Annotated in this window: 51 protein-coding genes and 2 pseudogenes (1 of these 53 cut by a window edge); 19 read left to right on the plus strand and 34 right to left on the minus strand. The window is 70.3% G+C overall.

Annotated elements, in window-relative coordinates:
- Together ACFHWU_RS06780 and ACFHWU_RS06785 are read right to left on the minus strand one after the other, a co-directional pair.
- A partial coding sequence (locus ACFHWU_RS06780; RefSeq protein ID WP_416590098.1) for a hypothetical protein occupies window positions 1-185 on the minus strand: 185 nt, incomplete at its 3' end.
- 123 nt (window positions 186-308) lie between these two features.
- Entirely contained in the window at window positions 309-569 is a 261-nt protein-coding gene (locus ACFHWU_RS06785; protein ID WP_416590099.1) for a hypothetical protein, read from the minus strand.
- A gap of 402 nt (window positions 570-971) precedes the next feature.
- On the opposite strand from ACFHWU_RS06785, the gene ACFHWU_RS06790 reads away from it, so the two are divergent.
- The 3 genes from ACFHWU_RS06790 (at window position 972) to ACFHWU_RS06800 (ending at window position 3,287) form a co-directional block, all read left to right on the plus strand.
- Window positions 972-1,859 carry a helix-turn-helix domain-containing protein gene (locus ACFHWU_RS06790; RefSeq protein WP_416590100.1) on the plus strand — a complete coding sequence of 296 codons (888 nt, stop codon included), beginning with the start codon at window positions 972-974 and terminating at the stop codon, window positions 1,857-1,859.
- On the plus strand, window positions 1,840-2,049 hold the full coding sequence (locus ACFHWU_RS06795; protein ID WP_416590101.1) for a DUF397 domain-containing protein: 210 nt from the start codon (window positions 1,840-1,842) through the stop codon (window positions 2,047-2,049). Before ACFHWU_RS06790 ends, ACFHWU_RS06795 begins: the two co-directional genes overlap by 20 nt.
- 233 nt (window positions 2,050-2,282) lie before the next feature.
- Entirely contained in the window at window positions 2,283-3,287 is a 1,005-nt protein-coding gene (locus ACFHWU_RS06800; RefSeq protein ID WP_416568739.1) for an EcsC family protein, read from the plus strand.
- A 95-nt stretch (window positions 3,288-3,382) separates the two neighbouring features.
- Here the strand turns inward: ACFHWU_RS06800 and ACFHWU_RS06805 are convergent, their stop codons facing one another.
- The 4 genes from ACFHWU_RS06805 to pglX form a co-directional block, all read right to left on the minus strand.
- Complete coding sequence (locus ACFHWU_RS06805) at window positions 3,383-3,811, minus strand: hypothetical protein (protein ID WP_416568740.1); 429 nt, start codon at window positions 3,809-3,811, stop codon at window positions 3,383-3,385.
- A gap of 3 nt (window positions 3,812-3,814) precedes the next feature.
- Window positions 3,815-4,441, minus strand: a complete 627-nt coding sequence (locus ACFHWU_RS06810; protein ID WP_416590102.1) for a hypothetical protein — start codon at window positions 4,439-4,441, stop codon at window positions 3,815-3,817.
- Entirely contained in the window at window positions 4,441-4,698 is a 258-nt protein-coding gene (locus ACFHWU_RS06815; RefSeq protein ID WP_416590103.1) for a hypothetical protein, read from the minus strand. The genes ACFHWU_RS06810 and ACFHWU_RS06815 overlap by 1 nt, the downstream gene beginning before the upstream one ends.
- Window positions 4,699-4,782: 84 nt before the next feature.
- On the minus strand, window positions 4,783-8,304 hold the full coding sequence (pglX, locus tag ACFHWU_RS06820; protein WP_416590104.1) for a BREX-2 system adenine-specific DNA-methyltransferase PglX: 3,522 nt from the start codon (window positions 8,302-8,304) through the stop codon (window positions 4,783-4,785).
- Between the two features lie 33 nt (window positions 8,305-8,337).
- Here pglX and ACFHWU_RS06825 point away from each other — a divergent pair, with 33 nt between their 5' ends.
- Window positions 8,338-9,093, plus strand: a complete 756-nt coding sequence (locus tag ACFHWU_RS06825; RefSeq protein WP_281567152.1) for an AAA family ATPase — start codon at window positions 8,338-8,340, stop codon at window positions 9,091-9,093.
- Here the strand turns inward: ACFHWU_RS06825 and ACFHWU_RS06830 are convergent.
- The 6 genes from ACFHWU_RS06830 to pglW all read right to left on the minus strand — a co-directional run bounded on the left by ACFHWU_RS06830 (window position 9,032) and on the right by pglW (window position 19,177).
- Window positions 9,032-9,991, minus strand: a complete 960-nt coding sequence (locus tag ACFHWU_RS06830) for a hypothetical protein (protein ID WP_281567153.1) — start codon at window positions 9,989-9,991, stop codon at window positions 9,032-9,034. The genes ACFHWU_RS06825 and ACFHWU_RS06830 overlap by 62 nt on opposite strands.
- 109 nt (window positions 9,992-10,100) lie before the next feature.
- A complete protein-coding gene (locus ACFHWU_RS06835; RefSeq protein WP_416568743.1) occupies window positions 10,101-10,994 on the minus strand; it encodes a radical SAM/SPASM domain-containing protein in 894 nt (297 codons plus the stop codon).
- Window positions 10,995-11,105: 111 nt separating this feature from the next.
- The gene (locus tag ACFHWU_RS06840) at window positions 11,106-12,797 is read right to left on the minus strand and encodes a DUF262 domain-containing protein (protein ID WP_416568744.1); all 1,692 of its coding nucleotides are present in this window, start codon (window positions 12,795-12,797) and stop codon (window positions 11,106-11,108) included.
- Between the two features lie 12 nt (window positions 12,798-12,809).
- Entirely contained in the window at window positions 12,810-13,670 is an 861-nt protein-coding gene (locus tag ACFHWU_RS06845; protein WP_281552888.1) for a hypothetical protein, read from the minus strand.
- Window positions 13,660-14,991 carry an AAA family ATPase gene (locus ACFHWU_RS06850; RefSeq protein WP_416590105.1) on the minus strand — a complete coding sequence of 444 codons (1,332 nt, stop codon included), beginning with the start codon at window positions 14,989-14,991 and terminating at the stop codon, window positions 13,660-13,662. Before ACFHWU_RS06850 ends, ACFHWU_RS06845 begins: the two co-directional genes overlap by 11 nt.
- Window positions 14,945-19,177: a BREX system serine/threonine kinase PglW gene (pglW, locus tag ACFHWU_RS06855; protein ID WP_416590106.1), complete on the minus strand. Its 4,233-nt coding sequence runs from the start codon at window positions 19,175-19,177 to the stop codon at window positions 14,945-14,947. The genes ACFHWU_RS06850 and pglW overlap by 47 nt, the downstream gene beginning before the upstream one ends.
- 306 nt (window positions 19,178-19,483) lie before the next feature.
- Between pglW and ACFHWU_RS06860 the strand changes: the two genes are divergently transcribed.
- The 5 genes and pseudogenes from ACFHWU_RS06860 to ACFHWU_RS06880 all read left to right on the plus strand — a co-directional run bounded on the left by ACFHWU_RS06860 (window position 19,484) and on the right by ACFHWU_RS06880 (window position 22,100).
- Window positions 19,484-20,275: a hypothetical protein gene (locus tag ACFHWU_RS06860; RefSeq protein ID WP_416590107.1), complete on the plus strand. Its 792-nt coding sequence runs from the start codon at window positions 19,484-19,486 to the stop codon at window positions 20,273-20,275.
- 157 nt (window positions 20,276-20,432) lie between these two features.
- A pseudogene (locus ACFHWU_RS06865) lies at window positions 20,433-20,654 on the plus strand (barstar family protein); the annotation flags it as partial.
- A 58-nt stretch (window positions 20,655-20,712) separates the two neighbouring features.
- Window positions 20,713-21,282: a barstar family protein gene (locus ACFHWU_RS06870; RefSeq protein WP_416590108.1), complete on the plus strand. Its 570-nt coding sequence runs from the start codon at window positions 20,713-20,715 to the stop codon at window positions 21,280-21,282.
- Between the two features lie 142 nt (window positions 21,283-21,424).
- Window positions 21,425-21,685 carry a type II toxin-antitoxin system Phd/YefM family antitoxin gene (locus ACFHWU_RS06875; RefSeq protein WP_416590109.1) on the plus strand — a complete coding sequence of 87 codons (261 nt, stop codon included), beginning with the start codon at window positions 21,425-21,427 and terminating at the stop codon, window positions 21,683-21,685.
- Entirely contained in the window at window positions 21,675-22,100 is a 426-nt protein-coding gene (locus ACFHWU_RS06880) for a type II toxin-antitoxin system VapC family toxin (RefSeq protein WP_416551962.1), read from the plus strand. The genes ACFHWU_RS06875 and ACFHWU_RS06880 overlap by 11 nt, the downstream gene beginning before the upstream one ends.
- A gap of 7 nt (window positions 22,101-22,107) precedes the next feature.
- Here ACFHWU_RS06880 and ACFHWU_RS06885 read toward each other — a convergent pair whose 3' ends face one another.
- The gene (locus tag ACFHWU_RS06885; protein WP_416551963.1) at window positions 22,108-22,533 is read right to left on the minus strand and encodes a hypothetical protein; all 426 of its coding nucleotides are present in this window, start codon (window positions 22,531-22,533) and stop codon (window positions 22,108-22,110) included.
- Window positions 22,534-22,947: 414 nt separating this feature from the next.
- On the opposite strand from ACFHWU_RS06885, the gene ACFHWU_RS06890 reads away from it, so the two are divergent.
- Window positions 22,948-23,163, plus strand: coding sequence for a hypothetical protein (locus tag ACFHWU_RS06890; protein ID WP_416551964.1), 216 nt, complete (start codon window positions 22,948-22,950; stop codon window positions 23,161-23,163).
- Window positions 23,164-23,267: 104 nt separating this feature from the next.
- On the opposite strand, the gene ACFHWU_RS06895 is transcribed toward ACFHWU_RS06890, so the two are convergent.
- The 5 genes from ACFHWU_RS06895 to ACFHWU_RS06915 form a co-directional block, all read right to left on the minus strand.
- Window positions 23,268-23,951, minus strand: coding sequence for a hypothetical protein (locus ACFHWU_RS06895; protein WP_416590110.1), 684 nt, complete (start codon window positions 23,949-23,951; stop codon window positions 23,268-23,270).
- 17 nt (window positions 23,952-23,968) lie between these two features.
- Window positions 23,969-24,514, minus strand: a complete 546-nt coding sequence (locus ACFHWU_RS06900; protein ID WP_416551966.1) for an RNA polymerase sigma factor — start codon at window positions 24,512-24,514, stop codon at window positions 23,969-23,971.
- Between the two features lie 60 nt (window positions 24,515-24,574).
- On the minus strand, window positions 24,575-25,519 hold the full coding sequence (locus ACFHWU_RS06905; protein WP_416590111.1) for an acyltransferase domain-containing protein: 945 nt from the start codon (window positions 25,517-25,519) through the stop codon (window positions 24,575-24,577).
- A gap of 84 nt (window positions 25,520-25,603) precedes the next feature.
- Window positions 25,604-26,425 (minus strand): SAM-dependent methyltransferase, encoded by an 822-nt coding sequence (locus tag ACFHWU_RS06910; RefSeq protein ID WP_416551968.1) that lies wholly within the window; start codon window positions 26,423-26,425, stop codon window positions 25,604-25,606.
- A 158-nt stretch (window positions 26,426-26,583) separates the two neighbouring features.
- Window positions 26,584-27,153, minus strand: a complete 570-nt coding sequence (locus ACFHWU_RS06915) for a TetR family transcriptional regulator (protein WP_281552872.1) — start codon at window positions 27,151-27,153, stop codon at window positions 26,584-26,586.
- Between the two features lie 121 nt (window positions 27,154-27,274).
- Here ACFHWU_RS06915 and ACFHWU_RS06920 point away from each other — a divergent pair, with 121 nt between their 5' ends.
- Window positions 27,275-28,183, plus strand: a complete 909-nt coding sequence (locus ACFHWU_RS06920) for an SDR family oxidoreductase (RefSeq protein WP_416590112.1) — start codon at window positions 27,275-27,277, stop codon at window positions 28,181-28,183.
- A 21-nt stretch (window positions 28,184-28,204) separates the two neighbouring features.
- Here ACFHWU_RS06920 and ACFHWU_RS06925 read toward each other — a convergent pair whose 3' ends face one another.
- The 5 genes from ACFHWU_RS06925 to ACFHWU_RS06945 all read right to left on the minus strand — a co-directional run bounded on the left by ACFHWU_RS06925 (window position 28,205) and on the right by ACFHWU_RS06945 (window position 39,080).
- Window positions 28,205-30,550, minus strand: coding sequence for a 2OG-Fe(II) oxygenase (locus ACFHWU_RS06925; protein WP_416590113.1), 2,346 nt, complete (start codon window positions 30,548-30,550; stop codon window positions 28,205-28,207).
- A gap of 97 nt (window positions 30,551-30,647) precedes the next feature.
- Entirely contained in the window at window positions 30,648-31,958 is a 1,311-nt protein-coding gene (locus ACFHWU_RS06930) for a TIGR02679 family protein (RefSeq protein WP_416590114.1), read from the minus strand.
- A complete protein-coding gene (locus tag ACFHWU_RS06935) occupies window positions 31,955-36,163 on the minus strand; it encodes a TIGR02680 family protein (RefSeq protein WP_416590115.1) in 4,209 nt (1,402 codons plus the stop codon). The genes ACFHWU_RS06930 and ACFHWU_RS06935 overlap by 4 nt, the downstream gene beginning before the upstream one ends.
- A 38-nt stretch (window positions 36,164-36,201) precedes the next feature.
- Window positions 36,202-37,473: a TIGR02678 family protein gene (locus tag ACFHWU_RS06940; protein WP_416590116.1), complete on the minus strand. Its 1,272-nt coding sequence runs from the start codon at window positions 37,471-37,473 to the stop codon at window positions 36,202-36,204.
- A complete protein-coding gene (locus ACFHWU_RS06945) occupies window positions 37,470-39,080 on the minus strand; it encodes a TIGR02677 family protein (RefSeq protein WP_416590117.1) in 1,611 nt (536 codons plus the stop codon). The genes ACFHWU_RS06940 and ACFHWU_RS06945 overlap by 4 nt, the downstream gene beginning before the upstream one ends.
- 333 nt (window positions 39,081-39,413) lie before the next feature.
- On the opposite strand from ACFHWU_RS06945, the gene ACFHWU_RS06950 reads away from it, so the two are divergent.
- Window positions 39,414-39,875, plus strand: coding sequence for a hypothetical protein (locus ACFHWU_RS06950; protein WP_416590118.1), 462 nt, complete (start codon window positions 39,414-39,416; stop codon window positions 39,873-39,875).
- Window positions 39,876-39,984: 109 nt separating this feature from the next.
- Here ACFHWU_RS06950 and ACFHWU_RS06955 read toward each other — a convergent pair whose 3' ends face one another.
- Window positions 39,985-40,755: an SDR family oxidoreductase gene (locus tag ACFHWU_RS06955; RefSeq protein WP_416590119.1), complete on the minus strand. Its 771-nt coding sequence runs from the start codon at window positions 40,753-40,755 to the stop codon at window positions 39,985-39,987.
- A 103-nt stretch (window positions 40,756-40,858) separates the two neighbouring features.
- On the opposite strand from ACFHWU_RS06955, the gene ACFHWU_RS06960 reads away from it, so the two are divergent.
- Complete coding sequence (locus tag ACFHWU_RS06960) at window positions 40,859-41,698, plus strand: LysR family transcriptional regulator (protein WP_416567963.1); 840 nt, start codon at window positions 40,859-40,861, stop codon at window positions 41,696-41,698.
- Here the strand turns inward: ACFHWU_RS06960 and ACFHWU_RS06965 are convergent, their stop codons facing one another.
- Window positions 41,699-42,136 carry a CPBP family intramembrane glutamic endopeptidase gene (locus ACFHWU_RS06965; protein ID WP_416590120.1) on the minus strand — a complete coding sequence of 146 codons (438 nt, stop codon included), beginning with the start codon at window positions 42,134-42,136 and terminating at the stop codon, window positions 41,699-41,701.
- A 477-nt stretch (window positions 42,137-42,613) separates the two neighbouring features.
- On the opposite strand from ACFHWU_RS06965, the gene ACFHWU_RS06970 reads away from it, so the two are divergent.
- Complete coding sequence (locus ACFHWU_RS06970) at window positions 42,614-44,074, plus strand: alkaline phosphatase PhoX (protein ID WP_416590121.1); 1,461 nt, start codon at window positions 42,614-42,616, stop codon at window positions 44,072-44,074.
- A gap of 123 nt (window positions 44,075-44,197) precedes the next feature.
- On the opposite strand, the gene ACFHWU_RS06975 is transcribed toward ACFHWU_RS06970, so the two are convergent.
- Entirely contained in the window at window positions 44,198-44,389 is a 192-nt protein-coding gene (locus tag ACFHWU_RS06975; protein WP_289208252.1) for a hypothetical protein, read from the minus strand.
- A gap of 217 nt (window positions 44,390-44,606) precedes the next feature.
- On the opposite strand from ACFHWU_RS06975, the gene ACFHWU_RS06980 reads away from it, so the two are divergent.
- Entirely contained in the window at window positions 44,607-44,813 is a 207-nt protein-coding gene (locus ACFHWU_RS06980) for a hypothetical protein (RefSeq protein WP_416551982.1), read from the plus strand.
- A gap of 246 nt (window positions 44,814-45,059) precedes the next feature.
- Here ACFHWU_RS06980 and ACFHWU_RS06985 read toward each other — a convergent pair whose 3' ends face one another.
- Genes ACFHWU_RS06985 through ACFHWU_RS06995 form a run of 3 tightly spaced genes read right to left on the minus strand, consistent with a single transcriptional unit; the run spans window position 45,060 to window position 49,508 of the window.
- Window positions 45,060-46,742: a fumarate hydratase gene (locus tag ACFHWU_RS06985; RefSeq protein ID WP_416551983.1), complete on the minus strand. Its 1,683-nt coding sequence runs from the start codon at window positions 46,740-46,742 to the stop codon at window positions 45,060-45,062.
- 51 nt (window positions 46,743-46,793) lie between these two features.
- Window positions 46,794-48,209, minus strand: a complete 1,416-nt coding sequence (locus tag ACFHWU_RS06990; protein WP_416590122.1) for a hypothetical protein — start codon at window positions 48,207-48,209, stop codon at window positions 46,794-46,796.
- A 57-nt stretch (window positions 48,210-48,266) separates the two neighbouring features.
- On the minus strand, window positions 48,267-49,508 hold the full coding sequence (locus ACFHWU_RS06995; RefSeq protein WP_416590123.1) for an MFS transporter: 1,242 nt from the start codon (window positions 49,506-49,508) through the stop codon (window positions 48,267-48,269).
- Window positions 49,509-49,591: 83 nt separating this feature from the next.
- Between ACFHWU_RS06995 and ACFHWU_RS07000 the strand changes: the two are divergent.
- Window positions 49,592-50,294: pseudogene (locus ACFHWU_RS07000) on the plus strand (ArsR/SmtB family transcription factor).
- On the opposite strand, the gene ACFHWU_RS07005 reads toward ACFHWU_RS07000, so the two are convergent.
- Window positions 50,278-50,778, minus strand: a complete 501-nt coding sequence (locus ACFHWU_RS07005) for an Lrp/AsnC family transcriptional regulator (protein WP_416551987.1) — start codon at window positions 50,776-50,778, stop codon at window positions 50,278-50,280. The pseudogene ACFHWU_RS07000 and the gene ACFHWU_RS07005 overlap by 17 nt on opposite strands.
- Before the next feature lie 130 nt (window positions 50,779-50,908).
- Here ACFHWU_RS07005 and hppD point away from each other — a divergent pair, with 130 nt between their 5' ends.
- The 3 genes from hppD to hisC all read left to right on the plus strand — a co-directional run bounded on the left by hppD (window position 50,909) and on the right by hisC (window position 54,279).
- Window positions 50,909-52,126 (plus strand): 4-hydroxyphenylpyruvate dioxygenase, encoded by a 1,218-nt coding sequence (gene hppD, locus ACFHWU_RS07010; RefSeq protein ID WP_416551988.1) that lies wholly within the window; start codon window positions 50,909-50,911, stop codon window positions 52,124-52,126.
- A 144-nt stretch (window positions 52,127-52,270) separates the two neighbouring features.
- On the plus strand, window positions 52,271-53,179 hold the full coding sequence (locus ACFHWU_RS07015) for an RDD family protein (protein ID WP_416590124.1): 909 nt from the start codon (window positions 52,271-52,273) through the stop codon (window positions 53,177-53,179).
- A 14-nt stretch (window positions 53,180-53,193) separates the two neighbouring features.
- A complete protein-coding gene (gene hisC, locus ACFHWU_RS07020) occupies window positions 53,194-54,279 on the plus strand; it encodes a histidinol-phosphate transaminase (RefSeq protein ID WP_416567948.1) in 1,086 nt (361 codons plus the stop codon).
- 34 nt (window positions 54,280-54,313) lie between these two features.
- On the opposite strand, the gene ACFHWU_RS07025 is transcribed toward hisC, so the two are convergent.
- The 4 genes from ACFHWU_RS07025 to ACFHWU_RS07040 form a co-directional block, all read right to left on the minus strand.
- Window positions 54,314-55,735, minus strand: coding sequence for a PQQ-binding-like beta-propeller repeat protein (locus ACFHWU_RS07025; RefSeq protein WP_416590125.1), 1,422 nt, complete (start codon window positions 55,733-55,735; stop codon window positions 54,314-54,316).
- Window positions 55,736-55,824: 89 nt separating this feature from the next.
- Window positions 55,825-56,550, minus strand: a complete 726-nt coding sequence (locus tag ACFHWU_RS07030; RefSeq protein ID WP_416551992.1) for a DUF3618 domain-containing protein — start codon at window positions 56,548-56,550, stop codon at window positions 55,825-55,827.
- Between the two features lie 52 nt (window positions 56,551-56,602).
- A complete protein-coding gene (locus tag ACFHWU_RS07035) occupies window positions 56,603-57,016 on the minus strand; it encodes a phage holin family protein (RefSeq protein ID WP_416551993.1) in 414 nt (137 codons plus the stop codon).
- Window positions 57,013-57,271, minus strand: the 3' portion of a protein-coding gene (locus ACFHWU_RS07040; protein WP_416551994.1) for a hypothetical protein. 452 nt of this gene lie beyond the right edge of the window; the window shows 259 of its 711 coding nt (coding positions 453-711); its start codon lies beyond the right edge, outside the window; it ends in the stop codon at window positions 57,013-57,015. Before ACFHWU_RS07040 ends, ACFHWU_RS07035 begins: the two co-directional genes overlap by 4 nt.

A 57,271-nucleotide genomic window follows, 5' to 3' on the forward strand; every position in this document is an offset into this window, starting at 1 on the left:
CCGAACGAACGGTCGCGAACCAGGCCAGGGCTGATCGACGGCCGCACCGCCCGCCCGTACAAGTGACCGGCAGCGTTCGAGGCGGGCCGCACCGACGGACGCGGCCCGGCAGCGGCGTCGGCCGGCCGCCGGTCGTGGTAGCGGGCGATCTCGGCGAGCAACCGCCGGTTACGCCGACTCCGCACCGGAGCCCGCCGGAACAAATCAAGGCATCCACGCACAGCAGGAACCACCTTTCACACAGTCGAAAAACCTTCAGAGGTACGGATAGAGCGCGCGGTTACGTCGCAGTTGCGCCGCCGCCCGGGTCAGCGGTGGGGCCGGCGCGGGCGCGGTGCCCAGCGGAGACCGTCACGCTCGACGAAGATCTCCCGACGTTCACGCGCTTCACCGTCCGGTGCCAACACGTAGCCGGCCAACCAGACCCAGCCCTCGTACGTCCAGCGCTTGTCCACTGTCGTCACCCGGAACCGGAAACCCCGCCCGGCCGCGAACTGCACACTCGCCCGACCGTCGATGATCAACTCGTCACCGGGCCGGGGATCGGCCGGGGACCGGTCGGCCGGCACGCTACCGATCAGCCGCCGGCACCGTCAGCCGACCGCAGTCGGGACACCACCGCGACTTGATCTTGAAACTGAACAACCCGACGAAGAACCCGAGCAGGATTCCGGAAACCAGGGCACCAAGCGCCACCATGATCAACCCTTCCGATTGGGCTGGGGACGACCGGGCGAGCCGTTACCGCGACCCGCCCAGCCACCTGGGATTTCAGCGAAACGCAGCGGGAAAACGATCAAGACACTCGCCACTCCCCGCTACCCAGCAGCCGGCCAGTTGATCAACCGTCCACCTTCGATGCTTGGCTTACACTGACAGGGAAAGCGTGATCTTGCAACACCGCATCCGATAGAAAATTAGTTGGCTCAGAGACTCGTCAAACGACATACTCATGGCGCAGACTGTCTGTTGTGGCAGGAACCCCAACCGTCCAGCGGCGACGGCTCGCGACCGAACTTCGCGCACTTCGCGAGGCTGCCGGTCTGACAATTGACCAGGTCATCCAACAGGTGAAGATCAGCAAGTCGACGTTGTCCCGCGTCGAGAATGCCCAGGTCTCGGTGACGACTCGGAACGTCACGAAGTTGCTGCGCCTCTACGGCGTACCCGACAAGGAGGCTGTCGGGCTCATCGAGCTCGCCCGCGACGCCCAGAAGTACAACTGGTGGGTCGACTACTCCGGCGCGATGCCGCACGGGCTCGACGGGTACATCGCCTTCGAGGACGAGGCGACCCAGCTCCGCACCTACGACGTCCAACTCGTCAACGGCCTGCTCCAGACGTCGGACTACGCCCGTGCCATCATCAGCGCGGAGTTCCCGGAGGGTCCACCGGAGAAGATTGAGGAGCGGATCGAGTTACGCCTCGCCCGCCAGCGCATCCTGGAACGCAGCAAACCACCCAGGCTGTGGTTCATCTTCGACGAAGCGGTGCTGCACCGGCCGGTCGGCGGCCCGCAGGTGATGGCAGCCCAGCTGGAGCACATGATCACCATGGCACAGCGGCCGTCAATCACGGTCCAGGTGCTGCCCTTCCGCCAGGGCGCACACATGGGCATGGGCGGCCCCTTCGCGATGCTCGACTTCAGCAACCATCCGACGGTCGTCTACCAGGAAAATCTGAGTGGCGCTCTGTACCTGGACAAGGACTACCATGTGGAGATGCACGGGCTGGCGTTCGACCATCTCCGTGCGACCGCGCTCTCACCCGCCGATACGCTGGCCTTCCTGCGGATGAGGGCCGAGGCGATCCTGGAGCAGGGAGCAAGGGAGAGCACCGATGACCACCACCCCCGGTGATCCGCAGCAGCCGATCTGGCGCAAGAGCACCCGCAGCAACGGACAGGCCATGTGCGTCGAGGTCGCCACCAACCTCCCCGCCACAGTCCTCGTACGCGACAGCAAAGACCCCGCCGGCCCGGCACTCACCTTCTCCCCCGCCGGCTGGACGTCCTTCCTCTCCACCCTCACCCCCGACGCTCCTCACTGACCCGAGACAGAGAGCTGTCTCCATGCTGAGGGCAGACGACTGGAGTGCGGCATTCAGCGGGTGGAGGTTCCGGCCCTCCACCGTTTAGGCGATGTCTGCCCTGAGCGCAAGCGACGTACCCTCAATCGTCTGTGGACTGTATGCCTGGCCTGGTCGTCGGCCGAAGCTCACCGCCGCTTGCCGCCCGGCAGTGCCATCATGACCCAGTCATCCCAGTCGAATGGAGGCCATCGATGAGCACTGTCGCTGACTCGCTCGCCGACGGCGCAACCCCGATGAGTGCATACGAAGAGCAGGTGTGGGACAGGCTCAACGAGCACTGGCAGCGCCGCAACAACCGCCGTGGTCTACCGAACTGGGCGAGCACTGCACTCGATCGCTCCGGCGAGGCCGCGCGAAACGCCGCGAGCCGGGCCACCAGGGCGGTACCGGAGACGATCAAGGAACCAGTGCGCCGCGGAGGCGACGCGGTTGCCAGCATGGCCCTGCGGCCAGCGGCCGAGGCTGCCGCAGCGCTGCTGGAGTTGGTCAACGCCTGGGCCTTGGAGCTCAACGACCCGAAGGGCGTCGAGAAGATTGCCCGCAAGCGCGGCATGGAGCTGAACAGTTTCACTGAGCTGCGGCAGCAGGACCTCAAGGCCTGCGACCGGCTACTGACCCGCAACACACTGAGGTGGCGTTCCGCCGGCGCGGTCGAAGGTGGTGCCATGGGCTTGCTGGCCCTGGTCCCCGTGGCAGGGATCCCCGCCGCAATTACTGCCGACATCCTCGTCATCCAGGTCCTGAGCACCTCGATCGCGTCGCGCATCGCGTACTCCTACGGCTACGACGCCAAAGACCCCTCGGAGCAAGCTTTCATCGAACGCCTGGTGCACCGGTCCTTCATGGCACAGGCAGCCAAGGTTGGGCCGCTGCGCGACACCGCACGAGCGGCCAACGCTCTGAAGGGACGCGTGAATTGGTCAGCCAAGCTCCGCGCGGACCATCGCCTCGTGATCGCCCTTGAGAAGTTGCTGCAGCACTTGGGTCCGGCTGGTGCCAGGGTTCCAGTTCAAAACGTCGCCAAGGCCGTGCCCATCGTGGGCGTCCTCATCGGTGCAGGGGTGAATTCCACCGTCCTCGGCAACGTGGCCGCCGATGCCCAGCGATACTGCCAGACCCGGTTCCTGTGCGACAAGTATGGACTGCCGATGCCGGCCGCACTGGCCACCTATCAGACCGAGCCCGACGCCATGTAAACCGTAGATAGCCCTCGAAATCGGCGAGATAACAGGAATCTAAGCACGTCTGCAGAACTACGCGACCCGGTCCGATCAGCAGCTCAGCACCGGCATCAGAGTCGACTTGCGGTATCGACAGCGCTGGCGAGAATGGCATCAATCTCGTCCCCGCTCGCCCGACCTTCACCGAGCACGTGCATGATAGTTAGACTTTGAATCTTGCCTGCCATCTCAGGATCGAAGTCGGACTCGACATCGGGGTCGAGTGCCGCCTTCACCAGGCGTTCCGCAGCGTTGGCGTCGATCTCGCGCGGATCCACTGGAGCAGCCGCGCGCAGCTCAGCAACGAACTGCACGATGTCGGCTTCGCTGGCATCCACGGGCAACCGGTGGTTGACGGCGTAGTAGAAGACGATGCCCATCAGAGTGGAGAAGTCGCCCCAACCTTTTGTATTCAGCTGGACTTCCAGGCGATCGTTCTCGGCGTAGTCACCCTTCAGCATCGTGCGAAAATATTCGACCAAGTCAGGCTCAATCTTCATAATTTACTTCCCTTCATGGCGTTTCTTGTATTTTTTCCACATTTCGCGACCCACTACTGCAGTGGCACCCGCAGCCATGATCACAGCAGTCACCGGATTGTCCACACTCGGGCGATCAGCAGGGATCGGCTCCGGCGCTACCGTCGTAGCACTCTCCGACCCCGGCTGGATCTTGAACAGGTCGAGAATTTCTTTTCCCGTCTGCATCGTCTTTTCCGCATTTTGCAGGTGTTCCTCAGTGGAGTCGGCCTTCTGCACGAAGCGACGCGCGAACCGGTCTGCCCTGCTGCCCGCCCCCTCAGCCTCTGCCACAAGACGTTCACCTGAGACATCGATTTTGGGGTCAGACGGAGGCGCCACGCCTGGAGCAATGTGGTTGACGTAGTTGACGATATGATCGCAGATATCGTTCAGGATGCCGGCGACCCGATCGGCCTTCGCCCCAGCGATCTGCGCCTCGGCGATAGCCGTCTTGATCGACTGATCGGTGCTTCCGCGAGCAGCTTCCGAGTAGTGCGCTGCCGCCTGCTCGGCGTCGGCCTGTGCACGGTTGGCGGTCACGGCTGCGGCAAGCAGCCGCTCCCGCGCAGCGTAGAGCCGCGCTACGACGTCGCCGAGGGTCCCGGACATCAGAGCTTGGCTACGTAGTCGTTCGCGTTCTGGACAGCAGCGCCAAACCGCCGGATCGCCAGCTCAACCTCACGTTCCAACGAGTCCAGCTTCGCCTTCGCCTTCTCGACCTCGTCATGGGTGCTGTCATGCATCGTGGCCCGCGCCAGGGCACCCGCTTCTGCAGCCTCGGTGAGCGCCTGTTCAAGGATCTGACACCCTTGCTGGACTGCTTCGTTGCCCCGCTCGACAGTGCGCTTCACATCGTCAACGCTCATCGACCACCGCTCCGTCGCCCTCCCGGCACCATCCGAACCTACCGAACCCCACCATCGTCCAACAGGGTCAGACGGTGTCGGGTCCTACTCGGGGAGGCCGCGGAGCAGGGACAGAGCTGTGCGGTCGGAGCTGAGGGTGGACAGCTCGGTGTCGATGAAGTCGGTGTAGAACTGTGCCGGCGAGCCGGGATAGCCGGGGCGTTCGGCGGCGTACCACTGGTGTAGCCACGGCTCCAGCTCCAGCAGGCCGGCGAGCAGCGGCAACAGGCGGTGCGCCTCCCACGCCTCCTGACTGCGCCGATTCACGTACACCGTGGCCAGCGCCTGCGCCTGGGCCAGGTGGTCCCACCCGGCCCAGCCGAGCAGCAGGCTGGAGTCGGTGTCACGACCCATTTCCGGGTACGAGATGAAGCGCTCCTTTGGCACGTCGAGCTTGCCCCGAGCCTTCGCGTACGACGGCCGGACGAAGTCCGCCGAGGTGTACTTCGGCGGCACGTCGATCTCGACCGTCTCCCCGGCGTCCTCGCGCCGCTGCTTCTCCCAGGTCTGCTCCCACAACACCCGCTTACGCAGCCCGGACGGCTTGTAGCGCTGCTTCGGCAGGAACGGCACATGCTCGGTGGCGACCAGCTTGTCGAGCGCGATGACCAGGCTCATGCCCTCGTACTCCGGCAGCAGTGCCAACACCTGCTGGAAGTCGGCGTCGCCGGCCACCCGGTCGGCGAGCTGCGCCACCGACAGCGGCTCCGGCGTGCCACCCCACAGCTCCGGGGCCTCCAGCCGCTCCAACAGCCAGTCCCGCAACGCATCCGCCTGCATCTTGGCCCAGCCATCGGTCTTCCACCGGCGCTTGCACTCCGGACGCTCGATTAGCTGGAGGTGCCGGTTGCCGGCCGTGGCAGCAATCCGTCGTTCGACCAGGTCGCGGTAATCCGCCGGCCAGTCGGGGTTCGGCTTGTCCACGGGTACGGAGTCGTGCCGCACAAACCAGGCCGTCTCCACCTTCTGCTGCACCATCGTGATCTCGAAGGCACGCTCACCAAGGCTCAGCCCTGGCGGGTCCGGATGGGTCAGATCCTCATCCATCAGCCCGTAGAGCCGGTAGACCTCCCAGTCCAGCTCCTCCTGAAGCGCGATCATCCGCGCCCGGACCAGGTCGTACTCGGCTCGCGCCTGCGCCAGCCGCTCCACAGTCGGCACCCCCGACCCGGCCACCGCCGCCGGAGTCAGCTCCCCCAACCGCTGCGCCAACGCATCCAGCTCCCGCGCCCGCCCCAACGGAAACTCCGCCGGCAACGGCAACTCCTGGAGCTTGGTGCCGGTGAACTCGAAGAACCGTTCCCACTCCTGGCTCTTGAACCCTTCGTTAACGCCCTGGCTCCCCTTGTTGTGGCTGACCTGCTTGAGCCAGAAGCAGGCAGTGGAGCTGTTGAGTACGCCGAGCAGCTTCAGGTGGTCATCCTCCGTCGCCCCCTCCGGCAGCTTGATCACGGGCGCAGAACGGTTGAAGACCTTCCCACCCCGATCCAGCACAAAATGATTGTGCGTAGCCACAAACGCAAACGCAATCGTCAGCGGCACGCTATAGGCAGACGACGTGTGCTGGTGATACTCCCACCACTTCAAGCCAGCTTGCTCCATATTTCCTACGAACGTACGCCGCTCCGCAAGCAACTTCCGCCAAGGCCAAAGCTCTTCCTCAAGACCCTTCTCGCCGAGCATCGAATCGTAGGGGTACCAGATCAGATCCTCTGTGTCGGATTTCCAATCCCTGACCGCCTCCCCGACGATTAGCGGTCGCAGAGCCCTCTGATCAGCACGAGTCGTCAACCTCCGGCCAGCCGGCCGCATGAATATCTCATCGGCACCGGCACGGATAGCACGACCTATCGGCGGATCGGCAGCCTCCAGCAACCTTTCTGCAGAGAAGCCTTCCAACGCTTGCACGAGTTCTGCCGCGCCGCCGCCGGAGAGGCTCCAGGGGTGTTTGAGGAGGCGGGAGCGGTCGAGGTCCTGGACGGTGACCCAGCGGGACGCCGAGCCGGGAGCGTCGACCTGGTCGACGATCGCCTGCCAGACGAGGCCATCGGCCGGGTTGTCCGGGGTCGTCGGCTCGCCCTGCACACCGAGCACAGCGCGGACGACGGGGAGACGGCGGCGGGCATTGGTGCGGCCGATCAGGATCACGGTGGGAGTGCCGTGGCCGGGGATGTAGGCACCGGAGGTGTCGATGACCTCGCTCAGCTCGATGTCGTGGGCGAAGTAGTCCTCAATCAGCTTCTTGCCAAATTCGCGCTTCATGAATCCATTGCCGGTTATTTGGCCGACAAAGCCGGCACCCTCGCCGTACTCGTCGGATTTTTTCGCCAGGTCGAAGAAGCGCTTTGCAAACGGCACGGTCAGCGCGTACTGCCTGTGGCAGACGCTCGGGTAGATGCTGCGGTAGAGCTTGTTTCTGGCCGGGTCGGCGACGGTGATGTAGGGCGGGTTGCCGACTACCACAGTGTACTGGCCGACCTCCAGATACTCGGCGAGCAGTTCGTCGTCTTCGCTCTCGTAGGCGAAGACCTGCTCCCCCTCAAGAGCTGCCAGCAGGTCACCTTGTGCGCGGGAGGCGCGGCCCCACTCCAGGAGGGAGTCGCCGGTGGCGACGCGGACCGGGAAGGCAGGGCAGCGTTCGAGCTTGTGCCACTTGCCGAGCTTGATCGCGGCGACCAGCAGCCGGAAACGGGCGATGGCGACCGCGAAGGCGTTGATGTCGACGCCGGTGGCCTGGCCGAGCGCCCGGTCGACGATGGCCCGGATGTCGGTGGTCGGCTCCCGCTTGCGCCACTCGCGCACCAGCCGGTCGAACGCGCCGAGCAGGAAGTGGCCGGAGCCGCACGTCGGGTCGATCACCTTCATCTCGGGCAGGCCGAACTCGCTCAGCGCCGGCTCGAACGTCCGGTCCAGGATGAACTTCTCGACGAACACCGGAGTCTGCAACAGCGCGTACGTCTTCTTCGCGTACGTCGACAACTCCTGGTAGAGGTCACCGAGGAAACGGGTGTCCAGGGTCGCGCTGCGCAGCGACACCCGGCCCTCCCCCGTACGGAAGAAGTTGCTCAGCCCCTCCGCAGCCGCGCCGGAGATGTCGAACCGCCACACCGGGTTGTGCTTGTCGAAGATCTGCGCCGTCGGGCGCAGCCTGCCCAGGTAGCGGAACGCTTCCCGCAGCCAGTGCCGGTCGTTGTGCAACGAATGCTCGGCCTCGATCAGGTACGCCTGCCGCCGCTGCATGCCCGTCTCGGCCGGGGCCGCCGGGTCGTCCCCGCCGATCCACAGCCCGTCGATCAGCTCGTTGTCCTCGCAGAAGCGGACGAAGACACAACCCAGCACCCAGGCCACAGCCGCCTGGTCGAGCACGTCCTCCAGCCACACCTCGAACGCGCCGGCCAGCCGCTCGGCCTTCTTCGCCTTCTCGTACTCCTGCAGCAGCTCAGCCCGCAGCGACAGCGACTCCGGCTCCGCGAGCCGCTCCCGCAGGTCATCGGCAAGGTGTTTCACCTGCGCCTGCATCGCCTGCTGGAGTCGCCGCCGCGCGTCTTCGTCGAGTTCATCGAGCACGGCTGCGATCCTACGGGCAGGAGGTGATCACAAATGTTCGTGCGTCGCGCCTACCTGCCGACCCGGCCGCTGACCCCGGCCGATCAGGCTCGATGGCCGTACACCATCCCTGCTGTGGCCAGGCTGGCTGATCAGGGCGTCGATTTCCCCACGCCGGTGACTCTGCTCGCCGGTGACAACGGCACCGGCAAATCCACCCTGGTCGAGGCAATCGCGGTCGCCGCCGGGTTTAACCCTGAGGGCGGCGGCACGTCCTTCCGGTTCACCACCCGCGCCACCGAATCCCCGCTCGGCGAGCACCTGGTGCTGCAACGTGCCCCCGGCCGCAAGCCCCGCACCGGGTTCTTTCTGCGCGCCGAGTCGTACTACAACGTTGCCACCGAGATCGAGCGCCTCGACGCCGACCCCAACTCCCCACCTCTGCTCGGTGCCTACGGCGGAGTCTCCCCACATGAACGCTCGCACGGGGAGTCGTTTCTCGACCTGGTCAATCATCGCTTCGGCCCGCAAGGGCTCTACCTGCTCGACGAACCGGAGGCAGCGCTGTCCGTACACGGCTGCCTGGCCCTGCTGCTGCGCATCGCCGACCTGGTCGACCAGGGTAGTCAGTTCATCATCGCCACCCACTCGCCGATCCTGCTGGCCAGCCCTGGCGCGACGATCCTGCAAATCGACGCCGCCGGCACCATCGCCCCGGTTGACTACGACCAGGCCGAACCGGTCGCCCTCACCCGAGCGTTCCTGGCCGACCCGGGCCGGTTCCTGCACCACCTGCTCGCCGATCGTTGACCAAGCGCAGCAGATGCCGGTAGGAGCCGGGCTCAGCGCCCAGCGCCCGCAGCACTGTGCCAACGTGCGCATAGACGGCGCTCTCAGCCGGATGGCCGTCGAGGTCACCTCGGTCGAGCATTCGCCCGGCGATGTACAGCTGGCTGAGCATGCCGTCACGGCTGTCCAGCTCAGCGAGATACCGGGCGCGCACCAGCCGCGCGACAGGTGGTGCGGCCAGGCTGTGCAGGTACAGGCTGGCCGCGTCGAACCCGGCCGGAGCCAACCCCCAGCCTTCCCAGTCCAGCACCCAGCAGCCCGGACTGGTCAGCTGCGCCCAGTGCAGGTCCGCGTGCGCGGGCACCCACTGATGTACATCGACCGGCAAGGCCTCATCCCAGATCTGGATCCGGGACGCGAGCCGCTCATTATCCACCGCGACCCGATCCGTCTCGACCTCAGTCAGGAAGGAGAGGGTGCCGCCAAGACGCATCCACCACATCTCGCTCAGCGCCGGCACCGCAGTCAGCGCCGCAGTCCGGCTGCACGTCGGCTCGTCGACGTGACTCATCAGGTCGGCGCGGAACCGTAGATCGCTCTCCGCGTGCTCCCAACTGCGCCACACCCGGGGCAGCCGCAGCCCGCCCAACTGCTGCGAGGCGGTGGCGTTGCCGTCCCAGAACACCCCGACTTCTCCGTTGACAGGTTCCCCGACCAGCCGCAGCCACCCGTCGTGGCCGTCGTCGTCCACCCGTGCACCGGTCGATCGGTTACGCCATCCGTACCGGAACTCACCCACCAGCTCAACCCGCAGGGCGGCAGCGGCCCGACGCAGCATCGACGCCAGCCGCCGCCGGTGGTCCTCAGCGTCGTCCTCTGGCCAATGGTCCTCATTCGGTAGCCACCGTGTGTGCTTCACACTGTCAGCATCACCCAGCCACCTCGGTCACCGCGAGCCCACCACGGATATCCGGAGAGTCAGTGACCTGCCGGAGACGCGGCCGCCTGGAAGGGTTAGGTCCGATCGGTCAGCGGTAGTACGGCCAGCACCGCTTCGACGGCGCACAGGGGTTGCACGACGGACTACACGACGGTGAACAGGTCGGCTGGCACCGCGCTGGCGCGCACTGCGGCGCGCACTGCGGCCCGCACGGCTTCGGCCGCTTCCCGAAGGCCGACCTCAGCTCGGCCCGCACCTGCGCCGTACCCTGGCCGGTCAGGATCGAGGCGAAATTCGCCTCACGGACGTTGCCGACCGGCAGCCAGCGCGAGAACACGCACGGCCAGACCGCACCGTCAGCGCCGACCGCCAACACACCCGACGCACAGTTGCCGCACAACTGCTCTACACCCAAGGCATCGCCGCCTACCCCACGGCCCACCTGCCGGAGCCAGTCCACACCCACCTCTGTCGCACCCAGACCGCGCAACTCGGCAACCGCAGCCCCCACGCGCTGGCCACCGCCCAGGTCGACCACACCTACCCGCAGTGGAATCGACCGGCGCACCGCCTCACCGATGTTGGCCCGAGTACGAGCGTGCGAGCCGGCCCGACCGGTGACCGCAGCGTGCTGCCCGGCCTGATCGGAGTAGTACGAGCAGGCCAACCGCACCCCCTGCTGGGCGAACAGCTCCCACATGGCCGGCGTGACATACACGAGGTTGGAGAACACCTCCACCTCCAAGCCGGCGGCCAGGGCATGCCTGAGTAGATCCGGAAGATCTGGATGCAGAGTCGGTTCCCCACCGATGAACTGCACCATCTCGACGCCCAGCTCCACCGCCTGGTCGATCACCCGCCGCCAGTCCACTGCAGTCATTGAACCGTGCCCGCCGGACGGACCGCTGGCGGCGTAACAATGCCGGCACTCCAACTGGCACCTACCGGTGATCTCCAGCCACACGAACGACAGATCCACCATCCCAGGCCCGCCCCTCTCGAAGGAACGTCAACCCGGAGTATCGCAACAACCACCCAAGATGTTCATCAATTTCCACCGAGAGATGCCCCAGTCGAAAATTCGGCTGCGGGGTCACTCGTCGTGCTCGGTGTCGTTGTCGGCCACGCCGGTCATGTCCGGCCCGAGCGTCACGCCCAGCCCTTTCGCGAACGCCCGCAGCCGCTCCTGCAACACCTCGGCCCGCAGCGCCAGGAACCCCTCGTGGTCGCCGGCCAGCAGCTTGAGAAAGGCCCGCTCGTTGATGCAGTGGCTGGCCAGCAGCCTCGTCACGTGCTCCCGGCTGATGGTGCGCTCCAACTGGCCTTCCCGCAGCTCCTTGAACACCCCCAGCGGGTTGTCCCCCGGGCCGGTCGGCAGGATGATCCGGTTGGCCGCCGTCGAATGGCCGGGCACGATCTGCCGGTACGCCTGCGGCACACCAGCCGCCAGCCGCTTCACCACGTCGAACTCCTGCCCGAGCGCATCCCGCCTGGTCGGGAACTCGTGCGCCTCCCACGCCACGTACGCCAGAGTCCGGGCGCTGTTCAGGTTGAACGGCTCCGGCATCGGCTGCACCGCGCCGACGTCCAGCTTCAGGGTCGGGGTCGCGCCGGAGGCGAACGCCTTCATCTCCGCCAGGCCCTCCCGGATGCGGGTCGAGTTGGCACCCGCGAACGACCCCGCCCACGACGTCACCCAGAACCAGCGCTCCAGCTCCAACCGCTGGTTGCCGGTCGGGTCCGGCCGACAGTGGAAGAAGTAGGTCAACAACACCAACTGATGCGAGTACGGCAACAGCGCCGCCAACGGCAGACCCGCCGCCCTCAGCAGCTCCACCGCCTTGTGCACCGCCTTCTGCCCGGCCGCCAGCACGTCGATCTGACTGGTCCGGATCCGCTGCGCCACCTGTTCCCAGTGCGGCTTCATGACGTCCGGCTCGCCGCCGATCGCTAGCATCGACCGGAACACCGCCATCCTGGGCAGCTCACCGAAGCCCGTGCTCGCGACGGACTCGACGATGCTGTCGACCTGTTCGCCCATTGTAGATTTCTGGATCGGGCCGGTCAGCCGGGAGGCAATCTCGTGGGTCTCCAGGCGTACTCCACGGTTGTTAATCCGGGCGAACACCTCGATGGCCGACCCCAGGTCGCTGTCGCGGACCCGCACCAACGGAATCTTGTACGCACGGACACGCTGCGCCACCCAGTCGGCTTCGTTGACCAGCCTCTCCATTCGGGTGGCGTCGTTGACCCGCGCTTCCAGGTTCCGCAGGAAGCGGAGAAAGTCGACGGTGCTGTTGACGGAGCGCATCGGGAGGTACGAATCAGGAGGAAGGGGCGGCGGGGAGCCGAACGCCCGATGATGCCGGTAGCGTTCGTTGTCCTCCTGCGGCTCCAGATCGCGGTAGATCCGCCACTTCCACTCCCGCTGATCGTCGCCGCGCGGCGGTCGGCCCTGCCTGCGCAGCACCCCGAACAGGGTGGAGAGCCGTTGATGCCCGTCGAGCACGTACGACACCGGCGTACCTGCCGGCGGCATCCGCACCGGCACCTCACCGAGGTAGTTGAGCGAGGGCACCTCGTCGGTGGTCTCCCACACGGTGATGCCGCCGATCGGCCACCCTCTCTCGATGCTGTCGAACAGGTCCAGCATCTGCTCAGGACGCCACACGAACGGGCGCTGAAACCTGGGCACTCGGATCCGGCCTGCGGCGATCTCCTCCAGCACGTCGGCCAGCATCATCACGGTGGGTTCGACCTGGACGTCTCCCCGGCTGCTGGACATACCGCTAGTGTCCTACAGGATCGTGTGGATCATCGTGAGGATCTGCCGCAGTTCGGCGACGACGTCTGGGCCAAGCTCGTCGAAGTCCGCCTCGGTCAGCTTCCGGCCCGCCACTGTGAGCTGCCTGGGCAGCCCGTTGCCGGGGTAGGAGTCCTTCTTCAGGTAGCCGCGCTGATTCGCCGGCATCGCCCGCAGCTGGCTGATCCTTCGCCGATGCCGGGGGTAGAGCGACTCCCACACCACAAGCGGTACGTAGTTCTCCGCCGCCCGGTAGGCGAGGATGTGCACGTTCTGGATGCCGGCCGCGTGCGCCTGCGCCTTCCTGGGCTCGTTGTCGCTCGGCTGGCCAGGGCCGTCGCGGTCGCCGTCGAACAGGATCGCCACCCTTGGCGACACGATCGCGAACTTCTTTCCCTCATCGGCGGCGAGTTCGGCCATCTGGCCCTTACCGCCGCCGTTGTGCAGCCGAAGCCACATCCGACGCAGCGCCTCGACGATCCGCTTGTCGTCCAGGGCCGCCGCCATGTCCTGCACGAAGCTGCCATCGGCGAGCTGATTCTCCACCACCAGCACCGCCGGCTTGTCCAGGTCGGCGACCAGATGCTCCAGGTCAGCCAGGCCGACACGCACCGTCCGCCGAGCGTCCGGTGGGCTGGGGTACGCGGCCTCCTCCGTCGCCTCCTCTGCCCACTGGCTGAGCACCGGCATCCGGACACCCGCTCGGGCCAGCCGCTCGACAAGGTCGATCATCCTCGCTGCCTGTGACAACGTCGGATGCCAGTCGTGGCGCTTCTCCGCCACCATGCAGAGCAGCGTGATCACCGGCCGGTGGTCCGCGCCGTCCAGAATCGTCTCGTCGATGTCAAGAAGCACGGGCGTTCCGTTCCGACTGGGCAGCCGCGAGGGCTCGGACCTCGTGGTAGTCCTGGGAGAAGTAGCCCGGCGGCCAGCTGTCGTCGAGGTTGCCGAGACTGTCCAGCGGGATGCGACGTGCCGACGAGACGCCGTCGTGCTGCTCCACGACGTAGATGGCAACCGTCTCCGGGCCGTAGTCGTTGTCGACCTCGGCGATCCGGCGACGCAGCCGCAGCAGCAGCGTTTCGCTGTGTGTCTCGATCAGAAACCGGGTCCCGGTCCGCTGCGCGGTCCTCAGGTAGAGGTCGGCCAGGTCAGCGTGGACACGTGGGTGCAGGTGCGCCTCCGGCTCCTCGATGATCTGCAACGGCGGCGCGGCGGCGCCTCCTGCCAGCTCGTCCATCGCACACTGCGCCAGGATCGGCAGCACCTGGGCGAGCCCGCTGCCGGCGTCGGCGAGATTGATCCTCGCCCTGGAACCGTCCCTGACCAGCACCGTCGACCAGAGCGGGCCGGCAGCGACCTCCTCCAGTCGCCATCCGGGCACGATCCCACGCAGCTGCGCATTAATCTGTGCCAGCAGCCGCCCGTCCGACTTACGCTGGCTGTCGGCCAGCAGGCCGGCCAGCCCTTCGCCCTTCGTGCCGAGCGCGGCAGGCGTGCCGATCGGCATCCGATGCTGACGGGCCACCCGCTCCCGGTACGGCCCCAGGTATCGGATCAGACCTGGGCGCACCTGGCGGAACAGGTCGTCCAGGTCCGGCAGTTGCCCGGCGGCAGGCAGCAGGCCCGCGAAACGCACCTGCCTCGTCCGGGTCGGCTCGCCACTGATGCGGATGTCGTACTCGTCGAGCCCGTCGACCGAAGGCTCAGGAAGCGTCGACAGCTCGACGCCGTCGATGTCCGAGGTATCCGGCATCGGGGCGGTGAATCGGCTCGACACCAACTCAACGGTGCCGACCGGGTCGGCGCTGTCATCTGTGTCGACCCGAAGCGCCGCCACTACCGCGTTGCGTAGTCTGGCTGAATACTCCAGATCCACCCGCAGTGTGAACGGCAGCGGACCGTCGACGGTCACGCCCAACGTCAGCGGCCGCACATCGAGCTGATCGAAGTAGAGCTCGCGCAGGTCGTCGACCGCGTCCGGGCCCAGGCGTTCCAGGTCCAGCGGGGACGGTGAGGTGGTGTCGAAGCCGGTGGCGATCACCAGCGGCGCACGGGTCAGGGCACTCTTGCCGGAGTTGTTCTTGCCGAGCACCACAGTGATCGGTGCCAGCTCGATCTCCTGCCGGTTACGGAACCCTCGGTAGTTCTCCAGAAGCAGCCGTCGGATGGGCATGGTGGATAGTCCTACCAGATCTGGCGTTCAGCCATTGCCCCGGAATCCACAGCGACTGACTCGCCGGTGAAGTCAACGGCAACTGGTAGCCGTCCAACATCGCCGGCTCCGGTTTGCGGGCCGGCACCAGCAGCAGTCGCGCCGCCGGCCGGGGGCGGGTCAGATCCGCCAGCTCCGCCAGCAGCTCCACCTGGCCGTACCGGGCCAGCGGCGCAGCCTCGGTCAACAGCACCGGCGCGTCCGTGGCCAACGCCTCCCGCAGCGCCGGCACCACCTCGTGCCGGACCAGATCCACCAGGCTGCGGAAGTTCGCGTCAGTGGCCGAACCGGAGTCCGCCGCCACCAGCGCCTGCCACGGGTAGCCGAGCGCCCGCAGCCGATCCAGCAGGATCCCCGTCACGTTCACCTCGGTCAACGCCAGCCGGGCCAGCAGCTCCCGGCGGGCGGCGGCCAGCTCCCGCAACGGGGTCAGCACCGCCAGGAACGCCCGCCGGTCGATCGCCCCGGCCAGCTTCGCCGTCACCTCGTCGGCCTGCCACAGCGGCGCGGCGAACCCGCCCGTGACCGTGGCACCCCTGGTGCCGCTGAACACCGACGGCAGCGGCGGCGGGGCGTACACCCGCTGCTCAGAATCCCATTCGATCCCGGCGACGGTGCGGACCAGCGTGTCGAGCTGCGGCCGGCCCGGCAGCTGCTGCGCGCGTGGGAAACGGGCCCGGACCCGGCCGATGATCTCGTCCTCCCGTAGCCGCTGCCCGGCGATGCTGCCAGCGGCCAACCGCAACGCCCGCTCGGCCGGCATGTCCACCGGGTAGAGCTGGCCCTGCCCGTTGACGTCGGCCCGGCCGTTGCTGCCGGCGGCCGCCAACTGCAGCAGCCGCAGCTCCGGCACCACCGGCATCGTCGGCGGCGGCGTGACCGCGGCCAGCTCCGCCACCGCCCGCTGCCGGGTCGGCAGCGGATCGGACTCCACCAACTCGGTTGCCCGGCCGCCGAGCGCCACCACGTACGACAGCAGGTCGGCGGCGGTGGTCGTCGCCGCCGGATCCACCGGTTCCCGGCCCACCAGCACCGTCGACGAGGCACGGAACCGCTGGATCGCCAGCCGGGCGTCCCCGCCGGTGGCCAGCTCCGTCTCCACCGCCGCCCGGACCAGGCCGACCGCCTGGGCGGTGCGTTTCGGCTCCGACGTGAACGAGCCGTGCGTGGCGATCAGCGCGTCGGCCAGCTCCGCGGCCGACATCACCGCACCCCGGCTCTCCACCAGGGCGACGATCTCGTCGCGTACCGCCGACACGAGCTCGTTGCCCGACCAGACCTGCACCTGCTTGCGCAACAGGGTCGAAATCTGCGGCTGGGTCTGGCCGGTTCGGCGCGCCACCTCCCCCTGGGTCGGCCAGTGCAGCCACGTGTCGTCGCCCGGTGCCGGCTCCTGGCCCAGCAGCACCGCCAACGTCGTCCGACGCTTGCTCGTGCGGCCCGTCTCCGCCGGCAGCAGCGCGGCGCAGAGCGTCTCCATGCCCCGCGTCGCCACCCCGGCTGTCTGCTGGCCGTCGCCGCCCTGTTCCGCCCCGTCGGCCGCACCAACACGGTCTGCCGGGTCGGCCGCCAGCAGCGGGCGCAGCGACCGGGCGTACGACAGGATCTCCTTGCGGGTCGCGTCCGGCACGCCCTGCGCGGTGACCAACCTGGCCGGTTTGGCCTGGAGCAGATCCCGCACGGTGACCAACCCGAGCCGGCGCACCGCCGAACGGGCCCGCTCCGTCAACGGCGACTGCTCCAACACGGTGTCCAGGCTCGCCACCGACACCGCCGCCGGCGACGCCAGCCCGCCGCCGGCCACCGGCACCTTACGGAAAATGTCCCGCCAGGCGTCGAGCATCTCCTCGGCCGTGTCGAACCGGTCGGCCGTCTCCCGGGCCAACGCCCGGCCGAAAAAGTCGACCAGCCGGTCCGCGACCGCCGGCTCGAACATCGCCGGATCCAGGGTCACCTCGTCGCTGACCGCCGCCGGATTGGCCCCACCCCACTCCGGCAGCGACCCCGTCGCCATCTCGAACAACGTCACCGCGGCGGCGAACCGCTCCGCCGCCCGGTCGTAGCGCAGCCGCTTCGGTGGGCCGAGGAACGGATCCAGGTAGCCGGCGGTGCCGGCGGTCAGCTGGTCCGTCGGGGTCGCGGAGAGCGAAAAGTCGAAAACGCACAGATGCGGCTGCCGGTCCTTGGCATTCAGCGGTCGGGCCGCCAGGTTCGCCGGCTTCAGATCCCGGTGCCAGATCCCCACCTCGTCGAGGTAGACGACGATCTCCAGCAGGTCCCGGCCGTACCGCTCCAGCAGGTCCAGCGTCAGCCGGCCGCCCTGCAGCTCCTCGGCGAGGGTCCGCTCCCCCGCGCTCTCCATCAGCAGCGCCGTCCGGCCACCGACCGTGATCGGCCCCTGCACCAACGCCGCCACCCGCCGGTCCCGCAGCTTGTCCAGCGTCTCCGCCTCCACCGCCAGCCGGGCGGCGTGCTGCTCGTCGCGGGCCACCTTCAACACCAGTCGCCGGCCGTCCTTGCCGTCGACCGCCGGTTCGCTGACCAGCAGTGCCAACGCCGTCGAACCGGCACCCAGGCGGCTCAGCACGGTGTAGCCGATGTCGAGCACGTCGCCCTTGCGGGCGACGAGCGGATCGACCACCGGCTCCGGCTCCGGTGCCGTCAGCTCATCCCACACCCGCTCCAGGCGGGACCGGAACGCGGCGACAGTCGCCGACCGGCGCGTCGGATCCCCCCGGGTCGCGTCGTAGACGGCGTCGACCAACGCCGCCGGCATCCCGTCGACCGCCGCCGCCAGGTTCACCCCGCTGTCGCGTACGGCCGTCGCCAACTCCTCGGCGCTGCCCGCCGGCGGGCTACCGGCGAAGATCCGGTAGCCGACCGCGCCGAGCGCGAAAACGTCCAACTGGTGGCCGGGCAGACGACCCGGCATCGCCGCCTCCGGCGCCTGGTAGCGCCGCACCTCGTCGTCGTGCAGCAACGTCAGACTGCCCGGGTCCGTCGACGAACCACCGGTACGGGTCAACCGGGTGTCCGCCAACCGGCCACCGGTCTGCCAGTTCGTCACCACCAGCTGCGGACGCGACGACTCCGGATCGCAGACGTACACCGCGCCCGGATGCAGCGCCCGGTGCGCCAGCCGACGCGAATGCGCGTAGTCGACGATCTCCGCCAGGTCGCCGAGCAGGTGCAGCCGCTGCGCCAACGTCAGCCGGTCACCCCGCTCCACCAGATACTGGTCCAGGCGTACCCACTGCTGCTGATGGTCGAAGATCAGCGCCGGGCCCAGCGGATGATCGACCAGGTCGTGCGCCTGGGCGATCCCCGGATGGTGGATGCCCTGCAGCAGCCGGAACTCCCGCTCGGCAGCAGCCCGGATCGCCGGGATCTCCTCCTCCGGCGCCCGGCTGGTCAGATAGAACCGCACCCGGCGCAGCAGCGCGGTGTCCATCACATGCCCGGCGATGAAATCCTGCCAGCCGACGCCCTCAGCGAACGGACGCGGATGCAGCAGCAGCTGCCCCACCTTGCGGTCCGCCACCGACGGGCGGATCTTCGCCCCCTTGACCAGGGCCACGATCTCCTGCCCCCGAACCTCGTCGATCAGATGCGCCGGATTACGCGGCGGGGCCGTCAACATCTCCCGCAGACTCGGCAGACCCGACTCGGACGCATCGTGCAGGCCGTACACGTGCTGGCGGCCGATCGCATCCAGCTGCGACCGCAACGACCGGGCATGCAGGAACACCGCCGCCCCGATGAATGGCGTACGGGCATGTTTGCGCTGCTGGCGGGCGTAGTGGTCGATCAGGCTCGCCAGTCGCTTCGCCTTACGGTTGGCCAGGATCGTCGGATTGTCCCGCGGGATCAGCCGCGACGTCTTCGTCGCCCGGTGCACCCACTGACCGCCGTCGCCGTGCAGCTCACCCTGCCAGTGCTTGAGCTCCACGACGTACAGCCCGCTGGGGGTGAGCACCAGCGCGTCGACCTCGTTGATCGAGCCGTCGGACGCGACGAACTCGATGTTGGCCCAGACGTGGTACGGGTCGACATCCGGCAGGTACGAGGCCAGCTCCCGCAGGCCCTCCCGCTCCCACTCGTACCCACTGGGGTTGATCTGCTCCCACCTCGGCGAGTCCTGGCGCACCGACCGACGGTAGCAACGATCCGCCCGTACGCCGATCGCCCGTCCGGCCGTGCCGTCGCGACTTCGCAGCAACCAGACAGGCTGTTCCGGTTGCCTACCCAGCCCGCTTTGGCTGAGGCTGACCGATCTCACGAAGTCGAGCTGCCCAACTGATGGTGCCGGGGTTCGTCAGGCAAGGATGCCTCCGTTACCCACTACGTCGACCGGCAGCATACAGTGAACGGCATGCCGCGTAGTGAGTCAGGTAGCCCACATCTGTATTCCACCACAGGACTTCGGTGGACAGCTCCGCCAAATTGGACCGAGATGCCACCGGGATGGACACCTACCGCAGATTGGCACCCAGATCCCGATTGGGGGCCGCCGCCGCCAGGTTGGGCGTTCCTCAGGCTGAGCGACTGCGCCGCAGACGCAAACCTACCACTCGCGTACCGCGACACACCAATAGACGAGAAATTCAGAATTTACATCGACAACCCAAATCACCCTGCCAAGTCATTCGTAGAATACCTCGGGAGCATTCGCGACATCATTGAAACCACCTTCAGAGTCAGCAACGAAGCGGCGCGCGCCGGCAGGATCTACCGCGAGATCGCACTGAGGTCGTTAATCGACGCAACAGAGATAATCGAACGGTCCCTACGCACGGAGACCCCTACGCCGTTCGTATTTTTCGCCTGCGTTCAGGACGCAATGAGCGCCATCAAGATGTTCTCCGCAGCAGTCGACCTGGCCCTTGGCAACCCCCCGCAAAGGGATAGCCATACAACAATCAACTCTGACACCAAGTCCGCAAACGATTCCCCACTCTCTGCAATGGCCGACCTGGAGAAGGATGCCAGCGACCAGTTCCAAATCGTGTTCGACTCCACAGCCAAGCGCGTGATTGCCGTTCTCCGGGAAGCCCTACACGAATCCCAGTTCGGGGGACGACGGGGGACTGCAGCCAGGAAGGCTCTTGAGAATTCCGGCGAGGCAAAGCGACTTATCGAACAGGTCGGCAGTGGGAGAATAGAGCTCAGCGAGGGATTGCGGATCATTGACAAACTGGAGAGCATCGGCCGCCGAGTCGCCGCCGCAGTCGGCACCCGATTTTGATCGGGCAACTCCTGCGCTGGCTCACCGACAACGGATGGCGGAGGAAGCGTGGCACAGCTCCAGCGATCCGATCGTGGTCTGCTCGCGTGGCTCCCTGGTGGAGTTGGCCGCAGTGCTTCCGGCGTCCGGCAGATTCGTGGTGGCCCGCCTTGACGGCATGAGGTTCACGGATGCCAACCAGGTCTTTTACGACTTCTCGGATGCCCTATTCTTTCCCCGCTACTTCGGCTGGAACTGGGACGCGCTGTCCGACTGTCTGAGAGATCTGCACTGGCTACCGGCGGACGGCTACCTGGTGATCGTCGACAACGCGCACCAGCTGCTGCCGGACAGCGCCCCGGACCAGCGCACACTCTTCCGCATCCTCGCCCAGGCAGTTCGCCATTGGTCCGGCGCGGGCTGCGTGGCGCCGCCGAATCCGTGCCTCCATCGCCAGCGTGGGGAACGATGGCAGCGCGACACTGGTGGTCGGCGTACATGTCGAAGGTGCGGTCACGGCGGTTCGTTCGTCGGCCCTGGGCGGCGGCTTGGTCGATGTCACCCTGGACACCGCCTTCCCTGGCCCGATGCCGCGCGGGGCACGCCAGATCTGGGAACTCTGGCGCTCCGGCCGGCCGGCCGAACCAGGCCGCTGGGTGGGCTACGACCGCACTCTACGTCGCGAGTGGACCATGGCGGCGCTTTCCCACCACCGGCACGACGCCGCCGACAAGCCGGCGGGCACCGCCTACGAACTCGACGGGCAGAACGTCACCGACATCGAAGGCTTCTACTGTGCCATCGGCGAGGCGGTCAACGGAGCCGGCGGCTACTTCGGCTCGAACGCCGACGCGCTACACGACTGCACACGAGGCGGCTGGGGAGCCACCGCGCCGTTCAAGCTGGTCTGGCGGCATTCGGCTGTGGCTCAGGAGTGCCTGAGCCCGCCCACCGCAGCCGGCGACCCGGACTTCGGGCAACTCCTGCACTGGCTCACCGAGGATGGAATCGACGTCCGTGTGGGGTGACTTGCCGGGCTACCTGACGGTCGGAGTCACCAGGCCTTGCCTTGATCGAGCTACGCAGTGCGGGTTGTCGATGACTGACCCACCTCCCGAGCAGTGGTGCCACCTCGTAGCACCGCGTGCCACCCCGTGCTAGGCTTGCCGCATGGCAGCGGAACTCACCCAACGAGATCTTCGGGCGAAATCCGGACAGATCATGGATGCGGTTGAGCATGGTGAGTCGTTCATCGTCACCCGTAACGGCACCCCCATCGGTGAGTTGATCCCGCTACGTCGACACCGGGTGGTGACCCGTGAGCAGTTCGCGGGCGTGTCGGCGAGCGCACCGGTCATGGATGCGGCGCGGTTCCGCGCCGACGCGGACAGCGCCATGGACGGCGGCCTCCGGGACCCTTATGAAGCCTGAGGCACACGGCCTGCTCGACACCAACATCCTTATCCTGCGCCGGCAGATCGACCACGCCCGGCTGCCGGACACCATGTCGATCAGCACAGTCACCCTCGCCGAGCTGTCGGCTGGTCCGCATCACACCGATGATCCAGCCGAGCGTGCCCGCCGGTTGGACGTGCTCCAACGGGCCGAGTCCGAGTTCGATCCGCTGCCGTTCGATGCGGAGGCGGCACGGGCGTTCGGCAGAGTAGTCGCAGCCGTGCTGGCGGCAGGCCGCAAGCCGAGAGCACGGACGGCTGACCTCATGATCGCGAGTGTCGCCATCGGAAACCGCCTGCCGCTCTACACCACCAATCCCGACGACTTCGCCGGTTTGGACACCTTGGTAACGGTGGTGGCGGTGCCGCTTCCTGGATCGCTTCAGGTGTAGGGATCGCTCAGGGCCACAGGCAGGATTCGTCGGGCAGGCGGCCCACGGTGAGGGGCGGGGCGGCGGTTTCCGACCGGACGTGGCCGAGCAGGCAGGCACGCCCGACCCGTACGGCGTACAGGATCGCCCCCGTCGGGGCCGGGTCGGTGTACCTGGCTGGCCGTACCGCCGGGTCGGTGAAGCCGGAAGCGATCAGCGCCCGCCGGACCGCGTCCGGTGTTGTGGCCGGGAGCCGACAGTGCTCCAGCGGCGCGGGACAGTCCGCGCCGAGCTCGCGGACGAAGCCGTCCAGCAGCGCCTGCCGGCACGGCTGCGCCGCTACCCGGTCGTCGTCGGCCAGCGGCATACGCCGGCCGAGATCCTCCGCGATGCGATCGCAGTAGCCATCGACACTGGATGCCACCTGGGCGCACATGAACTGCTCGACGGCCACAGCCGGCCGCTCATCCGGCTGGCTGGCTGAACACCGGTCCGCACCAGCGGCACAGCCACCGCTGTCGCGCTGGCGACCACGAACAACACGGCGATGGGTAGCCCAATCCGGACAGCCCGCATGGAGTCACCGTACCGCTGTCCAGCGACGCTTATGGGAGCGATGGGAGACCTCTTGTGCAGACACAGATTGCGCAGTGCCGCCGTACTGCCGAGTTGGTGATCGGTTGGGACACCGCCTGTCAGCGGCGGCAGGTCACGCTCGTTCCCAGCTCGACGGTCGCCGGCAACGACTGCGCTGACGGCGGACCCGACGCTGTCAGCTCCCTTGCCCCTCGAAGGTAGCGGAGCCTGCGTTTGGCAGACCAGATCGCCTGCGTTCGGCAGAGTAGGCGACCGCGTTGGTAGAGCAGAGGTGGACCTGCTCGCTCGACACGCGGACGGCCGGGTGCTGGGTGTCGAAGGCAAGCTGGCCTATCGCGTCGAGGGCGCCGGCACCAAGCATCTGCACTGGCTCCGTGACCGCATCGGCAAGGAACTGATCGATGGAGTTGTCGTGTATGCGGGCGAACACGCCTTCCGCTGCCGCGACGACATCGCGGTCGTAGCGCTGGCTTTCCTCGGCCCGTGACGGGCGTTGCCCGCACGCCCGAGACTAGCCATCGAGGTGAGGCTGACGCACCTCAAACGCGATTTTGAGGTGCGTCAGCCTCACCTCGATGCACAGCCACATGCTCACTCTTCTGAGCGCATTCCAGGTTCGGTGTAGAGGGTACTAACGCGCGAACCGAGATAGGTACAGGAGGTGTCATCAGCCGGTGCGATATAGAGCGTCGTGTACGTCACTTGCGTTGCGCCGTCGGCGAATGTGGAGATGACCATGACACTCCCGTCGGGGAACAGGTCTGGGCGTATGCGGTACCCATCGGCGGAGGCTGTTCTTTCGCTGCGGCTCCTGCTGGTGAGAGCTGCGTCTGCTCGTTGTTGCCCTGCCGAATCGAGGCAGACAGCTACCGGCTGAGCGTCTCTGGCGTAACGCAGCTCGGTTGGTACGCCAGCCTGGCGCAGGTCGGCGGCAAGACCGGCCGGGTCGTTGAGCCGGTCCCATTCCACGATCAACTCCACCGAGCCGTCGGAATTCGTGGTGACCGCGTACGCGGGGGTGGCACCGCCGGGGCCGGCAAGCCAGACCGTTGACGCCGCGAGGGCCACCGCCACCGCTGCGGCGGCGACCCCGCCGAACGCGAGCCGCCGGTGCCGCAGCTGCCGAGTGGTGGTGGGCTGTTGGCGTACCCCCGTCACGCCGGCAGGTTGCGCGGCGTCGGACCGGGGTTGAGCGAGGATGCCGACCAGCATCGCCGCGGCCTGCGGCGACTCCGCGTCCACCCGCCAGTCGGCGGCGGGGTCCGCGTCGCGCATCAGTCGGTCGGTCTCCATCATCGTCCTCCTTCGTGAGCCAGCGGGGAGAGCGCGGCGTCCGCCGGTCTCCTGGTCGGTGCCGATTCCAGTACGGCCGCCAGCCGCCGCCGCGCCCGAAACAACCGCACCTTGTACGCGGTACGACTGCACCCCATGACGGTGGCGGCGGCGGTGGCGTCGAGTCCTTCCCAGGCGGCCAGCCGCAGCGCCTCCTGGTCGGCTTCGGACAGTTGTGCCAGCGCGTGGCGGACCCGTACCTGGTCGACCACGGCATCGGCGTGGTCGGCCGTGACCGTCTCGGCAACCTCGCCCAGTCGCGTCGTCAGCCTCGCCTGCCGGTCCCGGCCCCGGATCTCGTTGCCGATCAGGTGCCGGGTCGTGGCGTACAGCCAGGGCAGCGGGTCACAGACCGGCACGTCGGGCAGGCGTCGCCAGGCGACGAGGAACGCCTCGCTGACGACGTCGGGCGCGCGTTCCCGGCCGACCCGACGGGCCGCGTACCGCATCACCGCGCCGTAATGTCGCCGGAACAGCTCCGCGAATCTTGTCCGGTCGTCGTCCATACCGGGTCTGTTTCCGCCTCGGCCGTCACGGTTACCGAGCCGGGCGGAAAGCAGGCGTGGTCAGATCGGGAAGCGACCGCGGCGCCACTGCCAGTGGCGGCCGGCGGACAGGTGGTCGACGACGGCGCGTTGCAGCACGGTACGGAGTGGTAGCGCGTCGAGCGGCGTGGTCAGGGTGCGGAACACGAACCGCAGCACCTCGACGTCGGCGTCCGGCCCGTCCTGCTCCTGGTACGGCTCCAGCTCGAACCGACGCTGGAACCGGACGATGTTCGAGTCCGCCGGCAGATACTCCCGCAGTTGCGGGTCGAGCAGCCACGACCCGCAGGCGAACGCCGCGTACCGCTCGTCGGGGAAGTGTCGGGGGAAGAACGCGCGGGCCGCGTCGAGTGACGCGCTGACCGCCTCCGGGGTCAGCGGCCCCGCGTCGGGGATGTGCAGTTCGATGGCGCTGTCGCTGCGGTGGTGCTGCAGCCGGCCCAGCTCGTAGAGGCTGCCGCGCACGTGCAGGGTCAGCCAGGCCTGCATCACCGGCCAGCCCTCGCCACGCATCCGCCGGTCGATGGCGAGGTTGCGGCCCAGGTCCGCGAGGGTCGCCCAGGACACGGCGTCGGCGATGCCGTGGGCGCGGTGGTACGCCCGGACGACGTCGACCAGGGCCAGGTACGCGTACGCGTAGAGGTGCCGCCAGGCGGGTCCCCGGTCGCGGGGCAGCTCCGGGCCGGGTGCCAGCCAGCCGTAGCCGCCGAGGTCGGCCCGGACCAGGGCGATCGTCCGGTCGAGCAGCCAGCGCAGCTCCGGCGTCCACAGCGGCGAGTCGGGATCCGGCCAGCCGGCCATGATTACGGCGGCGTCGTCCGGCCGCACCGCGAGCCGGTCCAGGATCGCGGGCGCGTCGGCCCTGGCCGGCAGCGGAGCCGACGGCCGGTCACCGGCGAGCCGGTGCACCCGCTCGACGTCGGCGACGGGCACCCCGAGCCGGGCGGCGGTCTCGTCCAGGTTCACCCGGACGACGCTACCGCCCAGGTCGCCCTTTCCGGCGTGCTGCGGGCGGCTCGCCTCCGGCGATGGCACTGCCCGGTGTGGCGGTCAGGGAATTCGGGCGACCGCACCGTACACCGACACGTCGGCTGCCGCCGGACGTGGCTGGTCCTGCTCGTCGGCGCGCCAGTCGCTCACCACCCCGATCCCGGGTGGTACGAGGTCCAGGCCCTCCACCAGCGCGGCGAACTCGGCGCGTTCCCGGGGCCAGATGTCGGTCTGCCCGGCAGCCAGCATCCGGTCGTAGACCGCTGCGATCGGTGCCGGGAGGAAGTCCTTGGTCGCGTTGCTGACGACCAGGTAGCTGCCCGGCGGCAGCGCGTCGACAAGCTCGGCGACGACCGGTGCGGCCGCCCCTCGACCCGGCAGGAAGTGCAGTACCGCGACGAGCATCAGCCCGACCGGCTTGGACAGGTCCAGAGTGGCGAGCAGGTCGGGATGGTTGAGGATCTTGCCGGGCTCGCGCAGATCGGCCTCGATGTAGGACGTTTTGCCCTGGGTGGTGCTGGTCAGCAGGGCCCTGGCGTGCACCATCACCATCGGATCGTTGTCGACGTACACCACCCGCGACTCCGGCGCGATCGCCTGGGCGATCTCGTGCGTGTTGTCTGCGGTGGGCAGGCCGGTGCCGATGTCGAGGAACTGCCTGATCCCGGCCTCGGCGGCCAGGAACCGGGTCGCCCGGCCGAGGAAGCGGCGGTTCTCTCGCGCCGCGATCGGCGCGCTCGGCCAGGCCGCCGCGATCTGGTCCGCCGAGGCCCGATCGACGGCGAAGTTGTCCTTCCCACCGAGCCAGTAGTTGTATCGGCGGGCCGGATGCGGCACCGAGGTATCGAGCCGGTCGAACAGCGTTGCGTCGTGGTCGGCCATGAGAACCTCCGGAACCCAGTTGAGTACGCCAGGCCGTCGGCCGTCGCGTCGACGGCCAACGGGCGACCGATCATACTGGACGGTTCACTGTGCGCTGGCCCGGCGGGCGCACCGTCGTCCCGCGACAGCCGTCAAGCCGGCAACGTACCGCGCGGCAACTACCGTCGAACAGGCGAGGTGATCGCCTGTAGTTCGCTGGCGACCTCGGCGATCAGGTCGGTGAGCGAGTCGCGGTTGCCGGGCTCGACCCAGCGGGTGTACGCGACCCGGAACACGGTGACACCTGACTCGGTGGCCAGGGTCGCCGCGGTCTGGTCAAGGCCCTTGGCGCACAGCGCGGCAACGACCGCGGCCGCCAGCGAGCCCATCTTACGCAGCTCACGTTCCTGCAGCTCGGGACTGCTCTCGATGATGGTCTGGCGCACCCGGACCAGCTCGAGACGGTCGGCGAAGATCTCCTCCGCCACTTGACGGAACGCGGCGACGACCGCTTCGAAGGGGGCGGCGTCCGTCTCGGTCACCGCCTTGACGAGCAGGTCCTCCAGTTGCTCGCTGCCGCCGAACAGCGCCTCGCGTTTGTCGCCGAAGAGCCGGTAGAAGGTGCGTTTGTCGAGGCCGGCGCGGGTGGCGATGTCGGTGACCGTGGTCTGTTCGAAGCCGCGTTCACGGAACAGCTCGAAGGCGGCCGCCTCCAGGCGGCCGCGTGCGTCCGGTTGCCAGCGGGCCATGCCGCGATGGTATCCGATGTCACACTACGACATCTTCTTGATCCAAGCCATGTCGCATGGTGACATCACAAGGTAGGGTGATGTCACAAGGCGACATCGGTACTCACGAAGGAACACCAACATGCGCGTATTCGTCACAGGCGCCTCCGGCCACGTCGGCTCGGCGGTCGTGCCGGCCCTGATCTCCGCCGGCCACGACGTCGTCGGCCTGGCCCGCTCCGAAGCATCCGCTGCCGCGATCGAGAAACTGGGCGCCGGGACGCGTCGCGCCGACCTGTCCGACCTCGACGTTCTGCGCACCGAAGCGAACGCCGCCGACGGCGTCATCCACCTGGCGTTCCGTCACGACCTCCTGCTCACCGGCGACCTGACCGGCGCCGCCGGTGCCGACCTGGCCGCCCTCCACGCCCTCGCCGACGGTCTGAGCGGCTCCGGCAAGCCGCTGGTCGGCACGGGCGGCACAGCCATGCTCGCGATGGGCGGAATCGTCGACCGCCCCGGCACTGAACACGACGCTCTCCCGAGCGGCTACCGGGTCGACGCGGAGAACTTCGTGATCGGCCTCGCCTCCCACGACGTGCGCTCCTGCGTCGTCCGGCTCGCTCCGACGGTGCACAGCCCGCTCGACCGCAACGGTTTCGTCACCGTCCTCGTCGCCGCCGCCCGGCAGCACGGGTACGCGGCGTACGTCGGCGAAGGCACAAACCGGTGGCCGGCCGTGCACACGCTCGACGCGGCCGACCTCTACCGGCTCGCCCTCGAAAAGGCCCCGGCCGGCTCCCGCCTGCACGCCGCCGCCGACGAAGGAGTCCCCTTCCGAGAGATCGCCGCCGCCATCGCCCGCAACCTCGACGTGCCGGTCCGCAGCATCAGCCCCGAGGAAGCCGACGACTACTTCGGCTTCCTCGGGCCGTTCGCCCAACTGGACAATCCGACGTCGGCCGCGATCACCCGGGAACTCCTGGGCTGGTCCCCCAGCCGCCCCGGCCTGATCGCCGACCTGCACGACGGGCACTACTTCCAGGCGTGACGTCCCCGACGCGACCAACGCTCAGCCGAGGTCCTCCGGGCCCAGGGAGAGCCAGGCCAGGTCTTCCTGGGCGCGGCGGCGGGACTCGCGTTCGCGGTCGAAGAGCGCGTCGGTCTTGCGCAGGACCAGAGTGTACGGTCGCCCGCTGCGCCGGGTCTGATGGTCGACGGGCAGGTCAGCCTGGTCGACGCGGGAGTGGACATGGCGGCGGCGCTGCTCGGCCAGCGGCCACTCGAAGGTGCGGCGCGCCGGATCGCCGAGGAACGCCACCAGGGTGGCGCACAGCTCACAGTCGCATCCCTTGGGCAGTTCCACCGACCAGTCGTCGGCGGCCCGAGCCGGCCGGGCGAGCTGCCGCTCAAGCCGCCGGGCGACGTGCGCGGCGAGGGTGTCGATGCCGGCCACCTGCTGCCCCGCCTGGTCCGGTGCGGTCGCGCGGGCGGCCCGCAGCGTCGACATCGCGCAGGCAAGCACGTCGTCCTCGTCCTGGCAGAGGAACTCGACCGCCGGGTCAGCCAGGTCCGCCGTACCGAGGCTGGCGGCACCGGCCAGGACGACGGCGATCTGCGGCCCCAGGTCCGCGAGGTACCTGCGCCGGTCGCGGGCCGCCGGGTAGGCGAGCATTCCTCGGGCCCGGCCGTGCAGTTCGGACCAGACGCCGGCCACCAGCAGCCGGCCGACCAGCACACCCCCGGTGTCGGAGGTGGCACGCAGCGCCGCGCACATCGCGGGCAGCGATGCCAGCCAGTCCGGGGTCTGCTTGTCGAACAGCGACGAACGGGACAGCCAGTTCCGGCCGAACCAGCCGTTGACCCGATCCCGGGTCCAGGACTCGCCGTAGCAGGTGGCGAGGCGGGCGAGCACCGGGGCGTCGGCCGGCGCCAGCGTCTCCACCCGCAGCGGCGCGAGCAGCATGGCGGCCAGGTCCGGCTCGTCGAGCTCCCAGGCGACCGCCAACGCCCGCCCGACGACAAGTTCACCGGCCGCCGGGGCGACCCGCCAGAACGAGGCGAGCGTGGCGGCGCTGCGCCGGGCACCGGCGACGTCCCCGGCGCGCAGCAGATCGGCGAGCCGGTCGAGGGCCCAGCCTGGCGACGCCTGCGCACGGATCGCGAAGGTCCACCGACGTGGCCACACGACGATCGCCGCCCGGCGGTACCACCGGTCCAACGTGTTGCCGTAGTTGCCCATGTACCCCTCGTACTCCGACGATTGGGGCGACAGGTTCGCGGTGGGCGTCGTGGCACACACCTCGTCGTCGGAGATCCGCAGCGACGTCGGCACCACCTCGCCGGACTCGTCCAGCCAGCAGTCGAGGGTCATCGACGAGTCGATGAGCTCTTCGAGCTCGTACTCGCCCGACCCGCTCCCGCCGCTGGGTTCCTCGTCGTTTCGATACCGGCCGTACCGACTCCGGCCCCGACCCCAGCGGCCCCATGATTCCTCGGGGTCGAGGGCGCTCCAGGTCTCCTGCAGCTCCGCCAACGCCAGAGTGACCTCACAACCGGCTGCCTGCGCGGCCGCCCGCACCGCTGCGGCACGGCCGACGTCGTCGCCCTTGAGCCGGTCCCAGCCCAACGCCCGCTGGGTGTACTCGTGATCCAGCAGGTAGACCAGCCGGGCGGGCCCGTCGGTCGGTTCCGCGAAGTGATCGTCCAGGCAGCCGGCCAGTCCGGTGACCAGGTCCTGGCCCAGCGAGCCGGCGGCCAGGGTGACCGGGTCACCGGCGAGCAACAGGTTGTAGGTCAACACGATCCGGTGGCCCGCCGTCACCGGCGACACCTGATGCCGACAGTCGGCGTAGAACGCGACGAAGGTCAGCTCGTCCGGTGACGATTCGTAGCTCCCGGTCCGGCCGGCGTGCTCAATCGACAGCACGCCGCCGGCCGACTCCGACGGCAACGTCACCACCAGGGTGCCGATCATGGCATCGGCCTTCTCCGAATCCTGATGTGGCGCGAAGAACTGGCCGGGCGCGTACACCAGCATCGAGTGCAGCTCGGCGACCAGCTCGCACCCCTGCGGCAGGCCGAGGTCGGCCCGGAGCTGGTCCAGCATCGGGTGGAGCGTCTCGTGCCACCGCTGTTCGTCGATGTCGACGAGGCTCGTCGGGACTTCCCACGTGTCGCGGACCCCGGCGTCCGTCAGCGTCTGCTCACCCTTGCCGAACCTGGCCGGCCGGCCAACTGAGCACAGCTGCTTCGCCTGCTCGGCGGCCGGCGGCAAGGCGATCGGCCCGACACCGCGCACCGCGAGCCTCAGACCATGGGGTGACGCGGTACGACGTGCGCTGAACGCGCCAGCCGGGCCAACGGTGCCCAGTAGCGCGGCCAGTCGGTCAGGCGGGGTAACGGGGGATGCTGGCACGCGCAGACTCTAGGCCAGCCAATCCGGTAGGGCCACTCGCACGTCCGTTCAGCGGACAACCGGTGCGACAGTCGACTATGGGCAGGATGATCACGCGCTACTGGGCACCGGACAGGTCGGCGAGGAGGGTGTCGAGGACCAGCTCCTCCTCGACCCGCGTACCGTACCGGCTCATCGCAGCGGTCAGCTCCGCGTCCCAGCCGGCGTCGACCGGCCGGCCGGTCAGCGTCCCCGACACGGCGCCCACCACGGCCGCGCCCGCCACCGCCGCCCGGTACGCGGTGGCGTCGTAGCGCCACGGCTGCCACGGCACCCGGGAGCGCAACAGGTTGGCGATCCGTACCCCGCCCCAGTCGAAGTCGCCGTGGTAGCGCAACCGCGCGCCGCCGGCCGTCAGGCCGGTCAGCAGCCGCAGCGCCGCCGTGCTCGGCTGGCCGTTGACGCAGACCAGCGGCGGACACTCCGGACCGAGCAGGTCGGCCGCCGCGGCCAGCACCGTCGGGTTCTCGCAGACGTGGACGGTGCCGGCCGGGAAAGTCGACCGCTCCCGGCCGAGTTGGCGCAGGGTCAGCACGAGCGGCTCACCGGCCGTCGCGGCGGGCGCCGTCAGGGCGGACAGCCGGCTGCCCGGACTCGCCACGACGTTGAGCGTCAGTACGGTCGACGACAGTTCGTCGACAAGGACACCGGCGCTGTCCCACAGCGCCCGCCGCCGCTGCGCCGGGGACGTCGGTTCGTCGTCCCCGGGCCACCAGACGGCCCGCACCGCCGACAGTACGAGGGTGGCCAGTGGACGGTCGGCGTCGAGGGCGTGCGCGTCGCCGGTGGTGTGCGCGGCGAGCCGGGCCAACGGAGCACCGTCGGCAGGCAACGCCGCCAGCACCGCGACCAGGTGTTCGACGAGCCGGGCCGCCGCGTCCGGCGTACCGGACAGTCGGCGGGCCAGCGCCACCGTACCGCGATCGCCGCACCAGTCGGCCAGGTGCGGCGCGCGGCGGCCGAGCCGGTCCAACGGCGCCAGCACGGTACGCCAGGCGGCGTCGGCGGCGGCGCGGACCTCGGCGGTCACCGGCACCGGCCCGAGGAGGGTCTCGACGGCGGCGGCCAGCCCGTCCGGGTGCAGGCCGCTGCGGCGGACCACCTGGTCGAGGTCGTCGAGGTTGACCGTCAGCGAGGTGCCCCGGCCGGGTGGCCGCCCAAGCAGCCGTTGCACCGCCAGCCGCTCGGCCGGTGTCGGCTGGCTCAGCGAGATCGTGCCGGTCAGCGGCCGGCCGTGGGCCATCCGCTGGCGGACCCGCTGCACGACCCGTTCGGTGTCGGCCCCGCCGAGCTGCCGGCGCAGCCGATCAAGATCCGGCCCGACCACATCGAGATCCGGCCCGACCACCGCGCCGTCCGGTCCGGTCACTCGGCGGACCACAGAGCGGGCTGCTCCGAGCCGTCAGGTCCGGTTGGGTCCGGTCGGGTCGGGTCGGGTTCGCCGGCCGGGCGGGTCGGTCGCTGCTGCGGTACCGCCAGCTCGACCCGAGGCATCCGGTGCCGTTCCCGCCCGTCCCACCGCCACGGGGTGACCAGGACGGCGTCGATGCCGTCGTGCCGGGCCAGCTGCGCGATGCCCAGTCCGGGCACCTGCGGATAGCAGCCCCACTCCCGTTCGCTGGTCATCACCACGTCCAGGTCGAAGGTGGCGAGCAGCCCGAGGCACTTGGCCCGGGAGTCGTCGTCGACCCCGGCGAACGCCTCGTCGAGGGCGATCAGCCGCGGCGCGTGCGCATTGCCCGCCGACCCGTAGTACGAGGACGCGGCGGCGAACAGCGGGATGCTGGCGGCCAGCACCCGTTCACCACCGGAGGCCGGGCCGGTGGCCGGCCGCCACTGCCCGTCCTGGTGGCGCTGGATCGCGAACTCGTGCCAGGCCCGGTAGTCCAACGCCCGGGTGAGCTGCTCGTGCCAGGTCGCCGCCTCGTCGCGCAGCCGTTCCCGGCTGATCTGCTCCTGCAGGAACGCGCCGATCGCTCGACGGTCGGCGTCGTTCCAGACGTCGGTGCTCTGCCGCAGCTGCCGGGCGCGCAGCTCGGCCAGGCCGGGCGGGGCGTCGCGGGTGGGCCGCCACAGCAGCCGCAGCCGCATGCCGGTGGAGGTGGGCCGCTCCTCCAGCTCGCCGTTCATCGTCGCAACCTGCTGCTCGGCGCCGGCGACCAGCTCCTGCAACGCTCCGGCGACCTCGTTGACCAGGTGGGTCTCCAGCACCTCCCGCTCGTGGGCGGAGAGCACCCGCTGCCGTTCGTCGATCTCAGTGACCAGGGCGGCGGACAGGTCCGCGACGGAGCGGCTGTGCCCCTGGAACACCACCTCCACGATCATGGTGTCCTCGCGGACGGCGGGCAGCACCTGGTGTCCGTGCCGGGACAGGCTGTCGGTGAGCACCTTCATGTCCAGGCTGACCTGGTGCTGGATCCGTTCCCAGGGGCGGTCACCGTCGTCGACGTCGGCGAGCAGCCGGTCGACGCCGCGCGCCACGGCCACCGCCGGGGTCGTCGCCCACGGCTGTCGGGTGTCCGGTAGTTCCTGCTCGGGGCAGGCCAGGGCGATCAGGCCGGTGTCGGCGAAGGCCCGCAGCACTTCGACGGCGGCGTCCCGGGTGGCGGTGGCCTCCGCAAGGTCCCCGGTCAGCCGGTCACGTCGCCCGTCGGCGTCGCCCCGGGCACCCCAGGCGTCGCGTTCGCGCTGCCGGGTCTCCCGGCTTTCCCGCTGGCACTCCTGCTCGGCGTCGGCCACCTCGCGGAGCTGGCGTTCCAGGTCGGCGACGGTCGCGCCGGCGGTCGCGTCCAACGTCTCGAACTCCACCCGGGCCAGCCGGGCCGTCTCGGCGGCCTCGGCCGCCTCGATCGCGGCCGGTTCGAGTTGCCCCTGCTTCTCCTCGTAGGTGCGGGACGCCTCGGCGCGGCGTCGCGTCGCGTCGCGTACCCCGGTCAGGGTGGGCCACCAGGCGGCCAACGTCACCTGGTAGTCCTGCAGCCCGTCGCGAACCTCCGCCAGCCCGTCGGCGTCGTGGGGCAGACCCACGTCGTCGGCGAAGTCGGTCGCCTCGGCCAGCGCCGTCTGCGCCGCCGAGACCGCCGTACGGTGCCTCGCCGCCGCCTCGTCACGCCGGCCGGCGGTGTCCCGGCGCAGCTGGTGGGCGCCACGGACCAGGGTGTGCGCCTCGCGCAGTGGCTGGTCGGAGGGGAGGTTCTCAATTTCCTGGCCGACCGCCCGCCGACGTTCGTCCAGTGTGGTGCGTTGCTCGGCGAGGTCGGCCGACACGGCGGCGAGTTCGTCGGCCTCGGCCCGCAGCGCGGCGATCCGGGCCCGCCGGGCCGCTTCCCGGGCGCCGTCGCCGATGTGCTCCGCGTCCGGTTTGGTCCACCGCCCGGTGACGACGCCGATGCCGAAGCCGCCGTCGGTGTCGACCCAGGTCGCCGCACCGGAGTCCGCGCCGAGGCCGATCGCGGCGAGGACGGCGGCGACGGTCGGCCCGGTCAGCGCGGTGGCGTGCGGGTCGGCGTCGTCGATCACCGGACGCAGCAGCGTCCCGAGGTTCGTCGCCACCTCGTCGGTGGGCCGCAGCAGCGCGTCGCCGCTGTCCGGGTGGCGGACCGTGCCGTCCGGGTCGATCCACGCGTCGAGCACCCCGGCGGCTTCCAGCGCCGCCTCGATGCCGGCACGCACCTGCGACGGCACGTCTTCAACGAAGTCGACGACCCGCCACAGTGGTGCGCCGGGCCGGTCGAGGCGCAGCTGCGGGGACCGGGTGTGCGGTGCCGGCGGCGGCTGGTGCGCCCCGTCGGTCAGCCGACGCAGCTCGGCGTCGATCTCCCCGACCCGATCGGCGACCCGCCGTTGCTCGGTCTCCACCGCCGCGTCGGCTCGGGCGATCGCCTCGGCGGCCGCCCGGCTGGCGGCGGTCACCTCCCGGGCGGCCGGGTTGTCCCCGTCCAGGGTGCTCACCCAGGAGTCGAGCCGGCCGAGCACCGCCTCCGGGTCGGCGATTGACAGCTCGACCAGGCCGGTCAGGTACTCCCCGGTGCGCCGTACCAGGGTCTCGCCCTGTTCGGCGGCGGCGGTCTCGGCGTCGGTGACCGCTTCGTCGGCCGCCGCGACCTCGGCGTCCAGCCGGTCGACCTCCTCCCGAGCGCGGTCTGCGAGGGTCCGGGCCGACTCGGCGGCCGCGCGGAGCCGATCGAGGGTACGCAGCGCGGCCCGCCGATCCTGGACCAGCTGGCCGGCGGCGCGGCGCGCCTCGTCGAGCCCATGGGCGGAGTCGTCCGGCAGGGCGGCGAGGACCCGGTCACGGTGCCGGTCGGCGACCCGCGCCGCCACCGCACCGCCGGCCACCCGGGTACGGGCCGCCGCCTCGTCCTCCTGCGCCGCCTGCAGCTCCTGCGCCGTCTGCTCGGCGGTACGCCGGGTCCGGGCCGCCTCCGCCTCGACGTCACGCAGGCGTTTGGCCTGCTGGTCGGCGAACGTCGCCCGCTGATCGGCCGCCTCCCGCAGCCGACGCAGATGCTCGGCGGTACGCGCCTCGGGGCTTTCCGCCAGCGCCCGTCGGCGCGCCTGCAGCTCGGTGGCGCGCGCGTCCAGCTCGGCCAGTTTGACCTCGGCCTGGCGTACCGCCTGGTCGGCCTGCTCGTGCGCGCGCTGCGCGTCGCCCAGCTCGCGGCCCAGTTGCTCGTACCGGCTGTGCTGCTGCCGCAGCACCGCGGCCTTGCGTTTCGTCGCGATCCGCGCGTACTGCCGGTAGCGGGTGAGGAAGTCGTCGGCGGCCTTCTTCGTCTCGCGCAGCTCGGTCAGCGTCTCCCGTTCGTCGTCGAGACCCCGGAACGCCTCGGCGACCTGGGCGATCAGGTTCTCGTCCAGCGGCGGCAGCGCGTCGCCGAGCGCCCGGGACAGGGTCTTCTCGTCCGGGCGCTTGGACAGCTGCGGCTGCCGCAGTTTGATCAGCAGGGACACCAGCGCGTCGTACCGGTCCCCCAGGCCGAACAGTGCCTCGTCGACCGCCCGCCGGTAGTCGACGGCCCGGTCGTAGAGCATCCCCGCCGGGCCGATCGCGTCCCGCAGCCGGTCCCGGGTCGCCGCCGTACCGGTGGGGGTGAGCAGCTGCAGATCGGCGCCGACCCGTTGGCTGGTGACGAAGTACCAGTGCCGGGCGATGCCGCGCCCGGCCACCGCCTTCAGTCCGCAGCCGATGGTCAGGTAGCGGGCGGTGCCGTCGGCGTCGCGGCGGCCGAACTCCAGCCAGGTGTAGCCGGTCCGCTCCGGGTGCGGGTGCCGGCCGCCGAGCAGCAGGTTCCACTCCATCCGCTTGTGCGGATCCCCGTCGGGCTCCACTCGGTATGGTGCCAACTCACCGTCCAACAGGAACGGTACGGTCAACGCGAGGACCTTCGACTTGCCGGTGCCGTTGTTGCCCCGCAGCAGCAGACTCCCGCCGTGGAAGTGGAACTCCTCCTGGTCGTAGTAGAAGATGTCCACCAGCCCGGCCCGCAGCGGCTGCCACCGTTCCCGGTCCGGCACCGGCAGCTCCCGGTCCGGTGTCGACGTCGGTGCGGATTCGATCGCGGCGGCGGTCACGGTGACGGGTACTTCCTCTCGTCGGCGTAACGGGCGTGTCAACGGGCGGCGGTCCGGGTCCCCTGGGCGACGGTCCGGGTCCCCTGGGCGACGGTCCGGGTCTCCCGGATCGTCGGCTCTGCCAGGGAGTAACGCGCGATCGCCGGGCGGGCTACGACCAGCGGATCCTCGGCCGGCTCGACAGTGATCAGCTTCAGGGCACGCAGCGCGTCCAACGCGGTGGCGACCAACTCGACCTCGGCGCCCGGATCGGTGGCGTGTTTACGCCAGTACGACCGGTGCGCCCGGGCCAGCTCGCGGGTGTGCCGGTGCAGCTCGCTGACCCGCAGGCCGCCCGCGCTCGCCGCACCTGCCGTGCCGGCCGCCGCGATCCGCTCCGCCAACAGCAGCGTCAGGTGGCTCTGCATCCCCTCGGCCGGCATCCGGACGTCGGTCAGCTCGTCGGCCGGGTCCACCATCGCGACCCCTTCGGCCCGTACCTCGCCGACCAGCCCGGTCAGTTGGGTGATCCGGTTCAGGATGGCGTATCGCTGGCTGGTCAGATAGGCCAGCTCGGCCTCGGTCAGCTCGTCGTAGTAGACGACCGGCTGTTCGAGCAGCAGCCGGGTGAGCCGGTGCCGCAGCGCCCGGTTGCGGGCATCCTCGACATCGGGCACCACCTCGACGGTCAGCGCCGCCAGCCGGCCGTCCGGTGCCACGTCACCGATCATCGACGGGCCGCGGCTGCTGGCCAGCAGGCCGGCGATCACCCGCCGGTCCACGTCGTAGAGCACGTCACCGCTGGTGCCGAGGTACGCGTCCTCGTGGCCGGCCACCCGACGCAGCACCCCCCAGTGCAGCAGCAGCCGGACCACCGCCACCATGTCGGCCCGCCGTTCCCGCCGGTCCAGGGCGAACGTGAACCCGGTGGCGGCCAGCGCCGGATCGGCGGCGGCCAGCACCACGTCCTCGGCCAGCCGGCCCAGGGTGATCTGCCCGTCGGCGCGTTCCAGCGCGGCCAGGGCGAGGCAGGTCAACACGTACCGTTGCCGGGAGAACGGGGTCCTGGCCTTCGGGTCCCGAGCCGGGTGGGTCTGGTCCTGTGGGTCGGCGGTCAGCTTCATCAGCCGGATCGTCTGGGCGTCGGCGACCAGCCGCCACCCGGTCTCCCGGTCGAACCACTCGCGCAGCTCTGCGGCGTACGTGCGGACCAGCCGGAACTCGCCGTCCGGGGTCAGCCCGGCGACCAGCAGCGGGCGGGCGAGCAGCAGCCGGGCGGCCCGCTGCAGGCGGCCCGAGGAGTCGCCCTCGGCAGGGCCGCGCGCCCTCACCCGGCCACCCCGACCGCCGCGAGATCGGCTCCGGCAGAGACCAGACCGGCCGAGACCAGGTCGGCTCCGGTCGGAGCCAGGTCGGTGATGTCGACCAGATGTTCCGGCCCGGTGAGCACCCCGTCGGCGGTGACGATCCGCACCGGCGGCGCCCCGTCGACGCGGACCAGGCGTACCCGTAGCGTGCCGTCGGAAGTGGTGGTGGTCACCTCCGTGGCGTCCGGCCGCCGGGCCGCCAGCGCGTCGCCCAGCAGATGGAGAAAGAGCCGGAACTCGGCGGTGTCCAGTTCACCGAGGCGCGACAGTGGGACGGGCCCATCGGTGGCCAACGCCGCTCGGGCGCGGGCCGTCTGGGCCGTCTCCCGCTCGGCACGTTCGGCCAACTGCCGCCGCTGCGCGGATCGGTCCAGCACCCGGCTCGGCGAGCCGCGCCGCTCGTACGATCCGGTCTTGCGCAGTCGAGGGCTGATCTCCAGCCGGGGTGCCTGGGCCCACGACGTCGACGCCGGCACCGGTCGCTGCTCGGCCGCAGCCAGGGTCTCCCCGGTGACGGTCAGGTGCCGCACCGGCGACAGGCCGAACGCGGTGTGCCACAGCCGGTGCGCGGCCTCGTCGTCGGGGGCCTGCGCGAACCACAGCGCCAGCGACCGGAAGTCGGCCGACCGGTCCGACCGGCCGGCCCGGCGTTCGTTGATCGACGCCACCGCGCCGAGCAGCTGCCGGATCGCGCCGATGGCGGCGGTACGCAGCAGCCGTGCCTGGGACTGCCGGCTGGCGTCGCCGCTGACGAACCAGTCCCGCAGCCCGTCCCAGCGTTGCTGCCAGACCACCCGCGCCTGATGCAGTGCCCGGTCGTCGGCGTCCTCGCCGGGTGCGGCGTCGACGGCCTCCCGGCGGGCCACGATCTCCAGCAGCGGGCGTACCCCGGTCGCCTCGATCCGGTGGGCCAGGTTGGCGATCTCCGCGCCCCGGTTGGCGAGATCGGCGATGAACCGTTCGAGGTACGCGATCAGCTGTTCCTTGTACGCGAGGAAGGCCGCCACATCCGCGTCGGCGAAGTCGACGGCCCGCCGCAGCGACGCCATGAACGCCTGCGCGTTGTCGGCCAGCCCGGTGAACCGGTCGACCAGGCTCAGCATCAGCAGGTGGGTCTTCGCCGGGTCGGGAGCGGACCCAGCGGCGGCCTCGGCGGCGATGCCCAGCAGGGCGCGCAGCTGGTCGGCGATGTCGGACAGCGCCACCGACTGCAGGGCGCCGCGTCGGCCGATCGCCTCCTCGTACGTGGCGATGGCCTGCTCGGCGGCGTGGCCGTGCGCGCTCAACTGGTAGAGGTAGCGAGCGCGGTGAAAGTCTTCTACGGTGGTGACCCGCCCGGTGTCCGGGTCGGCCCGCAGGTTGCCCCACTCGGCGAGCTGGGCCAGCGCCGCCGCGACGGCCTCCAGCGACGCCCCGGGGCCGATCTCCGCCAAGACGTCCTCCGGCCGCAGATGCACGGTGAACCGACGTTTCGCCCGGACGAAGGCGTCCAGCACGTCCCGGTACAGGGTGACGTTCTGCGCCTGCAGGTGCGCGAACGGCTGGACGGCCGGTGAGGTACCGGTGGACATCCCGCCATCATCGCAGACCCGGATCGGACCACGACGCACACAGCGGGCTCGTGGTTGCCGCGCCGGATGCTGCAGCGCGGAACGCGCTCGCCGGCCCGGTGGTGGAGGTGACCAGCCCTCGACGAGGGCTGCCGGAGCATCCTGGCCGCTGCCCGATCGCGGCCTTCGGCTACCGAGACACCTGCGGCGCCAGGTCAAGCAGCACGAACCGAACTGCCTCACCCCACGGCAGCGGGCCGACGGCTGCCTGCCCACCTGCGTGGACCGGCCGATGTCGAAGGTCACCCGCGGACATCGCGGGCCTGTGACCGGGCGACCCGACCGACCGGTCTGATGTCGCTGGTCGACTGCGCGGTCAGCTACGACGCCCTCCATGCCGGGCACAGCACGGACGGTCGGACGCAGGCCAACCCGATGGTCGAGTGCCCGACCGTACGGGACCGGCTGCCGGCCGTACCGGCGCAGGCAGCGGCCGAGGTCGACCAGAATCTGAACCTGCTCGACCGGCGGATCGCCGAGGCCAACGAACGGTTGTTGACCACAGCCGGCGAGGGCGGCCCGAACTTCGCCCAGAACGCGATCGTGGGGACGCTGCGGGACAAGCGGCTGACCGCCCTCGAACGGATCGAGATCGCGATCGGCCGGCACGCGGCGCGGCCGACCGGGCTGACCCGGCTGGCGTCCTGCACCTTGCTCGGGCCGGGCAGCGGCGACAACAGCGGATCCGGTGACAACGGCAGTGATGGGGGCGACAAACGGTGGGGCCGGCGTCGTAGCCGACGGCCCGGACGCTGAACCGTCGGCGCTGCCCGTCCCCGCCGCCCGCCGCGCCGGTCCCCCTCTGGTGACCGGGCTGGTCCAGCCCGGTCACCAGAAAGGCGGAGTCACCGACAGGACCGGGAGATCACCAGGGGATGCTGCCGTCGTCGTTGACGAACGTGCCGGTCGGGCCGCCGTCGGGCAGGGTGGCCAGCCGGATCGGGGTGGCAGCGGCCTCCTGGACCGGACGCCCGACACCGCCGGTGAAGTCGGTGGCGACCAGCCCCGGACAGGCCGTGTTGATCAGGAAGTCGGTGCCGGCGAGTTGCCGCACGTAGTGCACGGTGATCGCGTTGAGGTACGTCTTCGTCGGCGAGTAGGCCGCCATGATCGGGCCGACGTTGATCTCCGGGTCGGACTGCCAGGTCAGTGAGCCGACGCTGCTGGAGATGTTGACGATGCGCGGCGACGGCGACCGGCGCAGCAGCGGCAGCATCGCGTTGGTCACGCGGATCACGCCGTACACGTTGGTGTCGACAACCTGGCGGACCACGTCGAGGTCGAGCGTGGTCGGGTCCTGCTCCCACCCCGGCCCGGTCTCGCCGGCGATGCCGGCGTTGTTGACCAGGACGTCAAGTCCTCCAGCGGTGCGTTCGATCAGCTGCGCGGCCTCGGTGACGCTGCGGTCGTCGGTGACGTCCAGCGGTACGGCGAACGCGTCGACGCCGGCGGCGTACAGCGTCTTGACGGCCGCTTCGCCGCGGGCGGCGTCGCGCGCTCCCACCGCCACCCGGTAGCCCTTCGCGCCGAGCCCTGCGGCGATCTCGTAGCCGAGTCCCTTGTTCGCGCCGGCGACCAGCGCGGTCTTCGTTCCGGTCGTGGCCTTCGTTCCGGTCGTAGCCTTCGTTTCGGTCATGACGCCGATGGTGGCGCGGCGGTAGCCGCCGTCGTTACACCAGTTGAGTTCCGCTGTCATACCCGGCGGGTATCACCGACGTATCGTTGTCGGCGTGGAGACGCTGGAGACCCGTGAGCTGCGGTACTTCGTCACGGTCGCCGAGGAGCTGCACTTCAGCCGGGCGGCCGAACGGCTCGGCATCGCCCAGCCGCCGCTGTCCCGGGCGATCGCCCAGCTCGAACGCCGCCTCGGCGTCACCCTGCTCGACCGCGACCGCCGAAGAGTGGCACTCACCGACGCCGGTCAGGTGCTGCTCGACGAGGCCCGCGTCATCCTGGCCGCCACCGCGGCGGCGGCCCGGCGTACCCGCCGCGCCGCCGCCGGCGCGAACCGGCTGACCCTGGTCACCAAGGCCGGCGCGGGCCACGAACTGCTGCAGAAGCTGCTCGACGCGCACGCCGTCGAGCCGGACGCGGCCGAGATCGACGTGCTGCTGTGCGGCATGGGCGACCAGGCGCGGATGCTGCGCGACGGCCGCGCCGACGCCGCCCTGATGCAGCGGCCGTTCGACTCGCTCACCGGCTTCGACACTGAGGATCTGCTGACCGAGCAGCAGGTCGCGATCCTCCCGGCCGGGCATCCGCTCGCCACCCGTACGTCGTTGACCATGGCCGACATCGGCGACGTGCCGGGGCTGCCGGTCGCCCGCTGGCCGCGCCCCGACGGTACGTACGAACCCGGACCCGGGCCGGAGATCCACGACCAGTCGCAGCTGGCCCAGCTGATCGCCCTCGGGCACACCATGGCCGTGCTGTGCGCCTCGTCCCGGTCGTGGCTGTGGAGCGCGCACACGGCAGTGCCGCTGACCGACGCGCCGCACGTCACCACCGTGCTCGCCTGGCTGCCGGACAACCGCTCCCGTGCCGTCGCCGGGCTCGTCCGGACCGCCACCCAGCTGTGATCAGCCGTAGCTGATCAGGACCGTGCCGAGCGCGGCGGCGTTCCACAGCGCGTGGGCCACCATGGGCGCGGTCAGCCGGCGGGTGGCCAGGAACAGCCCGGTGTAGACCAGACCGGCGACGGTGATGGACAGCCCGTCCAGCGCGCTGGCCGGCAGGTGCAGCACGCCGAACAGGACCACCGAGACGACCGCCGCCACCCACAGCGCCACCCGGGGGCGGGCGGACCGCTGCGGGATCGCCCCGAGCAGGAACCCGCGGAAGTACAGCTCCTCGGCGATGCCGCCGCCGACGATCCCCAGGAAGAGGGTGGCGGCCAACGCGGCCGGCCCGGCGGCGGACATGCGCAGGATCTCCCGGACCTCCGGGTTGGCTTCGCCGCCGGCCGCCGGCATCAGCACCCCGAACTCCAGTAGCAGGCGGGGTGGAACGGTGGCCACCGCGATCAGCATGTCCCGCCGCCAGTGCCGCGAGGTCAGGCCGAGATTTCGGCGGGTCAGCCCGTGGCGGCGTAACCACCAGGCGATGAGGGCGGTTTCCTCGTCTACCTAATATGCGGCATACCACACTCCTCGCGACCAGAAACTGGGTGACGCTGCCCCACCGATGACAGCAGACCGCCGGGCGAGCACCTCAGGCACTCGGTCGTGTGTGACGACCCAGTTGGCAGCCGTAGGCGACATGAGTCTGAGCAGCCGGACGATCGTCTCGCGGTCGGCAGCCAGGTGCCGGCGGTGGATCGGCGAAGTCCGCCGTCGGTACCGACCCTGGCCGAGCCCGCACTGAGTTCACCGACAGCGGCGACCTCGATTCTTTACATCAATGTCGCCGAATCATCACCGTACGGACGGGTGGCCGTCGGTCCGCGGGGGTTGCGTTACGTCAACACCCTCGAGCTGAACAGGAGCCCGATCGACGTGCCTTCCTCCCGTCGTACCTTGCTCGCCGGTGGTGCCGCCGGCGCCGCTGGCGTCGGCCTCGCCGTCGCCGGTGGCCTTCCGTCGCTGGCCCAGGCCCACCCCGGCCGAAGCCACCCGCCGAGAGGCGGCGGCCACGTACCGTTCCCGCCGCTGGTGGACGACCCCGCCGGCATCCTCGCCCTGCCGGAGGGGTTCCGCTACACCGTGGTCACCCGCACCGGCGTCACCCGGCTCGACCGCGGCCAGGGCCTGACCCCGGCCGAGCACGACGGCATGGCCGTCTTCGATGCCGGACGCGGCCGGTACACCTTGATCCAGAACCACGAGCTCGGCCCGGGGGCCGAGTTCGGCGTACCGCACGTCGCGGGCACCGTCTACGACCCGGGCGCGGTCGACGCCGGCGGCTGCACGGTGATCAGGACCGACCGGGCGGGCCGCAACCTCGGCGAGTTCGTCGCCATCTCCGGCACCGTCGACAACTGCGCGGGCGGGCCGACCCCGTGGGGGACCTGGCTGACCTGCGAGGAGACCGACGACCGGGCCGGCGACGAGTGGGACGAGGACGGCCGCACCGGCACGTACCAGAAGGACCACGGCTACGTCTTCGAGGTCCGGGCCGACGGCCGCGCCGACCCGACGCCGATCAAATGCCTGGGCCGGTACGCCCACGAGGCGCTGGCGGTCGACGCCGACCGTACGAAGATCTACCTGTCCGAGGACGCCAGCGGGCCGAACGGTCTGTTCTACCGGTGGACCGCGCCGCGCCGCGTCAAGCTCGGCCCCGGCGTGCTGACCCGGCTCGCCCCGGACGCCGGCACCCTCGCCGCGATGCAGATCATCATGGACGACGGCTCGGTGCTGCCGGACGTCGCCTACCTGACCTCCGCCCAGCTGGGCCGCCCGTTCCCCGTACGGTGGATCGAGGTGCCGCAACGCGACGCCCGGACCACTCCCCTGCGCGAGCAGTTCGCCGACGGTCAGGTCACCCGGGGCCGCAAGTTCGAAGGTGTGTGGGGCACCGACCAGGGCGTGTACGTGGTCAACTCGTACGCCTGGGAGGACGGTGACCTGCCGGCGGACGCCGCCCCGCACGACGGCATGGTCTGGTTCTACGACTACCGGGCCGAGACCATCCAGCTGGTCACGTACTTCCCGCACCAGACCTCGTCGGAGGAGGGTACGCCGGCGAGGTACAGCGATCTGACCTTCGACGGTCCGGACAACGTGACCGTCACCCCGTGGGGCAGCCTGGTGCTGGCCGAGGACGGCTCGGGCGCGTCCCACGTGCTCAGCTCGGTCCCGGGCGGCCCGACCTACGCGATCGCCCGCAACCAGCTCAACGACTCGGAGTTCTGCGGGCCAGTCTTCACCGACGACGGCAAGGTGCTCTTCGTCAACATGCAGGACCCCGGTCTCACCCTGGCCATCACCGGCCCGTGGGAGAAGTACCTGGGCTGACCCGATCGCTCTGCACGGCGGGTGGGACCGACCGGTCCCACCCGCCGCTGGTCAGTGACGCCGTGGGCCGCCCCTTGAGATTAGGCCGCCGCCGGCAGACGACGGGTACCCCGGCGGACAACGTCAGGTCTCGCCGTCGCGGATGATCTGCCGGACCCGCTCCCGGCTGTAGCCGGTGGCCGCCACGATGTCCACCTGGCGCACACCGTCCCGATCGGCGGCCCTGATCGCTTCGGCCAGATCGGCACGTGCCCGGTCCACCTTCACCCGGGCCTCGGCCACGAGGCGGGCGGCCCGTTCTTCAGCACGAGGCACCGCAGCTTGCGCCGTGCGCAACTTTCGTACCGCCGCCTCCAGGTCCGCCACTTGGCCATTTCAGCAGGTCAGACACTAGGCCAACTCACGTATCCGCAGAGTAGGCCAACTTGAATACTTGACGTTTGGCCAAACTAAGGTTGTGATAGTTGGCATTCGGAGACGGTGGTTCCTGATCGGCACTCCCGGTACTGACCCACCCAACCAGGGAGGTCCGATGTCTGAGATCCAAACGAGCGGCGTACTGGTGGTCGGCCCGCGTCCACTGCCCGAGCACAGCCGGGTCAGGGTGTGGATGGAAGCAGGATCGGGCGGGGGCCATGAGGTCACCGTTCGGACCGAGCACCTGACGCTGTCCGACCGCGACAGCGGCCAGGGCTCCCGCGCCATCTACGAACTTCGCACTATTGACCGTCGGGGCTGACCCGAACACCCCGACACGGACGACGCCCTCGACCGCAGCCGAGGGCTTCGAATTTGCTCCGGGTTGGTGTTTCTCGGGTTGGGGCGGGGAACCCAAGATGCCTCCGCAGGCTTGATGCCACAGGTGCATCAAGCCCAACCGCCCCCCACCCAGGAGGGTTACCGTGCGCTCAAGAACAGTGATGCAAAGTAGCCGACGGGTTCGAGAAGCGATGCCCAGTTCCGTCGTTGTGCGGAACCCATGGGGTCAGCGGCGGCCGACGGTGAGGACGGGTTTGGTGACCTCGGCGTAAAAATCGTTGCCCTTGTCGTCGACGACGATGAACGCCGGGAAGTCCTCCACCTCGATCTTCCAGATCGCTTCCATGCCCAGCTCCGGGTATTCCAGAACCTCGACGTGCCGGATGCAGTCCTGCGCCAGCCGGGCCGCCGGGCCGCCGATCGAGCCGAGGTAGAAGCCGCCGTGCGTACCGCAGGAGCGGGTGACCTGCGCGGACCGGTTGCCCTTGGCGAGCATGACGTGCGAGCCGCCGGCAGCCTGGAACTTCTCCACGTACGCGTCCATCCGCCCGGCCGTGGTCGGGCCGAACGAGCCGGACGCGTACCCCTCCGGGGTCTTCGCCGGGCCGGCGTAGTAGACGGCGTGGTCGCGCAGGTACTGCGGCATCGGCTCACCGGCGTCCAGCCGTTCGGCGATCTTCGCGTGCGCGATGTCGCGGGCGACGACCAGCGGGCCGGTCAGCGACAGCCGGGTCTTCACCGGGTACTTCGACAGCTCAGCGCGGATCTCGGCCATCGGCCGGTTCAGGTCGACCCGGACCGCGTCGGCGTCGACGGACTGATCGGCGGCGAGGGTTTCGTCGGTGACGTCGGGCAGGAAGCGGGCCGGGTCGGTCTCCAGCTTCTCCAGCCACACCCCACTCGGGGTGATCTTGGCGACGGCCTGCCGGTCGGCGGAGCAGGAGACGGCGATCGCCACCGGGCAGGAGGCGCCGTGCCGGGGCAGCCGGACCACCCGTACGTCGTGGCAGAAGTAGCGGCCGCCGAACTGCGCGCCGATGCCGAACTGCCGGGTCAGTTCGAGGACCTGCGCCTCCAGCTCGACGTCGCGGAAGCCGTGCGCGCCGATGCTGCCGCTGGTCGGCAGGTTGTCCAGGTACTTGGCGCTGGCGTACTTGGCGGTCTTGAGCGCGAACTCAGCCGACGTGCCGCCGACGACGATCGCCAGGTGGTACGGCGGGCAGGCGGACGTACCGATCAGCCGCAGCTTCTCCTCCAGGAACTTCATCATCCTGGTCGGGTTCAGCAGCGCCTTGGTTTCCTGGTAGAGGTACGACTTGTTGGCCGAGCCGCCGCCCTTGGCCATGAACAGGAACTTGTACGCGTCCGGCTGTCCGCCCGGATCCTCGGCGTACAGCTCGATCTGGGCCGGCAGGTTGGACCCGGTGTTGCGCTCCTCCCACATGGTGATCGGCGCGAGCTGCGAGTAGCGCAGGTTCAGTTTGGTGTACGCCTCGTACACGCCCCGGGCGATGGCCCGCTCGTCGGTGCCGTCGGTGAGCACGTGCCGGCCGCGTTTGCCCATCACGATCGCGGTGCCGGTGTCCTGGCACATCGGCAGCACCCCGCCGGCGGCGATGTTGGCGTTGCGCAGCAGGTCGAGGGCGACGAACCGGTCGTTGGGTGATGCGGCCGGGTCGTCGAGGATCGCCCGCAGCTGGGCCAGGTGCGCCGGGCGCAGGTAGTGAGCGATGTCATGCATCGCCTCGGCGGTCAACGCGGTCAGCACCGCCGGCTCGATGGTGAGGAACCGTCGCCCGCCCGGCCCGTGCACGACGTCGACGCCTTCGTCGCTGATCAGGCGGTATTCCGTCAGGTCGTCGCCGGTCGGTAGCAGCGGGGTGTGGGAGAACGGGGCGGCACTGCTCATGACCGGCAAGCCTAGGCCAGAGGTGACCCGACTTCCCAACCCCCGGGTGGGTCAGCCCTTGGCCGGGCAGTCCTCCTGCTTGGCGCCGCCGCAGGTGGGGCCGGGGTCGGGGCCGCCGGGATCGGCGGGGTCGTCCGGGCCGCCGGCCGGCGAGGTGGCGGCGCCGGCGAACCGGACGTAGCCGATCTCCCGGCCATCGCCGATGACCATGCCGCGCGGTCCGACGGCCAGCACCTCCGCCGAGGTACGCAGGTTGACCAGCTCGGTGCCGGTGGCCGGGTCGAGGGCGACGACCCGGTCCGGTTTGCGGTCGACGACCAGGGCCGCGTGCCGGGTGAGGGCCAGCTGGGCGTCCGGGTGCATCGGGCGGGTCCACCGGGGTGTCGGGGTGGGCAGCACGTACGCCTGGAGGGTCTCGCCGTCGGCGGAGCGGGCCAGGGCGTACCGGTCGTCGACGGCGCGCAGCTCCTGCCCGGCGGCGCCGGTCCACAGCACCCGCCCGTCGTAGGCGTCGATGACGGTTTCCCGCATGTCGGGGGCGATCCCGGCGAGAACGTTCGCGCCGCCGGTCGGGTTGTCCCGCTGGGCGCAGCCGATCCGGTCGGCGGTACGCAGGTTGATCCCGGTCCGCTGCCACACGGGCAGGTCGGTCACCGGGTCGACGCCCTTCGCCGTGTAGTAGCAGGCACCGTCGCGGGGGGTGGCGACCAGGCTGAACACCCGGCCGGCGAAGACCACGATCCGTTCGTGCCGGTCCTCTTCCAGCTCCTGCAGGACCTGCCCGGTGCGGGTCTCGACGACGTGGATCTTGCCGTCGATCGGGAAGCCGAGCACGGTCGGCATGGTCTGCGGGCCGCCGGCGTCGTCGGCGACGTCGTCGGCGGTCAACGGCCGGCTGGTGACCAGTTTCGGGTTGTCGGCGAACAGCACGAAGCCCATGCCGGGCAGCTGGGCGGTCCACCGTGGAGTTTTGCCGCGCGGGTCCCAGGCGGTCAGCGTGCAGTCGCGTGGGCCGGCGCAGCGTACGTCGAGCAGCGCGTCGCGGTAGGTCCAGACGGCGATGGCGGCGTCGTCGGCGCGCAGCACGGCACCGGTCGCCGGGTTGAGCACCTGGTAGCCGTCGGTGAGCAGCTCGCCGGTGGCGACCACCTGATCCGATCCGTCACCGGCGACCGCCGCCCAGTCGGCCTTGCGCTCCCAGACCTGGTTGCCGGAGGTGATGCTGCGCCCTTCGACCTTGAGCCGGTGCTCGACGATGACGGCGCGCTCGGTGATGGTGACACCGCGCGGTGTACCGCCGACCCGCTGTTGCCAGGTGACGTCCGGGTCGGCCAGTGGCTGGCTGCGGTTGACCCAGTCCCACAGCCCGGGGAACGGGTTCCAGACGCCGGTGGCGGCGAGCACGATGACCACGACGAGCGCGAAGGCCAGGTAGCACTTCACGCACGGCGCGCTCCCCTTCGCCATCGGGCCACCGTAGCCGGGCCTGACCAACAGAACAGTCGGCCGACCGAAATGCGGCTTTTAGGCGTGTCGGGGGACATTCATGCGTGGTACCCGGAGTTGTCGCCACAGCAGCAGCGTGGCGACCAGCGACAGCGCCCCGAAACCGGCCATCACCAGCCCCGGCGTGACCCACTCGGCGACCAGCCCGGCCGCCCCGGCGGCCAGCCCCTGCCCGGTCATCATCCCCATGTTAGACAACCCGAACGCCTGGCCGCGCCGGTCCGCCGGCACCGCGTCCAGGAACCGCCGGGCCAACCCCAGATGGTACGAGAACCCGAACGTCGCCGCCCCGAACAGCACCGCAGCCACCAGCAGCCCGAGATCGGCCACGAAGGCCAGCATCGGCACCCCGAGCAGCAGCGCCAGCCACGGGGTCAACGACTCCCGCCGGGCCGGCGCCACCCAGCGCCCGACCACCAGGTCACCGAGCAGCATCCCGCCGGCGCCGGCCATGAACAGCGCCCCGGCGGCAGCCTCGCCACCCGCGTATGGCACCACCACCCCTTCCGCGCCGACCAGCAGCGCGCCTGGCAGCCAGGTGGCCAGCAGCAGACCGCGTACCGGCGGGTCGGCGAGCAGCCGCCGGTTCACCCGCCAGGTCTCGCGAACCGCGCCACCGGTCGCGGCGGCCCCCACCACCCGGGCCGGCCGGTCGGACAACCCGAACCGGATCAGCACCGCCGAGGTCAGGCAGGTCACCGCGGTGGCCCAGAGCGCGCCGTACGGCCCGAGCAGGCCGATCAGCGCGCCACCGACGGCGAACCCGAGGACCTGGGTGGCCCCGGCGGTGATGGTGAACAACGCCCGGCCCAGCACGTACCGGTCGCCGGCCAGCAGATCCGGCAGCAGCGCGGTACGGGCCGCCGCCGCCACCGGCGACACCAGCCCGACGGTGAACACCAACGCCAGCGCGCCGACCGGCGGCAGCACCCCGATCGCCAGCACCACCACCGTGACCACCCGGATCAGGTCGTAGCCGACCATCACCGCCCGGGGCCGCCAGCGGTCGGCGTACGCCAGCAGGAACATCCCACCGACCACGCTGGGCAGGAATCCGGCGACGTAGGCCAGCGCGGCCAACAGCGGCGAGTTCGTCCGCTGGTAGACCAGCACGGACAGGGCGAGCATCTTCACCGTCTCGCCGATCATGAAGATGCCGTAGCTGGCGAAGAGCGCCCGGAACTCGCCGACCGCGAACAGGTCCCGGAAGGTGGCCCGGTCGATCGGCGGTGCGCTGGTGGTGGTGGTGGGAGTGGTCACCGTCGAAGCATGCCGCCGGTACGCCGACCGGCGGTAACCTTTCGGCGCAGGGCGAAAAGTCGCGGGAGGTGGACAGCGGCCGGATGCGGATCGAGGTGAGCCCGGCCGACGTCGCGGCCAGCCGGTTTGCGATCTCCCCGCTGGGCGAGACGATGACCGCGCTGTGCTTGTTGGCCGGGGTCCAGACCGCCGGACCGCTGCTGCCCTGGGTGCACCGGCACCGCGACCGGTACGCCGCGTTGCGCCGCACCCAGCCGGGCATCGCCGCGATCCGGGCGCTGTACCACCGCAACGGCTACAACGCCGACTTCGTCCAGCCGCCGCCGGACGGGGTCGGGCTGACCTTCGCCGACCAGCTCGCCGTGGTCCGCCGTACCCCGAACGACCGGGCCCGGGACGAGATCCCCCGCACCCCGACCGTGTTCGGTGCGCTGAGCCTGCACCTCGATCCACCGTGGCCGTACGCGATCGGATACCGGGCGCGCGGCGTCGCCGGCCTGTTCGGCCTGCCGAGCGCCGACCGGGCCGCCGACGGGCTGGACCGGCTGACCGGGTCGGGGCGGGCTGGACCGGCTGACCGGGTCGGGGCGGGCTGCCGTGCTGCGGGCGCTCGCCGTGCCGGCCACCACCAGCCAGCTGGCCGCCCAGCTCGGCGTGGCGGTGGGCACCGTCGGCGGGCAGCTCGCGGTGCTGCGGGAGGCCGGTCTGGTGCGCCGGACCCGCACCGGCCGCGAGGTCCGCTACGAGCGGACCGCGCTGGGCGCTGCGCTCAGCGCCGACCCGTGACGTCAGCCGCCGCCTGCACCAACGGCAGGACGCGGTACGGGATCTGCTCGGCCAGGGCGATGATCGTTGACGCCCGGCGGATCCCGTCGTACGCCAGGATCTGGTCCAGCACCCGCTGCAGGTCGGCGTTGGACCTGGCCACGATCCGGCACATCAGATCACCGGAGCCGCTGATGGTGTGCGCCTCCAGCACCTCCGGGATGGCGCGCAGGTGCTCGGCGACCGGGTCGTGCCCGTGCCGCTGGCCGATCTCCAGGGTGACGAACGACGTCACCACGAAACCGATCGCGGCCGGTGACACCTGCGGGGCGAAGCCGTTGATCACCCCTCGGTCGATCAGCTTGTCGAGCCGGGCCTGCACGGTGCCGCGGGCCACCCGCAGCCGCCGGGAGCATTCCAGCACCCCGATCCGCGGCTCGGTGGTCAGTAGGGCGATCAGCTCAGCGTCCAGCTGATCGAGCTGGACATTCTGTTCAGTGTCCATGGGCCTCGACCCTACCGAGTGGTCAGCCTGCCCAGCCGTTGACGAGGCGGTTGCCCAGTGGGGATGAATCGCCCATCCTGCCGTTACCGGCCATGGCGACCCGATCGGCCGGCCCCAAGGGAGGACGATCATGACCTACCTGACCGATTCCCGCGACGCCACCTCCACCGCGACCGGTGACACCGCCACGACCGGTGACACCGCCGCCACCGTTGCCGCTGAGAGCCGCGACCCGTTCCCGGTGCACGACGTCGACCACCTGACCTTCCTGGTCGGCAACGCCAAGCAGGCGGCGCACTTCTACTCCACCGCGTTCGGCATGACCTGCGTCGCCTACCGGGGCCCGGAGCAGGGTTTCCGCGACCACGCCGAGTACGTGTTGACCAGCGGCGCCGCCCGGTTCGTGCTGCGTGGGGCGGGGCACGCCGACGCCTCAGCCGCCGCGCACGTCGCCCGACACAGCGACGGGGTGGCCGACATCGCGCTCGCCGTACCGGACGTGGACGCCGCGTACGCGCACGCCCTGGCACAGGGCGCGACCGGGCTGGCCGCCCCGGCCGACCTCACCGACAGCGCCGGCACCGTACGGATGGCCAGCATCGCCGCGTACGGCGACACCCGGCACACCCTGGTCGACCGGTCCGGCTACGACGGCCCGTTCCTGCCCGGCTTCGTGGCCCGGCCACCGATCGTCGACCGTACGCCGTTGGTCGACGCCGGCCTGCAGCCGAAGCGGTTCTTCCAGGCGGTCGACCACGTGGTCGGCAACGTCGAGCTGGGCCGGATGGACGAGTGGGTGGCGTTCTACCAGCGGGTGATGGGCTTCACCAACATGGCCGAGTTCATCGGTGACGACATCGCCACCGACTACTCGGCGTTGATGAGCAAGGTCGTCGCCAACGGCAGCCGCAAGGTGAAGTTCCCGCTCAACGAGCCGGCGGTGGCCCGCCGCCGCTCGCAGATCGACGAGTACCTGGAGTTCTACGGCGGGCCGGGGGTGCAGCACATCGCATTGGCCACCAACGACATCCTGGCGTCGGTGGACGCGATGCGGGCCGCCGGGGTGGAGTTCCTGGACACCCCGGACTCGTACTACGACGACCCCGCGCTGCGGGCCCGCATCGGTGAGGTCCGCGCCCCGATCGAGCAGTTGAAGGCCCGCCGGATCCTGGTCGACCGGGACGAGGACGGCTACCTGCTGCAAATCTTCACCAAGCCGGTGCAGGACCGGCCGACGGTCTTCTTCGAGCTGATCGAACGGCACGGGTCACTCGGCTTCGGCAAGGGCAACTTCAAGGCGCTGTTCGAGGCGATCGAACGGGAGCAGGAGAGCCGGGGCAACCTCTGAACCCGAACCGGCGACCCAGGAACTCGGATGGGCGGCCGGTGGACCGTCGACAGGCTGCGGTGCCGGCCGGGCCGGTCGTTAAGGTGCCAGGGTGAGCATGCACAGTCCGCCCCGGTCGACCGGCTGCACCGCGGGGTCCGCCCGGTGACGTCGATCTCGCCCGGCTGGTACAAGGACCCCGCAGACCCGACCACCCAGCGTTACTGGGACGGCGGCGGGTGGATCGGTGCGCCGTTGCCGGCCGACGTCACCCCGCCGGACGGGCCGCCACCGGCCGAGGAGCCACCGGCATCCGCCGGGCCGCCGTCACCGGACGAGCCGGAGGCGCAACCGCCGAGCTACCCGGCGCAGAGCTACCCACCTCCGCCGCCGGACTACCCGGCGGCGCCGCCGCCGGGTTGGGCGGGCTACCAGTTGCCGCCGCCGGAGCCCCGGCCGCAGGGGATGGCGTTGGCGCCGCTCGGCGCGCGGCTGGCCGCCCGGCTGATCGACATCGGCGCGGTGCTGCTGCTCAACATCTTCATCAACGGCTGGTTCGTCTGGCAGTACGTGGTGGAGACCTGGCCCACGTTCAGCGAAATTTGGCGGCGATCGCTGGCCAATGACCGGTCGACCGAAGGGCTACCGCAGGTCACCGAGCGTGCCTCCGGGCTGCAGATGGTGATCATCCTGCTGGCGGCGGCGATCTGGTGGGCGTACGAGGTGCCGGCGGTCGCGAACACCGGCCAGACCCTCGGCAAGCGGCTGGCCGGGATCAAGGTGGTGCCGGTCGAGCCGGGTGGCCAGCTCGGTTTCGCCCGGTCGTTCCGCCGGTGGAACACCCTCGGCCTGCCCACCCTGTTGTGGATCTGCTGCGTCGGCTTCATCCTTCAGCTGATCGACTGCGTCTACCTGCTGTTCGACCGGCCGCTGCGGCAGGCGCTGCACGACAAGTCGGCGCAGACCGTGGTGGTGCAGCTGCCGCCCGGCGTGCCGGCGGCCGCCGCCGGCCCCGGCGGCGGCCGGACCGGCGGTCCGGGCACGGACCGCGACACCCCCGGAAGCTCCGCATGACAGGAGGCCCCCCGATGCCCCCCTCGCTCGGTTTGACCCGCGCCGACCTTGACGCGCTGCCCAGCTACGTGCCGGGGCGCAGCCCGGTCGACCTGGCCCGGGAGCTCGGCCTGCCAGAGGCGATCAAGCTGGCCAGCAACGAGGTGCCGTACGGGCCACTGCCCGGTGTCGTCGAGGCGGTGACGCAGGCGGCGACGTCGACGCACCGCTACCCGGACATGGGAGTACTGGCGCTGCGGGCAGCGCTCGCCGAACGGCTCGGGGTGGCCGCGGAGCGGGTGGTCACCGGCTGCGGGTCGGTGGCGCTCTGCGAGCATCTGGTCCGGGCCACCTGCCTGCCCGGAGACGAGGTCGTCTACTCGTGGCGGTCGTTCGAGGCGTACCCGATCATCGCGGCTACCACGGCGGCGAGCAGCCGGCGGGTGCCGAACACCGCGACCCACGGCCACGACCTGCCGGCGATGGCTGCGGCGGTCACCGGGCAGACCCGGTTGATGCTGGTCTGCAACCCGAACAACCCGACCGGCACCAGCGTTCGCCGGGCCGAGCTGGACCGGTTCCTCGACGCGGTGCCCGACGACGTACTGGTGGTGCTGGACGAGGCGTACCGGGAGTTCGTCACCGACGCCGAGGTACCCGACGGCCTGGCCGTCTACGGTGACCGGCCGAACGTGGTGGTGCTGCGCACGTTGTCCAAGGCGTGGGGGCTGGCCGGGCTGCGGGTCGGCTACCTGGTCGCACATCCCGAGGTCGCGTCGGCGGTACGCAAGGTGGCCACCCCGTTCGGCACCAACGCGCTGGCGCAGGCGGCGGCGCTGGCCGCGCTCGACCAGGCCGACGAGGTACGCCGCCGGTGCGATCTGGTGATCGCCGAGCGGACCCGGGTCACCGACGTGGTGCGCAGACTGGTGCCGGACGTGCCGGACAGTCAGGCCAACTTCGTCTGGCTGCCGCTGGGTGAGCGTGCGGTGCCGTTCGGCGCGGCCTGCGAGTCACGCGGGGTGATCGTGCGCCCGTTCGCGGGCGACGGGGTCCGGGTGACCATCGGTACGCCGGCCGAGAACGACGCGTTCCTGGCGGCCGCCGAAGCGGCGCTCTGACGGTACGGGTGAAAGCCGTCCGGGGGTCGGCATCTCAGGTGCGGGCGATGATCACCGCCTCCTGCAGCCGGTAGTAGCGGCCGTCGTCGGCGTCCGGGTCGACCGGCAGCCGTAGCCGTTCGACGGCCACGAAGCCGTCCTGCGCGTAGACGTAGCCGGGTACCCAGTCGGTCGACAGTTCGCTCAGCAGGATCAGCACGAAGCTGGACAACTCGGCGCCGGTCGCCGCGTCCAGGGTGATCAACTCCCGGGTGGCGGTCAGCAGGTGCGCCCGACCCGGCTGCACCGCGAGCAACCGGTTACCGGTGCCGCCCGGACCGGGTGCCGCCGTCGACGGAATCGGCCGCCGCCACACCTGCTCACCGGTCCGTACCGCTTCGGCCACCACCGCCGGCGTGTCCCCGGCCGCGTCCAGTCGGATCGCCATCCCGTCGACCAGCATCGCGTCGACCGGGTCGAGCGGCGGCGCCGGCACCGGCTCCGGGCCGTCAACCAGCCAGCCCCGGGACTGTCCCGCCCCGGTGGTACGCAGCGCACCGCAGGTGGAACGGGCGGCCGCACAGCCGATCGGCTCCACGGCCAGCCCCGGACCGGCCCCCTCCGGCTGCCAGGTCGCGGCCAGCCGCCCGGTCGCCACGGCGTAGAACTCCACCGTCGGCGGGGCGGCGCAGTTGTTGACCAGGGCGAACCGGCCGCCGGTGGTGCTGAAACCGGCGTTCCGGCAGGCGTCGCCCTGGCCGGGCAGCATGGTTCGCCACAGTTCCCGACCGGTCGCGGCGTCGAACCCGGTCAGCTGGGACTCGCCGTGCGCCACCACCACCGACCGGCCGTCGGTGCCGCTGACCGCGGTGTGCAGCCCGGACGGCGCATAGACGGTCTGCGCCCCGGTACGCCGACCGGCGTACCCGGAGTCGGCTGGCTGTGGGCCGGCGGACCGCCACGCCACCTCGCCGCTGACCGCGTCGATCGCCACGAGTCCGCCGTCCGTCCAGCGGCTCACCACGGTGGTGCCGGTCGCGACGACACCAGTCAGCTGCTCCGGCCAGCGCCGGAACGACCAGGCCGGGGTCACCTGGGTACGCATGTCGATCGGGCCGTCGGCGCGCACCTGACGGGTGGTGGCGTACACCCGGAACCGTCCGTCGACCAGCAGCGGCGCGGCGGAGAGCTCGGCCACCGGGCCGGGCTCGGCGGTCGGCGGGGACGGCTGGTAGCCGGCCGGGGTGACCACCTCGGCCGGGGCCAGCACCCGCCAGGCGACGACCGTCACGGCGGCGATGACGACCACCCCGGCCAGCAACCCGGCGGTGACCAGCTGCCAGCGTGGGCGGGACCGCCACCATGGGTGTCGCCCGTCGGGCTGCGTCTCGTCCGGGTTCGCCTGCCCGTCGGCGCGGTGCGCCGACAGGTCCGCTGCGTCCGCTGGGTGCTGGGTGTTGCTCGCCGGCTCGGCCATCGGGCACCTCCCCCCGCACCATACCGAACCGGACAACGGTCGCCGGCCTCCTGCGCAACACCTCCGGCCGACCCGCCGACGGCCACCCCCTACTGGTGACCGTCGCCGCCGTGGCGCACCTGGCCCTGCACGTGCTGCGCGGCGGCCATGCCTTGGTCCCGCACCGACGACGCGCCCTGGGTAGCCGTTGAACGAACCGATTCGGCCGCCTGCTGGGTCGGTTCCCGCAGATTGTCCCCCATTTGATGCGCCATCTCGCCGAGCTTCTGCTTGACCTGCCCGGAGTGCTCCATCGCCTGCTGGTTCGCCTGCTGGGCCAGCTGCCGTTCCTTGCCGCTGGCGGGCAGCAACGCGGCAGCGAGCGCCCCGACCCCGAACGCCACCAGCCCGGCCGTCAACGGACTGCCCTCGGTCCGCTCCCGGGTCATCTGCGGCACGTGCCGGACCCGGTCTGCCGCCGCCTCGGCGGTGTGCGAGAGGCCCTCCGCGGCCTGGTGCCCCATGTTCCTGGTCGCCGCACCGGCATGCTGCGCCGTATCCTTCGTCGCTGAGCCTACGTGTTGCGCCTGCCCGGCGACCTGATGGCCAAGGTCGGACGCCCGGTGGGTGGTGGTGTCGCGGACGTCGACCGCGCTGCCCATCACCCGGTCCCGCAGCCGGGCGATCCGGCCCCGGACCCGGCTGCGGACCCGGTCCATCTGGTCGTTGGCGATCTGTCGGGGCCGAGCGCGGTACGCCAACGCGTCGACATCGTCGCTCAGTTCGCCACGAGTTGCCTCGATCCGCTGGCGGATCTGCTCTGGATCGTCGTACATGTCAGACTCCCTCACCTGTTGTGGTCGACGGTCCCGCTGGTAGTTCCCGGACCTAGTGGCCCCGGACCGCGTCGGGTATCTCCCGAGCGGTCTGCATCGTGCGAGGCAGTCCACGGATCTCCCGGGCCCGGCCGCGCGCCATCGTCAGCAGGGCCGCCGCGATCACCGCCCACACCGCCGCCACGATCAACGCGGCCCAGCTCTGGTCCATCACGTTCGACAGCCCCCACCAGAGCGCATGTGAGAGGAAGAACAGGGTCAGCAGGCCGGCGATCGCCGCCCCGGCGAACATCCCCCCGGCCCGGCCTGCCTTACCTGCCTCCTGCCGCAGCTCTGCCTTTGCCAGCTCGACTTCCTGACGCAACAAAGTGGACAGATCGGTGGAAACCTCGCCCAGCAACTCGCCGAGGGAGGCCTGCGCACGTCCGTCCCCAACCACAGCCTGGTCTCGCTGCATCGACTTCATCGGTTCACCCCACCGCCGAACGAGCCCGGGTAGCCGTCCCCATCGGGGTAGCGGCCATCGCCGTACCTCACGCTCGGATGGCGCTCGCCCGCGAGCGGTTGCCCGTACTCGCCACCGATTGGGGCGACCGGCGAAGGCGCGGCGAACCCGTCGCCAGCGCCCAGCCGGTGCCCGTCACCGCCCCTGTCCTGCTGGTTCTGCTGGCCGGAGCCGGTCTGACCGCCGCTGAGACTGCGGCTGAGCCGGCCAACGAGC

This window comes from Micromonospora sp. LOL_015, assembly GCF_048060275.1.
Taxonomy (GTDB): Bacteria; Actinomycetota; Actinomycetes; order Mycobacteriales; family Micromonosporaceae; genus Micromonospora_E.

Excerpts from the sequence above, each read along its gene's own strand:
- ACFHWU_RS06795 (WP_416590101.1), top strand. The coding sequence starts at position 1,840 with ATGACCACCACCCCCGGTGATCCGCAGCAGCCGATCTGGCGCAAGAGC.
- ACFHWU_RS06800 (WP_416568739.1), top strand. The coding sequence starts at position 2,283 with ATGAGCACTGTCGCTGACTCGCTCGCCGACGGCGCAACCCCGATGAGT.
- ACFHWU_RS06805 (WP_416568740.1), bottom strand. The coding sequence starts at position 3,811 with ATGAAGATTGAGCCTGACTTGGTCGAATATTTTCGCACGATGCTGAAG.
- ACFHWU_RS06810 (WP_416590102.1), bottom strand. The coding sequence starts at position 4,441 with ATGTCCGGGACCCTCGGCGACGTCGTAGCGCGGCTCTACGCTGCGCGG.
- ACFHWU_RS06815 (WP_416590103.1), bottom strand. The coding sequence starts at position 4,698 with ATGAGCGTTGACGATGTGAAGCGCACTGTCGAGCGGGGCAACGAAGCA.
- ACFHWU_RS06825 (WP_281567152.1), top strand. The coding sequence starts at position 8,338 with ATGTTCGTGCGTCGCGCCTACCTGCCGACCCGGCCGCTGACCCCGGCC.
- ACFHWU_RS06835 (WP_416568743.1), bottom strand. The coding sequence starts at position 10,994 with ATGGTGGATCTGTCGTTCGTGTGGCTGGAGATCACCGGTAGGTGCCAG.
- ACFHWU_RS06840 (WP_416568744.1), bottom strand. The coding sequence starts at position 12,797 with ATGTCCAGCAGCCGGGGAGACGTCCAGGTCGAACCCACCGTGATGATG.
- ACFHWU_RS06850 (WP_416590105.1), bottom strand. The coding sequence starts at position 14,991 with ATGCCCATCCGACGGCTGCTTCTGGAGAACTACCGAGGGTTCCGTAAC.
- ACFHWU_RS06860 (WP_416590107.1), top strand. The coding sequence starts at position 19,484 with ATGCCACCGGGATGGACACCTACCGCAGATTGGCACCCAGATCCCGAT.
- ACFHWU_RS06875 (WP_416590109.1), top strand. The coding sequence starts at position 21,425 with ATGGCAGCGGAACTCACCCAACGAGATCTTCGGGCGAAATCCGGACAG.
- ACFHWU_RS06880 (WP_416551962.1), top strand. The coding sequence starts at position 21,675 with ATGAAGCCTGAGGCACACGGCCTGCTCGACACCAACATCCTTATCCTG.
- ACFHWU_RS06895 (WP_416590110.1), bottom strand. The coding sequence starts at position 23,951 with ATGCGCGACGCGGACCCCGCCGCCGACTGGCGGGTGGACGCGGAGTCG.
- ACFHWU_RS06900 (WP_416551966.1), bottom strand. The coding sequence starts at position 24,514 with ATGGACGACGACCGGACAAGATTCGCGGAGCTGTTCCGGCGACATTAC.
- ACFHWU_RS06910 (WP_416551968.1), bottom strand. The coding sequence starts at position 26,425 with ATGGCCGACCACGACGCAACGCTGTTCGACCGGCTCGATACCTCGGTG.
- ACFHWU_RS06915 (WP_281552872.1), bottom strand. The coding sequence starts at position 27,153 with ATGGCCCGCTGGCAACCGGACGCACGCGGCCGCCTGGAGGCGGCCGCC.
- ACFHWU_RS06920 (WP_416590112.1), top strand. The coding sequence starts at position 27,275 with ATGCGCGTATTCGTCACAGGCGCCTCCGGCCACGTCGGCTCGGCGGTC.
- ACFHWU_RS06945 (WP_416590117.1), bottom strand. The coding sequence starts at position 39,080 with ATGTCCACCGGTACCTCACCGGCCGTCCAGCCGTTCGCGCACCTGCAG.
- ACFHWU_RS06950 (WP_416590118.1), top strand. The coding sequence starts at position 39,414 with ATGTCGCTGGTCGACTGCGCGGTCAGCTACGACGCCCTCCATGCCGGG.
- ACFHWU_RS06955 (WP_416590119.1), bottom strand. The coding sequence starts at position 40,755 with ATGACCGAAACGAAGGCTACGACCGGAACGAAGGCCACGACCGGAACG.
- ACFHWU_RS06980 (WP_416551982.1), top strand. The coding sequence starts at position 44,607 with ATGTCTGAGATCCAAACGAGCGGCGTACTGGTGGTCGGCCCGCGTCCA.
- ACFHWU_RS06985 (WP_416551983.1), bottom strand. The coding sequence starts at position 46,742 with ATGAGCAGTGCCGCCCCGTTCTCCCACACCCCGCTGCTACCGACCGGC.
- ACFHWU_RS06990 (WP_416590122.1), bottom strand. The coding sequence starts at position 48,209 with ATGGCGAAGGGGAGCGCGCCGTGCGTGAAGTGCTACCTGGCCTTCGCG.
- ACFHWU_RS07005 (WP_416551987.1), bottom strand. The coding sequence starts at position 50,778 with ATGGACACTGAACAGAATGTCCAGCTCGATCAGCTGGACGCTGAGCTG.
- hppD (WP_416551988.1), top strand. The coding sequence starts at position 50,909 with ATGACCTACCTGACCGATTCCCGCGACGCCACCTCCACCGCGACCGGT.
- hisC (WP_416567948.1), top strand. The coding sequence starts at position 53,194 with ATGCCCCCCTCGCTCGGTTTGACCCGCGCCGACCTTGACGCGCTGCCC.
- ACFHWU_RS07025 (WP_416590125.1), bottom strand. The coding sequence starts at position 55,735 with ATGGCCGAGCCGGCGAGCAACACCCAGCACCCAGCGGACGCAGCGGAC.
- ACFHWU_RS07030 (WP_416551992.1), bottom strand. The coding sequence starts at position 56,550 with ATGTACGACGATCCAGAGCAGATCCGCCAGCGGATCGAGGCAACTCGT.
- ACFHWU_RS07035 (WP_416551993.1), bottom strand. The coding sequence starts at position 57,016 with ATGAAGTCGATGCAGCGAGACCAGGCTGTGGTTGGGGACGGACGTGCG.